Consider the following 56,506-nt stretch of genomic DNA (forward strand, 5'->3'; position numbering starts at 1 on the left):
TGCCTAAGAGGGATCTGGCCGCTGCGCTCAGGAAGCAGTTGAGGACGACCAAGGTCCGCATGGCAATTGTCAGCCATATCATCCCCGAAACCAGACAGGCCGGAGACCACCCAACCCAGCCGTTCAGAGGCGCTGGCCAACACAACCGAAGCTGGCCGAAAGCTGCGCGTCCGCTTCGAAGAAGGCGGCCCGAAAAGCGGATGGTCCTGTAGCAGCCCCGTCTAGTCATCCAAATTCTATGACGCCATGCCCATTAGTGGAAAAAGAGCCAAGAATTATATTAAATTTAATTCCGAAGTTTCCCTCGACGGAGGGGCGTTGCTCTTCTTATGCCAAAATTGATCGCAGGATTGAGCATTTATAACGCAGCATTCAGAACCACGGCAGCGGATTGTGGCCCGTTTGCACTTTTCGAGTGGTTCATGATCACAGCTCTCAAGGTATATAGTTACGAAAAATGCCAATAGATACACAGATGCCCGCTCAAAGCTGCGGAATTTAGCAATATTCTAGTTTTCCATGTTTACCTTATTGATCTTATGTCAGCCCATAATTAAATTAAAGGTTTTTCCAAGCATTACCGATCGATATTGAATTGCTCAACGGAACCTTAAATTATTGCGGCTCAACTGATCAATTGATGTGCATCCCATCAGCCTCATATCGCGCTCGATCTCGATCTTCATCAGTTCCAATGCCCGTTCCACGCCGGCTTGGCCGGCGGCGGCTAGCGGAAAAAGGTAGTACCGGCCGACCCCGACCGCTTTTGCGCCGAGCGCCAGAGCCTTGAGGACGTGGGTGCCGCGCTGCACGCCGCCGTCCATGATCACGTCGATCTGGTCACCGACCGCATCGACGATCTCCGCAAGCTGGTCGAAAGCCGCCCGCGAGCCATCGAGTTGCCGGCCGCCATGGTTGGATAGGACGATACCGGTGCACCCGATCTCAACGGCGCGCTTCGCGTCCTCAACAGACATTACACCCTTCAGGCAGAACTGCCCATTCCAAGCCTGCACCATCTCGGCAACGTCGTTCCAGGCCAAGGCCGGATCGAGCATCTCCGTGAAGTAGCGGCTGATCGAGAGGGCCCCACCGCCCATGTCAACGTGGTTGTCGAGTTGCGGCAGCTTGAAGGACTCGTGGGTGATGTAATCGAACGCCCAAGCGGGCTTCATTGCGAACTGCGCCATTCCGGCCAGCGTCAGATGGAATGGGATGGCGAAGCCGGTGCGCTTGTCGCGCTCCCGGTTGCCGCCGGTGATGCTGTCGACGGTCAGCATCATGACCTCGACGCCCGCAGCCTTGGCCCGGGCCATCATCTCGCGATTCAGGCCGCGATCCTTGTGGAAGTAGAATTGATAAACCTGCGGGCCACTGCTGATCTGCCGTGCCTCCTCGAGGCTAACGGTGCCCAGCGATGAGACGCCGAACATCGTTCCGTACCGAGCTGCTGCCGCGGCGACCGCACGCTCCCCCTGATGGTGGAACAGCCGCTGCAGGGCGGTGGGCGAACAATAGACCGGCATTGCCAGCTTCTGGCCCATCACGGTCACGGACATGTCAATGTCGCGCACGCCTCGCAGCACGTTGGGAACGAGGTCGCAGGTTTCGAAGGATGAGGTGTTGCGCCGGTAGGTTGTTTCGTCGTCCGCTGCACCGTCGATGTAGTCAAAGATCGGCCTAGGCAGCCGGCGCTTTGCCAAGCGCCGAAAGTCGTGGAAATTAAAGCAGTTCAGGACGCGCATTTCATCATTCCGCAGCGGCAGCGCGACAGAGCGGAGCCCCGGGCGGTCCGTCATATGCCGGGTACCAGCGACTAGATCCAGTCGGCCCGGCGCCGCGGGGCAAAGCCCGTGATGCCGGCGCCGGACTCGTCGTACGAGCTTACCGGCCCTGAATGTAGACCACATGGGTCTCGGTGAACTCGTAGAGGCCATGCTTGCCGTCGGCGCCGCCGATGCCGGACTTGCGACGGCCGGCGTGGAAGCCTTGCATCGCCTCGAAATGCTCGCGATTGATGTAGGTCTCGCCAAACTTCAATTCGCGACTGGCTTGGAGCGCAGCGTTGAGATCGTTGGTGAAGATCGACGAGGTCAGCCCGTACTCGGAGTCGTTGGCAAGGGTGATGGCCTCGTCAAGGCCGTCCACCACCTGTACCGGCAGGACCGGCCCGAAGGTCTCGCTGCGCATGATGTCGTGGTCGGCGCCCACGCCTGCGATTAGGGTCGGCTCGTAGTGGAAGCCCGACGACCGATCGGCGATCCGCCCGCCGGTGATGACCGTGCCACCCTGCTCCCGGGCGAGGTCGACGGCCCGGGCGACCTTGTCGAGGCCAATCTTATTCACCAGCGGCCCCATGTGCAGGTCGGTCTCGTGGGACGGGTCGCCGTAGCGTGTAGCCTCGAACAGACCCTTCAGCTTGTCGATGAACGCGTCGTGGACCGCACGCTCGACGTAGACCCGCTCGGCACAGTTGCAGACCTGCCCGGTGTTGATGACGCGGGAATCGTAGATCGCCTTGGCGGCGAGATCGAGGTCGGCGTTGGCGAGCACGATCGCCGGAGCCTTGCCCCCAAGTTCGAGGTTCACCCGGGTGAGGTTGCGGCCGGCAGTCTGCATGATCCGCGAGCCGGTGGCGACGCTCCCGGTGAAGGTCACGAGGTCGACGCTGCGGTGCTCGACCATAGCTTGGCCGGCGGCGGCGCCCCGGCCGCCGATAATGTTCACGACGCCAGCAGGCAGGTCCGTCTCGGCCAGCAATTCGGCGAAGACGAAGGCGTTGATCGGCGTCTCCTCGCTCGGCTTGATGACGATGGTGTTACCGGTGATCAGCGCCGGGGCGAGCTTGCGGGCGATCAGAAAGAATGGGAAGTTCCAGGGCAGGATGCCGGCGACTACCCCCATCGGCTTGCGCAGCAGGAAGATCGTCTCGTTCTGCCGGTCGCTGGTGATGACCTCGCCTTCGAGCCGGCGGGCCCACTCGGCCATGTAGTCGATGTAGCTCGCGGTGAAGTCGATCTCGACTTCGGCGAGCGGCCGGACTTTACCTTGCTCCCGGACGATGATGTCGGCGAGTTCCACCCGGTGCTCGCGCACCTTAGCCGAGATCTGCCGCAGGTAGCCGGCGCGCTCGATGGGCGGGCGCTTCTCCCAGGCAGACTGGGCTCGGCGAGCGGCTATTACAGCGGCGTCCACGGTGTCGGCGCCGCTCTCCGGAACGCGCCCCAAGAGGCGGCCGTCGGCGGGGTTCGTCACTTCGATGTAATCGCCGCCATCGACGAACTGGCCGTCGATGTAGTTGCGGTAGTCGACGGGCCCCTCGTGAAGGCGGTCCGCGATGGGTCGGGTCGCGCGTGAATTCATGGCAGTCCTGCGTCGTGGGGGGATGGGGATGGGTCAGTGCTGCCCCTGGTCAGGAGCGATCAGGCCGTCGTTCCAGACGAACGAAGCCCCGGTCTTCACCTGCTCGGCTGTGAGGGTTGGGAAGCAGATGTCGGCGAGCTTGCCGTCGTAGCGGACGTAATCGACCATCGAGTTCAGGGTGTGCGTCCCCTCCACGGGGAAGAAGCTCGTGGGCTCTGCGTAGTCGTAGACCATCAGGAACTGGCCCGTGGTCTTGGTGCCGTCGGGCATCGCGACGCCGGGGGGGCAGGCGCTCCAAGTGTGGGGAACGCCCTCGGGGATATCTACGAGGCAGCCGTGTGGGATCACGTAGACCTCACCGTTCAGCTCCACGAGGCCGACGCCGCCGGTCACAAGGATGCGCTCGGCCAGGAGCCGCCGGTCCTCGTCGCGTTCAGCCATTGTGACATGGACGTGCCGAGGTAGGCGCAGTTCGTGGTTGAAGGGGATGAAGCCGAGCTGCCCGCGCTGTGTCGAAGGCGTGGCGAGGGCGCCGCCGGGATAGAGCTCGTGCATTGTCAGCGGGATGGTCTTGAATGGGGTCTTCACATTGGCGCCGGTGCCGTGGGTGATCCGGCAGCCGTTGCGTAGCGCGAAGCCGATTGGTGCGATGTCGGCGGTGGACATGGAATGATCCCTTGGTGACTACATGAAGGTCATGAGTGTCCGGAGTGCCGAACCCTCCGGCGAGTACAAGGCAGCGCCCAGCGCTCCGGGAATCGGGCGACACAGGGGCTTGGCACCCGGACCCCACCGAAGACCTCGGTCCTTCGGAGACCCAGGATTTTCAGAGAAAGACTGTCGAGATCCACGGCACGGCGGCGATGATGATCGTCCCGATCAGGAGGGCGAGCATGTAGCCGACGATGGGCCGCATCCCCGCGTCGGGATGAATCCGGCTCACGGCACAAGCAGCGTAGTAGCCGACGCCGAAGGGCGGGGCGAACAGGCCGATGCCCATGGATAGGATCACCACCATCGCGTAGTGGACCTCGTTGACCCCCACCTGCTTGGCGATGGGGAACAGCAGCGGCCCGAACAGCACGATGGCCGGTATGCCCTCTAGGACGCTGCCGAGGATCACGAAGGCGACGATGGTGACGGCCAGGAAGGTCGGGATGCCGCCGGGCAACCCCGTCATGAAGGTCGCTAGAGAAGCCGAGAAGCCCGATTGCGTCAGCGACCACGCCATGCCAGTCGCCGCGCCGATAATGAGCAGGATCGCCCCCGATAGGGCCGCTGTCGTCACCAGCATTGGGTAGAGGCGCCGCCAGTCGAACTGTCGGTAGATTAACAGGCCCGTTACGAAAGAGTAGGCGATGCCGATGGTCGACACCTCAGTGGCTGTGGCGATGCCCTCCACCACCGCAAAGCGGATCACGAAGGGCAGCGCTAGCGCCGGGATTGCCACGACGAAGGCCCGGCCGATCACTGCCCGGGACGGGCGCTTGATGTGGCTGAGGTCCTCGCCCCGGTAGCGCCACCAGACGAGGGCGCACAGGATGAGGCCGAGGACCAGACCCGGCAGGAGACCGCCGGTGAACAGGGCGGTGATCGACACGCCCGTCACCGAGCCGATGGTGATTAGCACGATCGAGGGCGGAATCGTCTCGGTCTGCGCGCCGGTGGCGGCGAGCAAGGCCACGAGGTCGCCTTCCTTGACGCCCCGCGCCTTCATTTCCGGGAACAGGACTGGGGCAACGGCGGCCATGTCGGCGGCCTTCGAGCCCGAGATTCCTGAGACGAGGTACATCGCGCCGACTAACACGTAGTGCAGGCCGCCGCGCACATGTCCCAAGAGGCTAGCTAGGAAACCGACCATGGCCTTGGCCATGCCGGTCATCTCAATTAGCAGGCCAAGGAACACGAAGAGCGGCACGGCGAGCAGGATGAGGTGGCTCATCCCTTCGTCCATGCGCCCCACCACCACCATCGAAGGGGTGCTCGTCGTGAGCACGATGTAAGCAAAGGTGGCAAGCCCAAAGGCGAAGGCGATTGGCACGGCGCCGAGCACCATCAGCCCCACCAGGCCGACGAAAAAGATCACGAGGTTGAGGTTGCCAAGCGGCTGGAGCACCGGGGCCAGGGTCACGAACAGGGCGATCGTCGCCCCCACCACCGCGACCGCCCCGAGGATATGACGGAGGTCCCCCACGGCGGCGAGCCGCAGGGAGGCTACGAGCCCCATCAGTCCGAGGCCGATCGGCAGGGCGGCCGCCCGCCACGCGTTCGACAGCTCGAGTGCCGGGGTCGTGACGAAGGATTCCTCCACCGCGAACTCGTAGGCTGGGTGCCAGACCACCACGAGGAAGGCCAGCGGCGCCACGATCGCGATGACGTCAAAGAAGGCCCGAAGGCCGGGTGACATCATCGCCACCACCGCCGTCATGCGCATGTGCTCGTCCCGCTGGAAGGCGAGGACAGAGCCGAGTATGGCGAGCCATAGGAACAGGATGCTCGCGAGTTCGTCGGACCAGATCAGCGGCGATTCGAAGACGTAGCGGCTGAGGACGCCGACCAGTAGCACGATGATCTCGGCCACGAGGATGAGGGCGGCTGGGATCTCGACCATCGGCTTGAGGAGAGCGCCGGCTTTGAGCGCCCACCGGCGCCGAGGACCGAGGCCGGCGGGGACGGCGAGCGTCCCCGCATCAAGGTGCGTCGCGTGGGCCATGCTCAGTCGAGCCCCCCAGCGGAGGCCTTGTTCAGAAGGCCCCAGGCCTCGTCGCCGAACTTGCGCTTCCACTCGTCGTAGAAGCTGGCCTTGCGCAGCTGGTCGCGGAAGGGCGCCTGATCGGGCTTGTTGAATACCAGCCCCTTGGCGGTCAGGTCCCCCTGGAGTGAGGAATTGAGCGCCTCGGTGTCGGCGCGCTCGGCGAGGCCCGCCGCGTTTATGTTCTTGGCGACGATATCCTTAACGTCGGCCGGCAGCCGCTCCCATGCTCGGCGGTTGCCCAAGAACCAGTACCCATCCCACATGTGGCTCGTGAGGGAGCAGTACTTCTGCACCTCGTAGAGTTTGGCGGTGGAGATCAGCGCCAGGGGGTTTTCCTGGCCGTCCGTTACCTTGGTCTGGAGGGCGGAATAGGTCTCGGCGAAGGATATGGTGGTGGGTGACGCGCCGAGCGCCTTGAACATCGAGGTCGAGATCGCGCTCGCCAGCACGCGCATCTTGAAGTTGCCGAGGTCGGCCGGGGTGTTGATCGGCCGGTTCGAAGTGGTGATCTGACGAAAGCCGTTGTCCCAAATCTTGTCCATGGCGATCAGGCCACTCTTGGCAATCTGGGCGCGCACATAGGCGCCCAGTTCCCCGTCCATCGCCTGCCACACTGCCGGGTAGTCAGCGAAGGCGAAGCCGACGCCGCTGATCGAGGCACTGGGGATCAAGGTCGAGAGAATGAGTGGAGAGAGGACGAAGAACTCCACCGCCCCGGACCGCAGCTGGCCGAGCACATCCTGGTCGCCGCCGAGCTGGTTGTTCGGGAAGACCTTGAGTTCGAACCTGCCGTTGGTCTCGGCCAGGATCTTCTGCGAGGCTTCCTGCGCGCGGACGTTGATCGGGTGCGTCGCCGGGGCGTTGTTGGCGAACTTATAAGTAAATTTAGGTGCTTGGGCCCAGGCTCGGGTCACGAAGGGGCTCGCCACCGCCGTCGAGGCGAGGGCCGTCTTGAGCAGGATGCGTCGTGAAAGGATCATACGGCGTGTCTCCCAAAAAGCGGCCTGATCTCGCGGTAAGTCGGGCCAGGGGCTTTTCGCCCTCTAGGAACCTGGACCCGTGCTACGGCGCGGCTCTGTTGTCGTGGTGGCAAAGTTTACGCGCGCTCGAGGCCCTTCTCCGCGCGGAAGATCGATTCCATCTCCTGCCGGAAGGCGATTGCCTGGTTGGCGCCGTCGTAGCTGACGTTCGACCAGCGGACTGGCTGGCCGGCGGCCACCGAGTTCTTCAGCTTGAGGCCGTGGGCGAGGCCGATCGGTACGGCGCCGACTTGCAGGGACGTCTCGGCCGGCACGACCTTGCCGTAAACGGTGTAGCCGCCCTCGCCGTCGAGAATCTCGCCCTCTTTTAAGGCCCGCTTGGAGACGGCAATGACGTCGCCGCGCCAGTCGTTCGTCGAGCCGGTGGGCTCGCCCCGCGTGGCGATGCTCGCCACGGAAGTGCCCAGTTCGAGCCCGATTAGATGGTAGGGCTTGTACATCGCGGCGTAGCGGCCGGACTCGTCGGTCTGCAGCCCGTACTGGTTGAAGCAGTCCTTCACGTACTGCGTTGCCGCCTCGAACACCGCGTAGACGCCCCAGCGCAGGTCCCGGAACACTGGGCGCCCGTCGCGCTCGATGGACGAGACCACCTCCACGGTGCCCTTCTTGGGCAGGATGCCTCCGTCCGAGACCGGCCGGAGCACGCTCGGCAGGTCGTCCACGCCGCAGGCCGGGAAGGCGAGGCCGTCGTCCGGCGGGCTGAGGTCGCAGCCGTTGGCCACCGCCGCCATCTCCAGGGCGGACTTGGTGCCGTCGAGGAAGGAATTGAACATCTGCGGGTTGAAGTCGCCGCCGGCGACCTGCTCCTCGCTGAAGCCGTAATGCCCCCACACCGTGTCGGGCGTCGACTGGTGGTAGACCGGCAGATACTTGGTGCCCTTGCCGGCGCAGACGACGTCGAGCCCGACGCAGCGCGCCCAGTCCACCAGCTCGGCAATCAGGGCGGGCTGGTCGCCCGACGCCATGGAGTAGACGATTCCTGCCTCGGCGGCCCGGCGGGCCAGCAGCGGGCCGGCCAGCGCATCCGCCTCGACGTTGACCATGATAATGTGCTTGCGGTGCGCGCACGCGGCGATCACGTGGCGGATGCCGGCGGCGGGGCTGCCGGTGGCGTCGATGACGATGTCGATGAAGGGGCTGGCGATCATCGCCGCCGTGTCGTCCGTCACGAAGGTCTTCTGCGACCGGGACGCCTCTTCCAGGGATGCGGTCTGGGAGCGCTCGTTGGGCCAGCCGACCCGGTGCATCGACGCCTTGGCATTGACAGGCGAGAGGTCGGAAACGCCCACGAGGTGAATGCCAGGGGTCCGCCACGCCTGCGACAGAAACATTGAGCCGAACTTCCCGGCGCCGATCAGACCAACGCGGGCCGGACGGCCCTCCGCCGCGCGCCGCTTGAGCTTGGCGTACATGGACATGGCGTTGCTCCGTTGAGGGGCGACAACGGCCCCCTTCTATGAATTTTGTCTCGTGTTGCGGGGTTGTACCGGCGCACGTCCGGCAGGAAAATGTGAATCGGAGCAAGCTCGATGTGCGTGAATTCCAGAGGACCTGACTTCGACTGGAACGACCTGCGCTCGTTCTTGGCGGTGGTGCGAACTGGGCGCCTAACCGTCGCCGCCCAGCAGCTCGGAGTCGACCACTCGACCCTGAGCCGCCGGATCACGTCTCTAGAGAACGCTCTTCAGGTCCGGCTCTTCGACCGTCTGCTCACCGGCTACGTCCTCACCGAGGCCGGCCGTAGCCTCGTCGGCGAAGCCGAGCGGATCGAGGCGGTCGCTATCCGCATTTCCTCGGACCTGATGGAAGCCAAGGTGCAGATGTCCGGGCCGGTCCGGGTGGCAACGCCGGAAGGATTCGGCACCTACTTCCTCGCCCAACACCTGCAGACCCTGGCTGGACGCCACCCGGAGGTCACCCTCGAACTGATCGCCGATCCAGGCGTCGTCAGCCTCGCCCGGCGGGAAGCCGACATTGCCGTCACCATGGAGCGGCCAGATGCGGGGCCGCTCCGGGCCCAGAAGCTTATGAACTACGAGTACGGGCTCTACGGCAGTGAGCAGTTCTTGCGGGAACACGGCACGGGCAAGGGCGACCTCGACTACGACGGCGTCCGCCTTATCGGCTACATCCATGACATGATCCCTACGCCCGCCCACGACTACCTGTCGGAACTGATTCGGGGGCGGCGGGCGGACCTACAGATCTCGAACATCATCACTCAGCTCAGTGCTACGCTTAGCGGCTACGGTCTGTGCATCCTGCCTTGCTTCATGGCTGCTCAGCACAGGGCGCTGCGGCGAGTCATACCGGAGCGTATTCGCTTCACCCGTTCCTACTGGCTCGTCACCCATGTCGACGTGCGGGCGCCGGCCCGCGCGAAGGCGATCGTCGCGTTTCTCCAGGACATCGTGCGGGAGAACCGAGCGCTGTTCCAGCCGTCCGCGGCGATGCAGCCCGACAAGGACGAAACCGACTGGTAGGCCTGGCCTTCGCTCGAACGAATATTGCGCAGGCGCCCTCGACTAAACCGCGCTAAATTCTACTTGCGCGAGACGAGTGGAGCAGGAGCTAAGTGCTATCACAAAATGTGCAGAAAACAACGAAAGCGTTAGCCTTTGTTCCGAGAGGACTGGGCAAGATTTTCTGTGTTTTTTTTACGAATTCGTCGGCGATCATAGCAGCGGCGCTATTTCGGACGCCAGCATGAGTCCGTAGCCTGCATGTCTGGGTCTATCCGCCCTCCGACGTACCAGGATCCGTCGCATCTTATCTCCGGGCCCGGGCAGCGGAAGTCATCCTGGCCTTGCTGGTCGACCTCGTTGTGATCATCCTGATCCCCTGTTTCTCAATCGGGTTCCTCTGAGCCGGCGCACGTGAGAGGACGCTCGGCCAACGAAGGTAATTCAAGTCGATAATTGGCTTATGAGGCAACGTGGACCGCGACGCGAACCACTTGATGTTCCGGTTCGAAGAAGCGCAGTGCAATCACTGAATGTCTGAAATAGGCGCAGAGCCGAACGGTCGGTTTTGCGCCCATTTGTGATCCGGCATGGCGTAGTCTGGCCGAAAGCGGAATGGCCGCTTCGGAAAAGGACCAGCGGAAAAGCGGACGGTCTAATGCTGACCCAACCCGGACGCTTAGAGCGTCGTCGGCGCTTTCGGAAGCGGCCGTTTGCCGACGGTCAGGCACCTTTTGGCTTGAGTGGAATGCCGTCTATCCGTTGTTGTAAAGCAACGCAGTAAAACGGAATTTATCATCTGACTGCACGCGCTTACTTCTGACGTAGCGAGCGCTCCACTTTTCGGTCAGGATTATACAAGTAAATGTGAGAGGCATATCGTTTATGGCCGCCGGCTTGCACAGCATGCAAGCCGGCGAACTGGAATATTTTCAGTTGCCCCACATTCTGCGATGCTCAAACCGACGACGAGCCATACGATGCCGCATGCGGTAATTGGTTATCCGACGCTGCATGCGCACTTGAGTGATCGTGCTTGAGGGCGCAAGATCAATGCCGGAGTTAATCGGCATTGCTGAGGCGGGTGTTGTAAGCGAAACGGCTCCGAATGCCAGGAACGCGGCGACCGATAGGCATCGTATAAGCAAAATAATATCCTCCAGATTAGCCGTGGCGGCTGAAAAGATGATTCATTTCAGCAATCCGATGTCTAAACTCTTGATCCGAGCTTTGGCTCATGGGCGCTAAAACACATTTTAGTTACTTGGCATCTAGTAGGCCACCGGCGGCCTAACGGAGGGGGCGTGGCCCGTTTTCACACGAGGGAACCCTTGCTACTGGTCATGTTCAATCAGCAGACCTTGTGAAAGCGAGGGGAGCCTGTTTTGGCTCGCGAGCGGTCGACGCGGCTATGTCCGTTGTGACGCATCCGCCATCCGAAAGCGAACCGGTCGAAATCCACCCATCTGAGACGCTCAAGCAGTTCCAGCACGGCGGCAGATGCTGGCCGGAAGCGGATAGCTAGCAAAATACCGCAGTCGTTATGTCCGTCTAAATTCTATGGTCAAAATGATTTTGCACAAAGTGATGCGAAAATATATCAGCAAATGCTCGCTGCTGATCACTCGGCGATCAATATGACGCCATTATGCTCGCCGCTTGCGGCCGCCGGGCAGATTTCGACGGCGCTGCGTAACGACGAGGTATATGCATCTGCGCCAATTTCCCGTCCGAATGCAGCATCGGTCAGCACCCGATCGCCAACCGGCCACATTCCCACGAGGATCGGCACGCCGGGCGCGTATCGACGCAGGCGTTCCAACAGGTATCGCAGGTGAGCCGGGTTGCCAGAAATATCGAGATAGGCGACGCAGATCATTGCCACCCCTGCCACGTCGAGGTCGCGCATACCCTCGCGGGTGGATGCGTTGTGCGGGAGCACCCGCGCGCCCAATCCATGCTTCCCGAGGAGCTGCGCCAACATCGCGGAGGCGACCTCATCCAGTGGGCCGCGTCCGGACACGCACAGCACTGGTAGCGCGCCCTGCCATGCCGGCGGGCGTGCGTCCCGCACCGGGGCTCGTGCCGGCACTGCCTCGGTCGTCGGATGCGCGCGCTCGGCCAGCGTCGGCGAGGCCGTTGGGTTGAGGTCGCCCGGCCAGCCCTTCGGTGTCGGTGCGACGTCGGCACGGTCGGCGAAATCCTCCAAGAGGGCGCTGGCCGCAGCGCGGATGCCGTCGAGTTGAGCGGGCGTTACGACGCCCCGGGCGTGGTCGTTGGCGGCCAGTTGCAGGCCCTTGAGCGCCACCTCGTCGTAGTAGGAGGCTAGGGAGCGCTCCTTCAGCATGGCCTCGCCGAGGTCGCGCGCCTCGTCGGGTTCGCCTGCTAGCATTCGCTGGTGGAAATTCTCCACCGGCGTCAGCGGCGGCCGATCGCCCAGCAGTACGTCGAGGAACGCCAGGCTGTCGACGTGGCGGCCGAGCACCGCGAGGCAGACGGTAAACGGGGTCGCCAGGATCAGGCCGATGGGCCCCCATAGGAAGCCCCAGAACAGGGTCGAGACGATCACCGCGAAGGGCTAAGTAGGGGACTTATTCAGGTCCATGCGATGACACAGGAAACGAGCGCGACGGCGGCAAGGTAGTTGCAGGCCAAGCGGTCGTAGCGGGTCGCCACACGCCGCCAGTTCTTGAGATGACCAAACAGGCGCTCGATCCGATTGCGCCGCCGATAGGCGATCCGGCTGTGCTTGTAGGGGAGGGTTCGGGTGGCCGTGGACGGGATGGTGGCGATCACCCGGTGGCTCTTGAGCCAATCTCTCAGGCTCTGCGCATCGTAGGCCTTGTCGGCGATCAGGTGCTTGGGCGGCACCACGGCCTGCACCAGAGGCAGGGCCATGCTGATGTCGGCCACGTTGCCGGGCGTCAGGGCGAACGCAACCGGTCGGCCACGACCATCGGCCAAGCAATGGATTTTGCTCGTGAAGCCGCCGCGCGAGCGCCCGATGGCCTGGCTCCAGGCCCCCTTTTCCGCCTGATGCCGAGCGGTGGGCCTTCACGTGCGTGGCATCGAGCATCAACTCGTCTGGAACAGACCTGCGGCTGCGATCTTGGCAAACAGCCGCTGCCAGATCCCGCGCTGCGACCACCTGTTGTAGCGGTTGTAGATCGTCGTGTGGGGCCCGTAGGCGGAGGGCGTATCCTGCCAGCGGCAGCCGACCTTCAGGACGTGCAGGATGCCGCTGATCACCCGCCGGTCGTCGACCCGAGGCTTGCCGGGTTGGCCGTGCGGCAGGTGCGGCTTGATCCGCGCCCAGGCTTCATCCGAGAGCCAGAACAACCGTGCCATCGCGATCCTCCTGCGCTGTAAACCTCAAACTCAGGAAGAAAACGCAAGCGAGCGCAGATGGTTGTATGAGTTCCCTACCTAGTCGCTCCCACACTCGCAGCACATGTGCTGCGGCGCCTAGCCCCCATCCGCCTTCGCCACCTGGCGTCCATGGTTCTGCGCGATGTCGAGGAAAGTGCGACGCGCCCCGTCAGGAGCGCGCCGCAAGTTGGCTCGCGGTCTCCACGACGAGCCGGCCTCCTTGGCAAGGCCTGGGCCATACAATCGAACCGTGCAAGCAGGGTTGATAAATCGAAGGGTATGTTTTACGCTTACGTTTTTTCAAAAGAGATAGCCGCTGACGACGGTGTTACAAAGAAATTCAGTCTGAATAGTATCAGATTTGTCCCATCCGTTACTTCCATTCGCCACTCTTGGCCAAGGCTTTCTAGCCTTGCCCCTTCTTCTAGGAGCACACCGGCATACTGGATAGCCTCACGGCGAGCGAAAATTAAGTCTGGCAGCTCGACACCCTTTTTGTCGAGCAGGACGACGCCGTCATAGACGTTGAAATGGTAGCGAGGCATGCGTTTTCCCGGCCGTCGCAAGGCGGGAGTCATGGCTCCCAATCATGGTCATGCCTGAGTCAGGGACCGCGACTACCGTCAGCTGTGCCATACAGCGGCGGGCAGTGATTGCATATGGATCAGGTTTCCCGACCCCCGAAAAATATGCCGCACTGTATGGGCGAACGGTATAGTCGCCAAAAGAAAGCCCCACCCGGCGACTGCCGGCGGGGCTAAGGTAAATGGACGCTCGGTGCGTTACGCCGGCGACTGTTTTCAGGATAGCGATTCTGATTGCAATATAAAACCTGTGAAGTAACGGCTTGATACTATTTTTGCCAAGGCGTGTGCTGATGCGCGGAAAGGGCCGTTCAAAAGCTCACAAGCCACCAGAGGGGTTAGGCTTGAAAGAAATGCTGCTTATCTAAGCGAGGTTTTGTTTTTTTAGGATTGTGTTTTAAGATAGGCGATGACGTCATTGATTTTCTTGTCGTCTGAGAAACCTTGGAAAATCATCTTGTTGCCTGGAATTTTGGACTTCGGATTTTTCAGCCATTCGTGGAGCGTGGCCTCGTCCCAGGTGAGGCCGGAGTTCTTCAGAGCGGCGGAATAGTTGTAACCCTCGTAGGTGCCGGCCTTGCGTCCGACGACACCCTTCAGGTCCGGACCCACGCCATTCTTCTGGAAGTTGTGGCAGGCCTTGCAGGGCGCGAATGCCTTCTCGCCAGCCGCAGCATCGCCGACTTCTTGGGCTTGGGCAGAGAGCGGGATCAGAACGGCAAGGACGGCGCCGAGAACGATAGAACGCATGAATTTCCTCATAGGCCAAGCGTGGGTGATGGCGATGCGAAGCTTGGCGCAGTGAGGCATAGACGTCCGCTGAAGAGGCTTAATCCAGCCGCTCCCTCAATTGCGGCTAAGGCAGCCGAAGTTGGGACCCATTCCGCCCGCCGCATCTGAGCGCCGCTACGCAGAAGGCCATGCCGTGCCCTCAGTCGGGGCCATCGTCTGGCCGCGGCTCAGCGCTCCGTCCTCGAACAGATTGCCGGAGGCCGAGGTCCTGACGTTGGTATCTAGCCCTGCTTCTGAACGAGGACGTTGACGCTGCCATTCGCCTCGACCTTCGTGCCGCCCACGATACCGGCACGGCCGGCGGAGATCCGCATGCGCGACGGCGCCCGTGCCCTCTCAATGATGCGGTGGGGCATGCCGTCGCCCGCCTTCGCCTTGAAGGGCAAGAAGGTCGATCCCGGTGTCACGAACGTGTGCAACATCGCCTCGCCGCACTGGCGCCGCTGGCTGTCGCCGGAGCATCGCTGCCTTGTGCCGTTCACGAGCTTCTCGGGAGAACGAGAAGGCCGCGGACGGCTCGCACCCGCCGGTGTGGTTCGCTCTGACAGAGGATCGGCCGCTCACCTGCTTCGCGGGCATCCTAGACGAGGGCTGGCAGAGCGTGCGGAAAGTGAAGGACGGCGAGACGACTGACGACCTCTATGCCTTTCTGACCACAGAGCCGACGTGGAGGTCGGCGCCGTGCACCCGAAGGCGATGCCGGTGATCCTCACGAAGCCGGAGGAGTGGGCAACGTGGCTGTCAGCGCCCTGGCCGGAGGCGAAGGATCTCCAGCAGCCTTTGGCCGATGATGCCCTGGTCGGAGTAGCCCGTGGCGCTCGCCGGGATGGGCGAGCTGATGATATGGATTAGTGGCGCCACCCCGTGATGATCGAACGGCGGGCGTGTCAGCCTTCTTCGCACTCCGATTTACGCGACACCCGCCTCGCTGCGCGCCGTTCCTTGAGCAGAGCTTTGAAGTCGATCGCCTCGTACTTGGCGGACATCGAAATGCGACTGCGGCCCGTCGTGATCTCGGGCGGCCAGTCTACCCGCCGCTGGCTATCTCGGAACCGGACGAGATCCTCGGGGCTGAACCGTCTGCGGACTCGCTTAAGGCCCAACCCGACCGCGATGTAGGCGATGTCACCTCGGGCCACGTGGTTATCGGAGGTCCGCCGGCTGATCCGCAGCAGATTGGCCGCCTCGTCGGCTGTGAGGAGGTCGATTGCGGGCATAGGGCCCTCCCAAAGCGGGCATCGTGAAAGCTGCTTCTCAAGGGATAACTGCCGATGCAGCTACCTCACGCCCGCCCTCATCGGACAGCCACGCTGATTCAGCAGGGCTGGAAGCCTTGAGCACTCATTGACAGCAACCTGCGGTAGTACGCAGGAATTATCTATGTTGAAAAAACTCCCTCAAGGCGCGGCCACCTTTCGCGGTCGCGGATTGGCGTTCGTTCACGGCTCCCACCTCGTAATGAAGGTTTGCCCAGAGTGTTCTCAACGGAACGCCCCAAAGGCTGCCGACACGGGCGTGTGTGGGTGGTGCGCCTACGTCCCCTTCTATGAAGATGTGGAGCCCGTCGTCGAACTCGAAGTTGCAGCTTAGAACTGGCCGGGCCGGCGGCGAGCTACGGTTGCTGCTTGGCCTAGACGGCTCAGCCCTTGAGCTGCTTGTTGCACACCGAGTAGTAGCCGCCACCCTTTTGAATCCAATTCGCATCGCCGAGCGTGCCAGCAGCCTTAGCGGCGTTGTAGCTGTCCAGGCAGGTATGCATCCGGGCCTTGCCCGCTGATTCCTTGGCGTACTTCGGATCGATCGCTCGGGGGTACGCAGCAGATCCCGGAGATGGCGCCGGCGCGGCCCGAGAAGCGGACGTTGTCGGCGCTGGGGCGGGTGCCGCGGTCTTGGTGGCGCCCGGTGCGACGGGGTTCGGCACGGTGTTCGTCGCCGCATCCGGAGCTGCGCCGCACTCGGCCTTGCGGAAGTCGTTCCACTTCTGCCCGTTGAGAGTCCCGGCCTGCTTCGCCGCCTGATACTTCACAGAGCAGTCCTTAGTGGACAGGGCCGCGGCGGGCGTGGCGAGCATGCCGGCGCCAAGGGAGAGAAGTGCAGCGGCAAGGATGGTGCGAGACATGACTGATGATCTCCGGGAAGCTCTGTCGAGCCGCATAGTCACGCTACAGCTAACGAGATTCCTCCGAAAGGCGCTCGGCTTCACGTTGTCTTTGGCTTTTGCCATGGCTCTGCCCGCCCATGCCGCCGACATGGTCGATTTCCTGGGCACCTGGGAGCAGGCCACCACAAACGCCGACGCCTACCTGGACTGCGAGGGCACCGGCAAGATGATCGCGGGTATCGGCGGCAGCTAATCGGCTCCGCTGCGTCTTCCGTATCGATGGCCCGGAATGCGCGGTGACCCCGGCGATGCCGCCCCGCACCTACCCGGCAGCGACGCGGATCTGAGTGGAGGCCGGATCGAGAGCAGGATCGCGCAGGGGCACGGCTTCACTTCGCGAGGTTAGAATCTTAGTCTAGACGCTGGAACTTGTAGCATAAAACTCCAGTGTTCTAGCTTGGGACGTAAGTAATTATTTTCAGCGTCCTATATAAATAAATCTGCAGCTCGGCAGGTGGATTGAATTAAAATAACTACAAAATACTGACGAAATATTTCTATCGTGGCGGTTGTGTGTATGCTGTGCCATCCGGAACAGCATGAGTGCGTCGTCCTTGAACAGACACAAGCACCAGGAAAGGGTGGCGCTCGCGTCGCGCCGGGCCGACACGGCGTCAAAGACGGCGCCTGGGGCTTTGGCGGTCACCCAGTTGCATCATTCGGCCTATGTCTCGATTGCGCGGCGCATTCTCGCGTGCCGCGAGCAGGCGGAAGACGTTGTGCAGGACGTGATGCTGCGCCTCGCGGCCGCGCCGCCCTCGGACGAGGTCCGGTCGACGGCCTATGTCAGGCGCATGGTCCGCAACCTCGCCATCGATCAGGCGCGGCGGCGCACGCTCGAACGGCGGCTGTTCGCCCATCTCGACGAGGCCATCGACCCCGCCGACCCTGTGGCCGGGACGCCGGAGGACGCGACGGCCGCGCGGGAGGCTCTGCAGCGGGTCACTGCGGCGATGGCGCAGCTGCCAGAGCCGGTCGGCACCGCCTTCCGCTTGCATCGGGTCGACGGCGTGCCGCAGAACGTGATTGCTGCGCGGATGGGCGTCTCACGCGCTCTGGTGTGCGGCCTCGTGCGTCGGGGGCATCTCCACTGCCTCGCTGCCCTCGACCGGCGCTGCGCCGCCTGCCCTGCGAGTGCCCGCACTGGACAGCCACGCCAGCATCAGCGCGAGGCCGAGACCGTCGGCGAAGAACTCGGCCACGATCCGACTCGCCAGTACGCCGTCATACCCAAACAGCCGTGGCAGGATCAGGAGTGGCGGGATCAGCGCCAGCCCCTGCGCAGCCAGCGAGACCGCCGCGGCCCGGCGGGGGGCGCCGATCGCCTGGAACAGGGTCGCAGCGGTAAGCTGTAGCCCCACGGGGGCGAACGCCACCGCGAAGGCGGCCGTGGCGCGCGCGCCCTCCCGGGCCGTCTCGGCATCCTGCGCGAACAGGGCCATCAGCGGCCGAGCGAGGGCGACCATCAGGCCGCCCACCACCAGCCCGTAGATCAGGGAGGCGGCCGTAACGAAGCCAAGGGCACGATGCAGGCGGTCCAGCCGGCCGGCGCCCCCGGCATGGCCGAGCACGGCCTGGGCGCCGGCCATCATGCCGAGGAGCGGCAGGGACGCCACCAGGACGAGGCGTAGGGCGAGCCCCTGGGCCGCCACCGCGGCGTCGCCGTAGGGGGCGGCCGCCTCGACGAACAGGACCATCGCGAAGGCGGCGAGCAGGCTTGATCCGGTGGCTGGCACCGCGAGCCGCAGCGCCTCGGGAAGCAGGCCCGGCCGGATCCGCCCGCCGCCGGGCCACCGGAACCGGATTTGGTCCGGGCCCCGGGCCCGGGCGAAGTGCAGGCCGTAGGCGGCGGCCCCGGTGGCCTGCGCACCGATCGCCGCCCAGCCGGCGCCCGCGGTGCCGAGGTCGCAGAGCCGGATCAGGACCCAGTCGAGCAGGATGTTGAGGCCGAAACTGCCGATCATGATCGCGCCGCTGAGGGGGGCATGCCCCTGGGCGCGGACCACGAAGCCGCCGACGATCATCACCAGCATCAGCGCGGTACCGATGGTCGCCAGCGCCGTGTAGGGGGCTGCCGCCGCCGCGAGCGCGGCATCCGCGCCAAGCAGCCCGAGCCAGGCCGGCGTGTCGACCAGGATCGCGGCCGTGACCGCCCCTCCCGCCGGCAGGCAGAGCCAGAAGCCCAGGGAGGCGGCCTCGCCGGCGCGGTCGCGGTCGCCGGCGCCGAGAGCCCGGGCGACCTGCGAGGCCGCCGCGATCCCGGTCCCGTAGCCCATGGCTGCTACCAGGAGCGTCACCGGATACGCGATGGCGATGGTGGCGATCGCCGCAGCGCCGAGATCGGCCACGAACCAAGCGTTCACCAGCATCTGCAGCGCATGGGCCGAGATGCCGAGGATCGCCGGCCCGGACAGGCGCACGACCAGGGCGATCACTTGGTCGCCGTCGAGATCCACCCGCCCGCGGCGGGGCCGCCCCTCCATGCGCATCACGGCTTGGCCGCGGCGGTCCGGATCGCCGCGCGGGCCGCCCGCTCTTCCGCCAGGATCGTCTGCGCGATGGCGCCCGCCCGCACCGGCATGATGGACAGCAGCGTCTCGGTCAGCCCGTGGGTCGGCTCACTGAAGCCCTGTAGATGCAGGCTGACCCGCGATTCGGCGGGGTCCAGCGGCAGGCGGTAGTGCCGGTCGGCGGTCTCGCCGGCCATGAACGGGCGGAGCAGGTCGAGGACCGCCGGGACCGCGGAGCGCGCGTAGCCGGTGGCGCAGATCACGGCCGCGTAGATCTGGCGCTCCTCGGTCCCGGCGACGTCGTCGCGCATCAGCGCGGACAGGCCCTCCGGGCCAGCCTCCAGGGCCAGCACCTGTGTGCTGCGCCGCAGCCGGTAGCGGGTCACACCGCTGACCTCCTGCTCGTACAGCGTGGCATAGAAGGCCTGGAGCAGGTCCGCGTCGACGACCGCGTAGTTGGTGGCGCGGTGGGCCGCGATCAGCTCCGCCCGCACCGGCGCCGGGGCGTTGTGGATGCGGTCGACGGCGGCGGGATCGAAGATTTCGTTGACGAACGGGCTGTCGTCGGCGGGCTTCAGGGCGGGCCCGCGGATCGCGAGATCGATCAGCGCGCGGGGGTAGCGCTCGCCCAGGTCGGTGGCGATCTCCACGGCGCTCTGGCCGCCGCCCACCACTAGGATGCGGGGCTGGGGGCCGTCGAGCCGCGGCTGCCCGAGGGCGCCGGCGATCCCCGGCAGGTACCAGGAGGAATGGAACAGCCGCGCGTCATCCACCAGCGGCGCGAAAGGCGACGGGATCGCCGGGTCGCCGCCCCCCGCTACGACCAGATGGCGGCAGCGGCGCAGGCGGCGCACGCCCGCCCCGTCCCGGGCCTCGACTATGAATGCGGCGAGCCGGCCCTCCCGGATCTCCGGCCGGACGGCGTCCACGGTCTCGCCATACGCGACCAAGTCGGCGAACTGCTCGGCCGCCCAGGCGAGGTAGTCGTTGTACTCGATCCGCGACGGGTTGAACGTCTTCAGGTTGAGGAAGGTGTTGAGCCGCCCCTTCACGTGCAGATAGTTTATGAAGCTGAACGGGCTCGTCGGGTCGCGCAGGGACACGAGGTCCTTGACGAAGCTGATCTGCATGTCAGCCCCGGGCAGCATCATCGCCCGGTGCCAGCCGAAGCGCTCCTGCCGCTCGAGGAAGCGGAAGCTCGGGCGCATCTTGTTGCCGACCATCGCGTCCCGGAGGGCGATGGCGAGGGACAGGTTGGCCGGGCCGAAGCCGATGCCAATGATGTCGTCGGTCGCGGGGTGATCCGTCATCGCGCGTCTCTCGTCAGGTCGTGGGAGGGCGATCAGGCGGCCGGTACCGCCGGGGGGCGCGGTGCAGCGTCTGCGACTGCAGCACCCGGCACCCAGAGTCGGTCGCGGACGAAATGCTCGCGCGACAGGCTGACCAGGGCGGCGCGCTTGTGCGGGAAATCGATCGTGGCGATCGTGGCGAAGCCCGAGCCGTGCAGGTTGCGGATCTGCCGGGCGTGGTCAGCCCGGGGCTCGCCGACGATGCGCTGCGTGCGCGGCTCGTCGAGAAACAGATAGTGCATCAGCGAGGGTAGCCAGGCCGAGAGGTACGGGCGCCCGCGGATCGCGGCATCGCCGATCGCCACGTGCCAGCCGCGGTCGTAGGGACCGGCTTCGTAGAGGGGGCCGACGCGGCTCTCCCGGGCCCAGTACAGTTCGAAATAACCGAACGGCGCGTCGTCTAGGCAGCCGAGCAGCGGCAGGCTGGCCGGATCGGCCTGCAGCCGGGCAATATAGGCCTGGTGCTCCGTCAGCGTGCCGCGCTCCTGCCAGACCTCGGCGACTCGGGGATCATTCATCCAGGCCGAGAACAGCGCGACATCCCCGGCCTCCGTCATCGTGCGGAAGCTCAGGCGGCGGCCGAGCCACGGGATGTCCCGGGTGTAGACCGTGCCAGCCGGTGTCCCAGGCCGCAGCGGATGCCGGCGTCCGTCCGTCACCGTGACCAGTTCGGGAAAAGGCGGTCGGGAATCGGGCAGCCAGCGGGCGGCGCATTGCCAGAGCAGGCCTGGCAGGATCTCGACTCCGGTTCCGATGTGCCGTGCGGCTCCGAGGGCGAGTAGCCGCGCAGCGGTGTGGGGACCGGCCTCGACGCTGATGCGCAGGACCCGCGTATTCTCGGTCGTCAGCGCCTCGGCCCGGGCCAGGATCGCCTCCGCGGCGATCTGCGGTGGGGCCGGATGGACGAGCCGGATCACCGGCGCCTCTGGGCTCCCGTCTAGGCCGAGCCGCACCGCCCGAGACCCGTTGCTCGCCTCGTCCCTCAAAATGTCCGTCATCCGTCCTCCGCGTGTCGCCAGCACCTCCCTGACGGTTGGTCCCGGCCGCGATTCAGCGTTTTTTTGCCACCCTGCGGGCGCTCCGCCGTGAACCGTGCCGGGCGTCAACCGTCAGATGTGTCGAGGCCCGAGGGGCGCAGGAGCGAGCGGATGGACATGCAAGCCGGCGGGGATTCGACAGAGGATTCGAGTTCGGATTGGACCTGGGACGCGGTGGTGGTGGCGCGCGACACAGCCGGGCACGCCGCCTTCTGGCCAGCCGGACGCGAACTCCCCGCCGGCTGGACCCGGGCGCACGGCCCCTGCGGGATCGAGGCGGCGCGGGCCTGGATCGAGGAGCCGGCCAACGCTCTGGACCCGGCACCAGCCTCCGCGCCCGACGCCGATCCAGAGAGCGTCCCGGCGCGCCTCGCAAGCCTCGCCGCAGCGGATCCCGAAAAGCCGGCCGTACTGTTCGGCGCAGAGACGCTCACCCGGGGCGACCTCGATGCCCGCGCCGCCGCCCTGGCGGCCGGGCTCGCCGCCCGCGGAATCGGCCGGGGGGAGCGGGTGGCGGTGGCGCTGGAGCGCTCCCCGGAGATCATCGTCGCGCTGCTCGGAGTCTTCCGAGCCCGGGCCGCCTTCCTGCCGCTCGATCCCGAATACCCGGCCGCCCGCATCCACATGATGCTGGAGGATGCGGGCATCACGCAGTGCATCACTACGCCTGAGATCGCCGCCCGGCTCGACCTGCCCGCGGGGATCGCCCGGCTCGATCCCGCCGCCCTGGCTGCGCCGGGCGAGCCCATGCTTCAGATGCCAGAGCCCGATGACCCGGCCTACCTGATCTACACCTCGGGTTCGACCGGTCGGCCGAAAGGCGTCCTGGTCGAGCACGGCCCGCTGGCCATGCATTGCCGCACCACCGCGGATGCCTACGAGATGGATGCGGCATCCCGCGAGCTGCACTCTCTGTCCTTCGCGTTCGACGGGGCGCACGAGCGCTGGATGACCCCGCTGGTCGCGGGCGGCTGCATCGTGCTGCGCGGCCCGGAACTGTGGACCGCGGCTGAGACCCTGGTGCAGATCCGCCGCCACCGGGTCACGCATGCGGGCTTCCCGACGAGCTATATCGGCCAACTCGCCGACTGGGCTGAGCGCCTGGGCGAGGCGCCGGAAGTGCAGGTCTATTCCTTCGGCGGCGAGGCGATGGCCCGCGAGACCTTCACGCGGCTCGGCCGCATCCTGAAGCCGCGGCTGCTGATCAACGGCTACGGGCCGACCGAATGCGTGATCTCGCCGCTGATCTGGAAGGTGCCGCCGGGCACGACCTTCGAAGAGCCCTACGCGCCGGTCGGCAGCCCGGTGGGCATGCGGGCGGCCTACGTACTGGGGCCTGATCTCGAGCCGATGGCGCCGGGTGCGACCGGCGAACTCTATATCGGCGGCGGCCTCGCCCGGGGCTACTGGCGCCGGCCCGCCCTGACGGCCGAGCGCTTCCTGCCCGACCCGTTTGCCCCGCAGGGCGGCCGGATGTACCGCACCGGCGATCGCGTCCGCCAGCGGCCCGACGGCAGCCTCGCCTTCGCAGGGCGGGCGGACGATCAGGTCAAGATCCGCGGCCACCGGGTCGAGATCGGCGAGGTCGAGGCGGCTCTGCGGGCGCTGCCCGAGGTGGCCGACGCCGTGGTCCTGCGCCGGGAAGCCCCCGCGGGCGTGTATCTCGCCGGCTACGTCGTCCCGGCCAGCGGACGTCGCCCGGAGGCCGGACGCCTGCGCGCCGCCCTTGCCCGCCGGCTTCCGGAACCGATGGTCCCGGCGAGCCTGACGCTGCTCGACCGGCTGCCGGTGAACGCCAACGGCAAGCTCGACCGTAATGCCCTACCGGACCCGACCGCCGATGACCGGCGAGGGCGCCCGCCCGGCAGCGCCACGGAGCGGCGGCTCGCCGGGATCTGGTCCGAGGTACTGGGCTTCCCGGTTCGGGTCGCGGATCGGCGCTTCTTCGCGCTCGGGGGTGATTCCCTGTCGGCCCTGCGGCTGGTGGCGCGCCTGCGCCTCATCGCCCCCCGGGGCGGGATCGGGGTGGCGGATCTCCTGCGCGATCCGACCATCGCGGATCTGGCCGCCCGGATCGACGCGGAGGCGGAGGCCACCGACGAGGGTCTGACGCCAACGGTCCGGCTCTCGGCCGGTGGCGGATCCGAGCGGCCACTCCTGGTGCTGTTCCCGGGCCTCCTGGTCAGCACCCGGGAATACGAGCCGCTCGTTGGCCATCTCGGGCCCGGGCAGGAGGCGCACGGCTTCCTGTGCGCCTCCCTGGTCGAAGCCGTGCGACCGCTGCCGGATGTCGCCAAGCTCGCCGTCGCCTATGCCGAGCGGGTGCGGGGCCTGATGCGCGTCCGGCCGCGCGGCTGTGCGTTCCTGGGCTGGTCCTGGGGCGGGGTGCTCGCCTACGAGACCGCCCGGCTGCTCGGGCCAGGATTTCCCCTGGAGTTCGTCGGCATGCTCGACGTCTGCGGGCTGGAGCCGAATTTCGCCCGCGGCGCCGGCCGTCCGATCTACGCTGAGGAGCGGGCCGCGCACGAGACGATGGTGACTGGCTGGCTTGAGCGCTCGCCGATGCGCGCTCACTGGGAGGGCCTTCGGGCGCGCATGGACCCGGAGGCGGCGGTACAGTTCCTGCGCTTCCTGGCCGCCGAGCCGCAGCCGCTGCCCACCGACGGCCCCGAGGTCGGTAGCCGGGAGCGGATCCTGTGGACGCTGGTCGATCACGCGATCCAGTTCCGGGCGCTGCGTCTCGTCCCCGGCTCGGTGCCGATCCGCAGCTTTGTGGCGGCGGAATCCCGCGCCCGCGGCCTGCCGGTGATCGACTGGCAGCCGCTCACAACCCGGCTCCTATCCGTGGAGACCGTGCCAGAGACCGATCATCTCGACATCGTGCTGTCGCCGCACCTGCACGCCCGGATCGTCGCGCTGACAGCGCCGCGCCAGGCCTGGAGCGCGGCGTGAGCACGGACGCGCACACCTTCGAAGAGCTGCGGGACGCACATCTGACCGCGCTCACCGGCTCCCTGATCGACGGCCTTGAGCACGGTCCGGGCGGGGCCGTCTATGTCTGGTCGCGCGCGATCCCGGATCCGACCCTGAACTTCGCCTGCGGGGTCCGCCGGCCCGACCAGTTCAGCTGGGCCGGGGCGATGGCGCTCGGCCGCGCCAGGGCCCCCGCCTTCCTCGCCCGGGACGCGGCCGAGGCCGCGGCCCTGCGGACGCTGTTCGAGCCGGCCGCCGCTTATCCGGCGAGCTGGATGGTGGCGCGGCTGACTCCGTCGCAGCCCGCCCCGGACCGAGTCGTCCACGCTCATGCCACGCTCGCACCGCCGCCGGATTTCGAGCAGGTCTTCGCCCATCTGTCGGACGCCCCAGTCGTGAAAGCGCATCTGCGCCGGTTCTACCTGCCGGCTCTGCGGGCGGCGCGGTCTCGGCCGGGGCTGGTGCCGGTCCACCTCGTCCTGCAGGACGCGACCGGTCCGGCGGCCTGCGCGAGTCTCTACCTGCGCGGCGGCTTAGCGGGGCTGTACAACGTCAGCACCCGGGTCGACCGTCAGCGCCGCGGTCTCGGCGGCGCCGTGACGGTTGCTGCCCTGCGCGAGGCGCAGGCGCGCGGGGCACGCTGGGCTTTCCTGCAATGCCCGGCCGGCGGCGGCATCGAGGCGCTCTACGCGCAGGCCGGGTTCAAGACGGTCTACTCGCCGGAACTCCTCTGTATGAGCGAGCCGTAGCATGTGCTCGTGCGAACCCAGGACATAGGAGGTATCTTGGCTGCTAACATCTCCGTCAGTTGGGCCGGCGCCAGGATTCGGGTGCGGTCTCCGCCCTGATCGCGCTCCGGGTCGGCATCATCGCCGGCCGGTCGCTCCCGCGGGATCCATCGAGCTGTCACGGCGATCCGGCTAAGATACTCCGATCCCATCCCATCCCGACCTGCTCGGGACAGCGCCGCGGCGTGCTTTTTTGTATCCGCGGCAGCGATACAATGCTCACGGGTCCGGCTCCGCCACCCCTCGGGGTTGAGATCTGGAAAAGCTCGCCCGGGACCCACCTGTGCGGGCTTCTTCATGCTCGAATCCCGGGCTGGGATTGGCAGCGTTAAAGACGCAGCATGCCACGGGAACCGCCCGGTCTCATCCTGTTCCCAAGCCGCGTTGCGTATCGGCTCGACCGCTGGTGAGATCGGACGCTCCCCCGCCCCGTGAGCAGATCGGGGCGGGGCCGAGCGGATCATTCGATGCGGGAAGGCTACTCCGATTTCCGGTGTCCGCGCCCGTGCTGCTCCTTTTCGGCGCCGGCCGCAGCCGCAGCCTCCTTCTCAGCCTTGCCAACTGTCGCCGAGGTCGTGGCCGCGTCGCTGGTCCCGCCTGCCGGTGCATTCGATGCCGCCGACTTGGGATGCCCCTTGCCCTCGGTCGTCGACTCCGCTTTCCCACCTTCGAGAACCTCAGGGTGGCCTGCGTCGGCCTTTGCGCTCCCTGCCTCTTGGACCTCGGCGGCCTTCTGTTCCTTAGCGCTCATCGTGCTGTGGCGCTGGCCATCGCCGTGCTGTCCCTTGGCTGGGTTCGACATCGCGCTCTCCTCCATCGTGGTCAGGCGGCAACTGCGTGCGCCGCTGACGGTTCGGAGGAAAAGCCAGCGTGCGACGAAAGGTCGAGCACTCACCGTCGAGGGAGCGGCGGCGAACACCGCTAATGACATCCGCCCACCCGGCCCAGCGCCTGGCCGGTTTTTCCGTTTCGGCAATCATTCGCCCGTACCGCCGGGGGCATGTCAGATCTGCCACCCGCCGTCGCCACCTGGCGCGATCAACTCGAACGCATCTCCGAGCGCGCCTCGCCCTGTCGCTACCTCACGCCGACGCAGTGGGCGACGTTCCGGGAAGCGGCTATCGACTTCTGCGATCAATTAGGCGCTGACGCGGTCGCGCTCGGCTGGACGGATCGGCAGCTGTTCGGAGTGCATCCTGAGCACGGCACGCTGCGGGTCGACTACTGCGGTGCGCTGATGATCGCCGGCAAGAAGGCGCAGGCCGTCGAGGCTGAGAGGGTCGTGTTCGAGCGGACCGCTGGCTACCGGAATACGCCGGGCAAAATGTGGGGACCGCCGATCTGGGAGTTCAAGGCGAAGGTCGGCTGACCTTCATCCGCCCTGCAGGCTCTCGGCGAAGTCGTCGAGGATCTCGCCTCACTGCCCGAGGATCGTGACGACTTCCAGCTCGGCAGTCTCGTCGTCAGCTACCACCTTCAGCGCCGCCGCCCCGGGCATACGGTTGGCTAGGTTTTCAGCCTTCTTCAGGGCGCCGCTCTCAGTCTGAGCGGCCTCCTGGCGGGCAGGACGCAAGCGCTTGCGGTGGATTTCGAACGGCTGCACCACGTAGCTGGTTTTCATCGCTATTGCGTCTCTCCCGTCTGCTACGCCTACTCGCAGGCCACCTTCACCAAAGTGAACGCCCGCATCAGCACGGACCGGCCTGCGGCGTCTCGCACATCGACGATCCACGCAGTCCAGTCCTGGCTGCCGCCACCCGCCATCAGGTCGATCGCTACCCGATCCGCTTGCTGTCGGACCTCGCGGCTGCTCGATAGCCATCGCCCGTTCAAATCCAACGCGGCGTCGCCCCCACCCAGGCAATGGAAGCGGTAAAGCCTCCGCGGCATTGGCCTTTTCCCGACCTTTCCACACTCGCCCACTGCGATCTCGGCGGGGCCCGACACAGCCATTGAACTACGCTCACGCGCCGTGTTTGTTCATGGTGTGTTCTATTCGATATGGAGGTCGCGATGCACGCCCGGTGGTACGAACCAGCTGTGGACGCCGGAACTCGCTGAGTCTCATGCCAGCTCACCGGATCGACGAGTTGCTCGTCGGCAGTCCCGACGCCGTGCGGGTCCCGCTGATCGGGCAGGCCCTATGCGCTGGCTTCCCCAGCCCAGCCGACGACTTCCTAGAGGGCGCGCTAGAGCTGCCACGCTGGCTCGTGCCGAACCCGCCCGCCACGTTCCTATGGCGCATCTCCGGATCGTCCATGGAGGGGGCCGGGATCTACGACCGGGATCTCGCCTGCGTCGACCGCAGCCTCACGTCGTCCCATGGTAGCATCGTCGTTGCGGCGGTCGACGGGCAGATGAGCTGCAAGCGCCTGGTGATCGACGGCAACGTCGCCCGGTTGGCGTTCTGCAATCCAGCCTTGCCAGCCTTCGCGGTCGACGAACTCGGCGAGGGCGTGATCTGGGGCGTGGTCCGCTTCTCGATCCGCTGGCACGTCGCCCGCGGGCAGCTGTCGTGAGTGCGCCGGCCCCGCGCCAACGCGACCGCATCGGTGGCGGCCGCGCCGTGGCCTTGATCGACGGCAACAGCTTCTACTGCTCGTGCGAGCGCGTGTTCGATCCGAAGCTCGCCCTGGTGCCGGTGATCGTCCTCTCGAACAACGACGGCTGCGCCATCGCCCGCACGGCCGAGGCCAAGGCGCTCGGTATTCGGATGGGCGAGCCGTACTTCAAGATCCGCGACCTGTGCCGGCGGCAGGGCGTGCGCGTCTTCTCGTCGAACTACACCCTCTACGGTGATATGTCGGGGCGCACCAACGCTGTGTACCGGCAGTTCAGCCCGCAGGTGGAGATCTACTCCATAGACGAGAGCTTCCTGAACCTCTCGGACGTGGCGCCGGGTCTACGGGAGGAACTCGCCCGGGATCTGCGCGCCACGGTGCGGGCCTGGACTGGCATCCCGACCTGTGTCGGCATCGGCCCGACCAAGACACTGGCGAAGCTGGCCAACCACATCGCCAAGACCGTGCACGAGCTGCAGGGTGTATGCGATCTGACTGACCCGGTCGCCTACGAGCATTGGCTCTGCCGGATCGATGTCGCCGAGGTCTGGGGTATCGGCCGGGCCTCGCTGGCGAAGCTGGAAGCGATGGGCGTAGAGAGCGTAGCGGACCTGCGCGACCTCGACTCGCGGCCGGTGCGCAAGGGCCTAACGGTAGTGGGCGAGCGCATCATCCACGAGCTGCGCGGGCTCGCCTGTCTGCCCTTGGAGATGGTGCCGGCCCGACGGAAGGGCTGCGCGGTCACGCGGTCGTTTAGCAGCCGCATCACCGAACGGGCGGTACTCGAGGAGGCGGTGGCCGCACATGCTACCCGACTGGGCGAGAAGCTGCGGCGGGAGGGGCTGGCCACCAACCACGTGTCGATCTTCTACCATACCAGCGAGCACGATCGGGATGCTCCGATGCGCTCGGTCTCCACCACCATCACCCTTCCCGAGCACACCAACGACACGCTGGTGCTGATTAAGGCAGCACGGCTCGGGGTGGCCAAGACCTGGCGCGAGCCCGGCCAGCGGTCGTGGCGGTACTCCAAGGCCGGCATCATCACCAACGACCTAGTGCCGTTGTCGCACAGCCCGCTGGCCTTGATCGACGCCATGGACCGGGAGCGGTCAGGGCCGCTCATGGCGGCGATGGACGCCTGCAACGCGCGCTGGGGCCGCGGGGCCGTAGTGCCCGCCCGCTCGGGGCTGGTGGCCAAGCGGAGGTGGAACACGAAGTTCGAGATGCGGACGCCGCGCTACACGACGCAGGTGGGCGAGCTGCCAGTGGCGCACGCCTGATGATCGCAGGTCGCATCCAGCCATGGTGTGGAAGCGCACCTGAGAGCTGAAACAACGCCACTTATGCGCGGGCTACAACCTATGGGCGGTTGTTCGCTGCACTGAAGGTGCATAGGTCGATGCTGTGGGACGGCGATGACATCGTGGTCCTGCAGCCCTCCCAAGGGCGTTTCCTCCCAAGACTTCGGGCCGCTCCTTCGGGGGTGGCCTTTTTTCTGCCCAGGCCTGATCGGGGTCGCCGAAATCACAGGTCCAAGGCGTCGTTACCCGGCCTCGGCCAACTCCTCGACACTTGAAGCCACTGTGAAGCCTTCGCGATCGAACACGCTGTAGATCACCGCCGCCGGTTTGAGGTTGAGGCTGGCGATGTGCACGGCAGCAGCCTCCCTAGCGCTTGCTACCGTTTCGTAGGGATCGGGCAGTTGGTACATGCGCGTCTCTACCTCCTCATCGGTTGAAGCAGGCTCGGCGATCGTGATTTCGACCGTATAGGACATGTTTGTGCGCACCCTAGCTCGGTGAAAGACACCAAATAACCATAGAAGTAGGATGATGTGCAGCGGTTTTTAGATTAGCCATAGCAATCCGCCGCGTAGCATTTCTGCCTCCGTACGCTCGCCTAACTCGCTCCGTTCTGAGCGATTGCCAATAAGAAACGCACGAAGACGATAAAGCGATGCGTGTCCCCAGAATGAAAGCTGGGAGTTCGCTGAGTGCTACTCGCCCACCCTCCCGCACCTCTTCCTAACTGCAAGCCCTAGGAGCCCGTCCGAGTAACAGGTTTGCGGATCGAGATCAGGGTTGAGATCAGGGCGAGCTAGCAGCCTGCGTCATGCTCAGTGCCCGGCCTTGGCCAGCTTGAGGAGGTTGTGGGCGGTGCAGATCATCGCCCATTCGCTGCGGACCTGATCGAGGCCGCGTAGCAGGAACTGTCGGAAGCCCCGGGCCTGCTTGACCTGCCCGAACACCGGCTCGACGATCTGCTTCCTGAGGCGGTAGCGGCTCCGGCGGCCAGCCCGCTTCAGCCGCGCAGCCATCGCACGCATTAGGGGCGTCTTCGTCAGCCTTCGACGACCGGTCGCATCGCCCTCGCCGTGACGCGCCCGCCCCGGAGCGAGATAGGGGGTGATCCGCCGCTGCTTCAGCGCGGCCAGGTTCGCCTCGTTGGCAAAGCCTGCATCGCCCGAGACCTCGCACGGTTTGCGCCCGAGATGAGCGCGGACGTCATCGATGAGTGGCACGAGGGCGCGGGCGTCGGCGGCGTTTGTCACGAGGCGGTGCGCCACGATGATCTGATGCGCGGCATCGACGGCGATCTGCCTATTGTAGCCCTGTACGAGCCCGTCGCGGGTCGGCAGGATCCGGCTGTCTGGGTCAGTGAAGTTGCGCTGCGCCCGGTCCGGTCGTCCGCCGTCCTCGGCACGTAGGGGCCGACCCTGCCAGCGCATGCCCGAGGATGCACCCGGCCCGCTCTCGTCCTTGGGGTTGGGCGGATCGATTGCTTCCGCTCCCAGGGCAGCCTTGGCGGCACGGATCGTCTCCAGCCGTCGCTGCTTGTCGGCCATCCAGTCCGGCGTCTCGTCGCCCCGTCGGTTCGCGCCCTGCACCGCATCCCCGGCCGCGTCCGCCTCGCCCGCTTGCTCCAGCCAGGCGTCGACTTCGGCGGCCAGCGCCGGCTCAGCCGTCTTCATGCGTCCGTAGCTCATCGCCTTGTGGCGGGAGGCGTTGGCTTTCACCTTGGTCCCGTCCACTGCCACGTGGGCGAACTGGACCAGACCAGCCGCGCGGCACAGGCGCAGTACCTGCACGAACAGGTCCGACAGGGCCACGAGGTGGCGCTTGCGGAAGTCGGCGATGGTGCGGAAGTCCGGCCGGTTCAGCCCGGTCACCGCCATGACGTCGACCCGTTCCTCGCAGGCCCGGGCGAGCTGACGCGTCGAGTACAAGCCGCGGCTGTAGCCGTAGAGCAGCAGCGCCACCATCATCCCCGGATGGTAGGGTGGGTAGCCTCGCTCTTCGGTGTAGGTGTCGAGGATGGCCGAGAGGTCGAGCGCTTCCCGCACCGTGTCGCGAACGAAGTGCGCCACGTGCCCGGGCGGCACGAACTCGTGCAGCGAGGGCGGTAGCAACCAGCCCTGATCCACATCCCAGGAGCGAAACACCTTAGCCATGAGCCGAGTGAATCACCCTCTAACCTCGCCGTCGAGAGGATTACTTGGACGGGCTCCTAGCGCTTCGGCGAAGGCAAGTGACATTCTGGCCCCGCCTCTCCAGTCTCGACGCGGAGTTCCGGCGCGCTCGCAATCTGCACGGTGGTCGAAGGCTCGGCAGTCCACTAGGCGGCTAAATCACCTCAGCGTGACCGCATTAGCGCCCTGCCCCGAGAAGGCGCATAGGGTGTCATCTCTCCGCGCAATCCCGTGCACTGGGCCACCAACTGAAGGCCACGATGGCGCGCGAACTGACGACGGACAGGACCGCCTTGAACTTCGAGCCCGTCGATTGCGACGCGCGTCCCCGTCAGAAGGCCGATCTCGCGACACAACGCGATGAAGCCGGCACAGACGCGTCCGATGGCCGGTCCGTTCTGCCGGCGGAACTCGGCAATGGTCTTGTGATCGGGCGACAGCTGGCCTGTCAGCCACATGACCTCGACGTTGCGGCCCGCTTCACGCTCCAGACGCCGGCTCGACGGGATCCGGTTGAGATAGCCGTAGACGTAGAGTTTTAGGAGAGCGGCCGGATGGTAACCCGGTCGTCCCGTCCGTGCCGCATCGACGCCCGCGAAGCCGAGCGCGCCGAGATCCAGCGCGTCCACGAAGGCATCGACCACGCGGACCGGGTTGTCCTCGGCGATCCAGTCTTCAAGACAAGGCGGAAACAGCGTCGTCCGATCGCGCTCGGCACCGACAACAAACCGTCCCATGCCATCCTCCGGTCGATCCGGAAAAGATACCATCAGCAAGGTTTTGACACAGCCAGGACCTTTTTCCGAAGTTCAGAAAGTCTGCTTACGGTAAGTCTGATCCTCATCCGTGACCAATCTTGGTCGGAAGCTGTCCGGCAGGTGTAGCTCGTTCGACGCAGCGAAGCAGATGCCTGCATCAAGTTGCCAAGCCGGGGCCGCCGGCGGCCAGCGAAAGCGCCGTGTTGTCCGGTTGCAGAGGAGCCTGTCCCAGTCGCAACAGCAAGTGAAGTTGCACCGCGCGGAGGCCTGGAACGTCGGTCATGGAGGCTATCGTCAGTTCGCTGAGGCGGTACGCGGCGCAGTCTCTTCCCCGGCGACGCGGACGACGTCTCCGCTGGCCAGGAACTCCTGAGGGTTGTCGATAAGCCGATCGGTAATGCCCACGCCAGCGCGCACCTCGACCTCGTTGCCGAGGTTCCGCCCGAGCGTCACAGGCTTAAGTGCGACCCGGTGATCGTCGCCCACCTGCGCCACCTGCGTGCCGTTGCGGTCGAAAACCAGCGCGGTGGCGGACACGCGCAGCGTCCCCGGGTCTGAAGGCACGTGGAACCGCACCTCCACGAACGCCCCCGGCCAGAGTTTGCCTTCCGGATTGTCAGCCTGGAGCTCCACCAGACCCTTGCGGGAGTCTTCCGCGATGGCATTTGCAGTCGAGGTCACCTCTGCGTCGAACGATGCCTCCTGCCCTGGCACGTGCAAGGAAGCCTTCAGCCCCGGCCTCATCACGGCGAGGAAGGCCTGCGGCACGTTCACGTAGGCACGCACCCGGTGGAGGTCCGAGACCCGATAGAGCGGCCGACCCGAGGTTCCCCCTGCGGTGAGCAGGTCGCCGATGTCAACGTTGCGCGCGGTTACGACGCCGTCGAAGGGTGCTCGGACCTCCTTGAATCGTGTCAGTTCCTCCAAACGCCCGACGTTTGCCTGCTGGGCGACGATGTTTGCTTTGGCCACAGATAGGGCCGCCGTACGCGAGGCCGCGGTGAAGCGGTCGGTGTCGCCGCGCTCCTCGCTAGACCAGCCCTGCGTTACCAGGCGGGCGGTGCGCTTGTTGGTGGCCGCACTGAGATCGGCGTTCGCTTGGGCTTGGTCGACCGCAGCCTGGAGCTGAACGAGGGTAGCGCGCGCCTCGGCGAGTTGCTGGTCGAGGTCGGGCGCCGAGATCTCGGCCAGGACCTCGTCCTTGCGCACGCGTGCGCCGATGTCCCGGTGCCAAGCCGTGACGTAGCCGCTAGCGCGGGCATACAACGTACCAGTGTAGAAGGCGCTCAGCGAGCCGGGCAGGGTCAGGTCTTCGTCCATGGGCCCGCGCCGCGCGTGCACTACACGGACGGTGGGTACTGCTTGCTGTTCGGTCCAGCTCGCGACCTCCTGCATCCCCTTCGCCCGGTCGTTGATGCCGACCCAGGCGAGCGCCGCGGCGCCGATTGCCACGCCCGCCAGCAGCAGGCCGACCCGGCGCCCCGATGGAAGGCGAGGCGATGCGACAGCTGGCTCGGCGCCCGCGTGCGCGGCGTCCTCGGATTTGACGTGTTGGGTGGGGTGCATGCGAGATCTGGGGTTAGGCTGATGGGGATGAGAGGGCTTGGGGGGAAGCGTCTTCGCGTCGGGCCCCGGCGCGGCGGGGCCGTCCATGCACGATGCCGAAGACCACCGGCACGAAGAACAACGTCGCAAGCGTGGCGAACAGCAGTCCGCCGATCACGGCGCGGCCGAGCGGCGCGTTCTGACCCGGCTCGATCGCCATCGGCGCCATGCCGATCATCATCGCCAGCGCGGTCATCAACACAGGCCGCAGACGCGTCGCCCCGGCCGCCAGGGCAGCCTCGATCGCCGTGCGTCCCGCGTCGAGCTGTTCGCGGGCGAAGCTGATGACTAGAATCGAGTTGGCGGTCGCGACACCCATGCACATGATCGCCCCCGTCAACGCCGGCACAGAGACGTGGGTGTGCGTGGCGAACAGCATCCACACGATGCCGGCGAGCGCCGCTGGCAGCGCCGTCACGATGACGAACGGGTCGACCCAGGACTGGAAGTTGACGACGATGAGCAGGTAGATGAGCACGATCGCGAAGGCGAGGCCCACGAGCAGTTGCTGGTAGGCTTGCGCCATGGTCACCGCCTGCCCGCGCACCGTGACGGTCGCCCCCTTCGGTAGGTCGGCCCGCGTCTCGTCGATCGCCCGCTGGATGTCCGCGGTGACGCCGCCGAGATCTCGGTCCTGCGTCGTGGCCAGGATGTTGACGGTGGGGGCGATGTTGTAGTCGGTCGCCACCGCGCTGAGCGGCTCCGGGCGGATCGTCGCCAAGCCCCCCAGGAGCTGCTCCGAGCGGGCGGCGGTGATCGGCAGGTTGTTGAGCGCGCCCAGCGTGTCGATCGAATATTGCGGCGTCTGGACTGAGACAGGGTAAGACACGCCGTTGCGCGGGTCGAGCCAATAGGTCGGGGCGGTCTGCGTACTGCCCGACAGCGTCGCTTGGAGGCTCGCGGCCGCGTCGCCCTCGGTCAGGCCGACGACCCCGGCAAGCGCACGGTCGAAATCGACCCGCAGCGCGGGGTTGCGCGCCTGCTCCTGGATGCGGGCGTCCGCCACGCCGGCCACGCGGCGAACCCGGGCCAGGAGCGTGTTGGCGTAGGCGCGGCCCCCCGCCACGTCGCGGCTGGCGACCTGCACGTCCAGCGCGGCGGGGGAGCCGAAGTTCAGGATCTGGCTGACGATGTCGGCGGGCAGGAACGCGAAAGTCACGCCTGGAAAATCCTGCGGCAGACGCTCGCGCAGCTGTCGGGTCAGGGCCGCGGTCGATCGCCCGCCCTCCCCGCCGCCTCCGGCCTCGTCGAGGGTCACAAGCATGTCGGCGTCGAAGGTGCCGATGGTGCCGCTGTTGCCGTAGGAAATGTTGATGCCACTGATCGGAAGGCCGATGTTGTTGACAACGCTAGCCACGCGTCCCAGCGGGATCAGCGTGCGCAGTCTTCCCTCGACCCGCCCGGTCAACGCCGTCATCTCCTCGATGCGCGTGCCCGTGGGAGCCCGCAGGTGGATGCGTAGCGCCCCCGCATCCATGTCCGGAAAGAAGTCCCGCCCGAGATAGGGGACGAGGCCGAACGACAGGCCGACCACCGCGAGGAAGCCGACCGCGAAGGACTTCCGGAGCGACAGCGCCAAGCCGAGCAGCCCGAGATAAGCCTGCCGCAGGGCCTCGAAGCGGCGCTCGAAGCCCCGCTGAAACCGGGCGAAGAAGCTGGGCTTGCCGGCCGAATCCTGTCCGTGTGCGTGCTCGGTCAGCAGGTAGCGCGCCAGCGTCGGCACCAGGGTGTAGGTAAGCGCGTAGGACGCGATCATCGCGAACACCACCGCCATCGCCAGCGGCCGGAACAGGAAGCCTGCCACGCCGCCTAGCGCCAGAAGCGGCACGAAGGCGATGCAGATGCAAAACAGGGCGACGGTGGCCGGCGGCATGATCTCCTGCGCCCCGCGGGTGATAGCGGTGACGATGTCCTCGCCGAACTCCTCCATGTGTCGATTGATGTTCTCGATGGTCACGGTGGCGTCATCCACCAGGATGCCGACCGCCAGGGCGAGCCCGCCAAGCGTCATCACGTTGATGGTCTGCCCGAGCGCCGAGAGCGCGATCAGCGAGCACAGCACGGCGAGCGGGATCGACACGGTGATGATCAGGGTCGAGCGCCAGCTGCCCAGGAAGACCAGAATCATCAGGCCGGTCAGCGCCGCGGCTATGACCCCCTCGCGAACCACCGCCACAACGGACTCGCGCACGAAGCCCGACTGGTCGGCCACGTACTTGAGGTCGACGCCCGTCGGCAGCCCCGCCTGGATGGCGGGCAGGCGCGCCTTGACGTCGGCGATGATGTCCAAGGTCGAGGCGTTGCCGATCTTGAGGATCGACATCAGCACGCCCTTCTTGCCGTCGAGCTGGACGACGTTGGTCTGGGGCGGCGAGCCGTTGCGCACGTGGGCGACGTCCCGCATGAAAACCACGGCGCTGTCCACGACCTTGACCGGCAGGTCGTTGAACGCCTCGATGGTCTTGGGTGAGTCGTTGAGGTCGACGATCCACTCGAAGGTCCCGATCTTCTGGGTGCCTACCGGGTTGATCAGGTTCTGCCGGGCCAAGGCTGCGCCGACGTCGGCCGCCGACAGGCCGTGGGCGTGCAGCGCCGACTGGTCGAGATCGATCTGCACTTGGCGCGCGGCGCCGCCGTAGGCGTAGGGCAACTGCGCCCCGGGGATCGTGGTGAGTTGAGGCCGGATGAAGTTCTGCGCGAGGTCGTTGAGCGCCGTCTGCGAGAGGCTGTCGCTGGACAGGGCGAGCTGGATGATCGGCACGCTCGACGCGTTGTAGGCGAGCATCAGGGGCGGCGTGACGCCCGGCGGCAGCTGCTTGAGCTGCGTCTGCGAGATGGATGTGACCTGCGCCTGGGCTGCAGTGATGTCGACGCCGGGCTGGAAATAGATCTTCACGATCCCGTAGCCCGGGACCGACTGGGATTCGATGTGCTCGATGTCGTTGACTGTGGTGGTCAGCGAGCGCTCGAACACCGAGACGATGCGCCCCGCCATGTCGTCGGGCTGCAACCCGGTGTACTGCCAGACGACGCTGATCACCGGGATGCCGATCCGGGGGAAGATGTCGGTCGGGGTGCGCACGATCGCCATGACCCCGAAGATCAGGATCAGGATCGACATCACGACGAATGTGTAGGGCCGCAGCAGGGCCAGTCGGACGATCGCCGCCATACCTTGAATTCGCCTTGATCAATCCGGTCGACGGGTCCTAACGGACGCGTACAGAAGCATATCGTATTATGCATTCATCGGGCCAGTGCGGCAATTTGATGATGTTGTTCCCGAGAATGGCCAGAAACATGGAGATACAATTCACCATATGCGCTCATTTTATTTACCTTTGCTGTCCTCGACGGTTCTGAACAGCCTTCAATGCGTAATTTTGCGGCATGCCGAGCGCTCACTGCGCCTTGACAATTTGGACCACCGTTGCGGAAAACTGAGCTACCGACTAAATGAGGGCGTGGTGGAACTGGCCCATCCGCGCTTTGAATCAACAGCTGATCTCGGACGACACGGGGCGCTTCGCCGGCGGCTCATCGTTCGTTGAGGTAGACGCCGATGCCCCGAGTGAGACCGTGCCGACCTTCATTGGCCGAGGCGCGTTAACCAGGGTTTGCGGATGGTGAACGCATTTCCCACCATGAGGATTGATGGATCGTACCGAGGTCCGCTTCAATCAAGGCGAAGGCCTCGGACGTCCCCGGACGGGCGCAACTCCAAAGGTTCCCTTCTGAGCTTTGACATAACTTCCGCTCCCTACCCTTCTCCGAAATACAGAGGGTCCGCTTGCGGTTCGCTTAATCCAACTCTGTGATTGATACTGCCTAGCTCAGCGAGTTCCCCACGGTCCTGTCGAGTCCGCATGTTATCGTCGCCCTAAACCCTCCGAACTATGCCAATCCGACGCCAATCTCTGGCTGGAGCGGCCTCCTCCCATTCACGATCCTGGTCCGCCAGCAATGCGGCACGACGGACCTCGGTTGTCTCCATTTCCGCTGACAGCGCTTCCCTTGCCCCGTCGCCGGGGTAACGAGCGGACGTCCTGCACGCTCCCAGAAAACGGGCGAGCGTCATGACGAAACAGTCTACGTCGATGGGCGTCACAAGTCCTGTACCGAGGAGGTTGAGGCGCGAACGGCCGGCCATATCCGCACAAGAGCTGCCAGCGAACCCGAGCGCTGCGATCTTGTCGGCGTCCAGTGCCAGACGTTTGATTTGCGTTTCGCGCAGCAGCTCGAGCCTTCGTTCCCTGGTAGCCGCGACTGCGTGCGTCTGACGTGCGCTCGGCAGCCAATGTGCAATCTCATCGAGGATGAAAGTTCGAATAAGCTCGACCCGGACCGGTCCGAATTTCCTGATGCGAGCGATCTCTTCGGGAGAAGACTGAGCCAAATGAGATAGGTCGCGAAATCCTGCTTTGCGCAGGCGGGCTCGGAGGGAGGCTGTCAGGAAGCCGCGACCGAATCCCAAGGCTGAGAGATGCTGAATGTTGTCGCCAGAGAGGCCCTCGAACAGAGGGAGGCGCAAGCTGACCTCGTCAAAGAGGCTATCGTACCGGATGGTGCGCGTTGATCGCCTGGGCATCGCCGTCGCGCATACGGCGGTTTGCGGATGCACACAATGGGCGGTCGCCGCGGGCATTCGGAAGGTCTGCTTGTCTGGGATCTGATCGGGCTGGAAAGGACCAGATTGGCCGATAGCTGCCGGTCCGCTTCGGAGCTGTGCGGCGAGAAAGCAGACGGCTTCCTACCGACCCAACTCGATTGCCTGGGGCGCCATCGGCGCTTCCCGAAAGCGGCCATTGGTCCGCCATCAAGCAACTTCGGCTTGGAGTGCAGGCTGCGTGAAAACTTAGGTCCAAGCCGAAATTGTGGAACAATCTCCTACGCTGCTGCCATTTGAGCATCCTGTATGGCGGCGGTGATGCCGTCGGAATGCCTGCGCTGGCTGCGACCCGGGGCGCACCAGGGAAATTCTTCAACAAGCCATGAGTTTTCACACATGAGGTAATCGCTTGAGCGTTCCCCTCAGGGCCGGAGTGAGGCGGTCTACAATGGAAGAGATGGTTGTTCCCGGCAGGATGAAGGTGCGGGCTCACAACTGGACGCCGGGCCTATACATTGAGCGGAGAACGACCATGAGCGAGTATATCGGTCCCGATGTGTCGTTGAAAGACATTGCGATCTGTGTGCGGCGCGACGGTCAGCGGATTTGGCCGGGTAAGTGCGCCTTCGATCCCGTCGTCATTGCCGGGGCTGTGCGCACGCACGCCCCCGAAGCTCGACAGATCGTGTTCGAGACGGGGTCCTTGTCGATCTGGTTCTTCCATGCCCTCACGGCGGAAGGTCTTCCGGCGATCTATATCGACGCTCGCCATGGCAAAGCTGCCCTCGACATGGCCGCCAACAAGACCGGCGCCAACGATGCCGATGGTTTGGCTCATCTGGCCGAGGTCGGCTTCTTTCGCGAAGTCTGTGTGAAGGGATACGACAGCACGCTTGTGCGGACGCTGGTCGCCGGGCGGGACAAGCTCGTGCGGATGACGACCGAACTCTCCAATGAGATCTGCGGTCTGATAAAGACGTTCGGCTTGATCGTGCCGGGCGCAAAGGGCAGATCGTTCGAGGCGGAGGTTCGACGTCTGTTCTCGGACTAGGACGGTCTCGCTCGCGTCATCCTCCCGCTGCTGGAGGCCTGGGGTGCGGTTCGCCGGCGGGCGGCGGAACTCGGGCGCCAGCTCCTGGCCAGTGCCTGGCAAAGCCAAGCCTGCCAGCGTCTGATGGCGATCTCCGGGATCGGGGAGATCACCGCACCCGCCTTCGTGACCGCGATCGAGGGTCCTGCGAACTTCAGATCGTCACGTTCCGTCGCCGCCTGGTTCGGGCTGACGACGCGACGTTATCAGTCGGGCGAGATCGACTATGACGGCCTCATCTCCCGGAGAGGAGACGCGCTTATGCGGGGGCTCTTCTACGAAGCCGCAACCGTTCTACTGACGCGAAGCCGAGTGGACAGCGACCTGCACGCCTGGGGGCTGAAGCTGCGCGAGCGGCTGGGCTTCAAGCGTGCCGCCGTAGCCGTCGCGCGCAAACTGGCTGTCGTCATGCATGCCATGTTGCGGTCCGGCCAGCCCTGCCTGGCGAAGGCTGCCGTGGCCTGATCCCAGAACCCCCGAGCTTGCCACGCGTCAAAGCGCGTCAAGGCGTCCCTGCCGGGACGTGAGCGAACCATTCCGCCGAGGCTGTTGCACCCTGAGATCCTCACCGGTCCATCGAGCGCGTCACACATCGGAAGGTTCATCCTGCGAAGCCCCATCATGCGGCGGCTCATGCCGACCGCAAAGACGACCGTGCTCCCGGCAAACGACAGCCAGACTATCCAAAGAGGAATTGCTTTATACCGGGCGATTAGACGACAGCCTCGACCCATGTCGGTCGTTGGGACAGCTATCGGCGCTTCCCTTAGCGGTCATTCGCCGACCGTCCGACGACTCGGGCCCAGGATGGATCTCGCCCGGCCAGCTTTCGAACGGCAGCACAATAGATGGGCGCTGTCATCCCACCTGCTGATGGCGATTTACCGGGGTTAAATATGCACGCCGATTATGATGGGATATAAACTATACAAAAATCTATCATCCTGAGCTGCTGGTTCGTGTACTAGCCAAACCAGCAGCTCAGTAGTTATTCAGTTGCCCCACATTCTCCGATGCTCGAAACGACGACGAGCCATCTGATGCCGCATGTGATAACTGGTCATGCGACGCTGCATGCGTACGTTAGTGATCATACTGGAAGGAGCCGAGGCGATACCTGAATTGATTACGGCGGCAGAGGCTGGTGTTGCAAGTGAAACAACACTAAGTGCCATGAATGCCGCGACCGAGACGAATGATATGCGCAAAACGAAACCTTTCTGCTTTACAGTGAAGTTTCAAAACAAAACCTCACAATGGTGATCCATCGCCCTAACTCCCGAATTGCAAATTGGCTCTCAATTACCACAACAAATTTCCGTTACCTGGCGTCCGGTGGACGTTCCGGAGCTCGCAAGAAATTGCGCTTCACACGAAGGAGTAATTACGACTAAGCCTTACCGTCCAGTGGACCTTGACGAAGCCAGTCGGCGGTCTGTCGCGGGTCGGGAGGGGCCCCTGTGGCTGTGGTCTACTTTGATTTTCATGCATCCGCTGCTGTGAAGCAGACCGTTAGAAACCCACTAACCCAGCCGTTCAGAGGCGTCCGCCAAAACCACCGAAGCTGGCCTAAAACCGCTGGTTTGCTTCGAAGTAGATCGGCTGGATAAGCAGACAGGCTCACTCAGGTCCGACCCGCACGAAGGAAGCGGATGTCAACGATCTCGTCTTTCATCGATCGTTCCGGATGGCTGTGCTCACCCGACCCAGGGACTGCCTTGCGCCAACAACTCTTTCTGCAACGTGGCGCCCTACAGGAGGGGCAGTCCAGATCGATGCATCTTCCGCCCCCTCATTTCAGGCCCGCTGACCAAAGCAGCGCAGGGTATGACGGTAGGGGAATAAGGCGCACCCCGGTGAGCCGATACCTTCCTACACAAATCTGTGTCTCCGAATTCCAGGAACGGCATCAGTGCGGCCACGGTTAGTGCACGGCGGGTGCATGGCCACGCTTCGCGTGACGCACTTCGTTCAGGATCGATGCGGGCGGGGTCGATGCAGGTAGGACCAATCAGAAGCATCGGGGAGCAGTCGACGCGCGACGCTGTGGCGATCTGGATTGCTCTCGCCCTTACCTACCTCGTTTTTGCCGGTACGGTGAGCGTCAACGAGGGCTTGGCCGCGATCGTTTGCGCCACGCTCGGTACGGCCTGGTGGTGGGGCGTCGGGCGGCGTAGCGGCTTGCGGTTCCGCTTCGATCGAGCGGCGCTTCGCCCGCTCGGGGCCGCGATCCTCAACCTGCCCCGACAAACCGCCCAAGCGGGGCGTCACCTGATAGAGGCCGTGCGCACGTGTGGTGCGGGCGGAAAAATCTGCGAGCGCAGCGTGGCCGGCCTGGGCTGGGCGACGCCGGACGGGCCGACAGCTCGGGCCGCGCGAGCCGTCGGTCTGCTCGCCGCGTCCCTGGCTCCGGACAGCTTCGTGCTCAACCTGGACCGCGCTCACGGGACAGTGACGACGCACGCCCTGAGGAGCGAGGCGCCGTGACGATCTGGACGGCCGCCATCCTGGCGCTGATGCCGCCCTTCACCCTCGCGGTGATGCTGGCGTGGCGCGGCAGCCCCAGCCAGCGTTTCGCCGCCTACCAGTTCGCCGGCACCGTCACGGTGCTGATCCTGACACTGATGGCCTTCGCCACAGATCAGGCGTCGATCACCGATCTCGCCCTGACACTCGTGCTGCTCAGTCTGCCCGGCACGATGCTTCTAGCGGTTTTCCTGGAGCGCTGGATATGACCCTCGCGATCGGCTTACTGCTGAGCCTCACCATAGCCATTACGTGGCTGGCGTCTCTCGCCTTGTGGCGCCTGCCCCGAGCACTCGAACGGCTGCACGTCCTCGCCTTCCTCAACGTCACGACCTCCGTCCTCGTAACGGCGGCGGCCTTCCTGGCGGACGGCGTCTCAGGGCGTTCGGTGAAGATCCTGCTGATAATGGTCGTCTTCCTCGCTTGGGCGGCGGTGCTATCGCATGTGTCCGGCCGGGCCATGCTGATGCGCGAAGGGCGCTCGGCATGAGCGCGATCCTGCCCCTGCTCTTCCTGCTCACTGCCCTCTCGGGAACCGCCGTGGTGCTCGTCCGGGATCCCACCCGACAGGTCTTCGTCATCGCGGTCAACGGGCTCGTCCTGACGATCCTTTTCGACGCGCTGCAGGCCCCGGATGTCGCTCTATCGGAGCTGGCAGTCGGCTCGGCGGCGGTGCCGCTCCTCTACCTCGTGGCGCTCATGGCGGTACGCAATCAGCTACCCGGGAAGGAGTCGTGACACCGCGTATTCGCGTCGCATTGCTCGCCCTGGCCGGCGTAGTCCTGCTCCCGGGCGCCGCAGCGGTGATCACCGGACTGCCGCCCTTCGGTGCCACGATCGCCCAGTACGGCGAACGCATCAACGCAATCACGCCAGAGGCGCGGCACGTCGCCAACATGGTCAGCGCGATCAACTTCGATCTGCGCGGGCTCGACACTCTGGGCGAGGAGTTCATGCTGCTCGCCGCCATCACCGGGACGGTGGTGCTGTTGCGTGGCCGCCGCGGCGAGGGCAACACCGAGCGTGCCCTGCGCCGGCCTGGACGTGCGGTAATACCGCGCTCCGAGGCCGTGGTGCTCGTGTGCCGGATCGCGGGCCCGCTCACGGCCCTGTTCGGCTTGTATGTGGTAGTGCACGCGACCGTTACCCCAGGCGGGGGCTTCCAGGGCGGCGTGATCCTCGCATCCGGGACGCTGATAATCTACCTCGGCGAGGGCTATGCTGGCTGGCGCGACGCGGTGCGCAGCCACTGGCTCGATGGGCTGGAGGGCGGGGGCGCCCTGCTCTTCACCCTGTGTGGGTTGGCACCGATGCTGACCGGTGCCGCCTTCATGCAGAACATAATGCCGCTCGGTACCTTCCGCGACCTGATGTCGGGCGGCCTGATGCTCGTCGAGAATCTCGGCGTCGCCTTAGCGGTGGCGGGGGGCTTCACTCAGCTCTTCCTGGAATTCATGGAAGAGACCCGCGAAGCGGACGAGCTCGACGAGCCCGGAGAGGAATCCGCGTGAGTGTGGTCTCGAACATCCTGCCTTATGCCGTCGCTGTGTGGCTGTTCGGCGCAGGCCTCTATGGCATCGCCACGAGCCGGAACTTAATCCACCTCGTGGGTTGCCTCGGCGTCTGCCAGTCGGCGACCTACGTGCTGCTGCTCGGCCTCGGCTACCGCTGGGGCAGCATCGCGCCGATCTTCTACGATCACCCTCCGGGCACGCCAGCCGTCGATCCGGTCATGCAGGCGCTGGTGCTCACCGACATCGTGGTCGGCGCGACCCTAACAGCCCTGCTCCTCGTGCTGACGATCCAAGTGTACAAGCGTAGCGGTAGCCTCGACCCAGAGAAGCTCCGCCCCATGCGCGCCCGGCAGGGCTCCGACCGCGCCGAGGGATCGGACCGCGGACACGACGGTAAGCGGACAGTCTTGTGACCCTCGGGCCCTCCGCGCTTCTCCCCCTGCCGGTCGCCATCCCGCTGGTCTTCTGCGCGGTGATGCTGGCGACCGCCCACCTGCTGCCCGGCCGGCTGCCCGACATCCTGGCGACGCTCGCCGCGCTCAGCGTCGCGATTCTGTCCGGCATGATCGCTGTTCACGCTGCCGACGGTCCCCTGGTCTACTGGTTCGGCGGCTGGGAGCCGCGTGACGGCGTCCATCTCGGAATTGGCTTCGGCGTGGACGCGGCTAGCGGCTGGATCGCGGCCTTCATCGGCGTGCTCTACGTATTAACCTTCATCTTCGCGTGGGGCTTTTTCGACCGGACCCACGGTCACTTTCACATCCTGATGCTGCTGTTCCTGGCCGCCATGATCGGGTTCTGTTTCACCCGCGACATGTTCAACCTGTTCGTGTGGTTCGAGGTGATGAGCGTCGCTGCCTTTGCACTCACCGCCTACCATCTGGAGAAATCCGCCCTCTCGGGTGCGATCAATTTCACCGTCATCAACAGCCTCGCCGGCTTCTTGATGCTCGGCGGCATCGGGTTGATTTACGCCCAGACCGGCAGCCTTGACTTTGAAGGCATCGCATCTGCGGTGGGACGCGGCGGTCGGGATCCGGTAGTGGCCGGGGCTTTCTGCCTAGTGGCGACCGCTCTGATGATCAAAGGCGCGATCGTACCGTTCCAGTTCTGGCTTGCGGACGCTCACGCGGTGGCGCCGAGCCCGGTTTCAGTGATCTTCTCTGGCGCGATGGTGTCATTAGGACTCTTCGGCCTCGCGAAGGTGAGCGCCGTTGTTTTCGCCGGCTCCGACCAAGTCCAGCATGCTCTACCAACTCTTCTCGAGGGGTTAGGCAGCATCACCGCCATCCTCGGCGGCTGGATGGCGCTGCTGCAACGCCACATGAAGCGAATGCTGGCCTTTTCGACGATCTCGCATGCCGGGATCATGCTCACCGCCCTGGGAGCCCTTTCGCCGGCTGGCACAGGAGGGATGCTGGTCTACGTCGTGGGTCACGGTCTGGTAAAAGGCGCGTTGTTCATGATTGCCGGCATCCTGCTGGCAACCCGGGCCAGTATCGACGAGATTGCTCTGCGGGGCCTCGGACGTGGGATCGGGCCAGCCGGATTCGCGATGGCTCTGGCCGGCCTCCTGCTATGCGGCCTGCCGATCGGCGTCCTCGACCAAGGTACGCGTCTCGTCCAGGGCGCGCTTTGGCACCAAGAGCGCTGGATCGCGCTCGCCGCTGGCGCCATCGGCGCGGGGCTGACGGGGGCAGCCGTTCTACGGGCGACAGGCCGCATCTTTCTCGGACTCGGGCCCGATCCCGGCGACGAGGGCGGGGCGCCGAGCGAGGACGAGCGCGAGAAGGCCAACCGTCCGCTGTGGGTGATGCTAGGACCGTGCTGCGTCCTGTTAGCCTTTGATGTCGGATTGCCGGCAAGCCTGATCGCCAACGCGACGCCGGAAGCTGCCTCGGCCTTCATGCATCAGCCTTCCGTGTCAGCGAAGGCCGAGGGGCCGGCATGGCTGACTTGGATCTCCGTTGCGCTGGCCCTGGCGGGGGCCGGCTACGGCCTGTTTCGGACGCGGTTGCCGAAGCTCGTCATCCGCCCGCTCCGCGCCACACAATCGGTGCCAACGCGCGCTCTCGAGCTGCTGCACAGCGGACTGATCGGCGACTATGCGGCCTGGCTCGCGATCGGCGTGGCGTTGATAGCGAGCATCCTCGCTGTGTCATGAGCGTCTCATTCAGTTATCCCGTGCGTGAGGCAGGCGCGAAAGACTTAGAGTAGTCGATGACCGCCAAGGCAATCCCGCGAGGCGGGACTGGCTCATTCGTACCCCGGAACCCGACGCGATGGCGAGCTATCGGTCCGTCCGCGAATAGCTTGGTCAGATGAGCACCGATAACCGACTGCTCCGTTCTTCGAGGTATTGAGCGGCAGCCCCGGGGCGAGACACTCGCCCCCAAAGCACCCATCGACCTATCCAGCCGCGTCTGCTTGAAGGATGATGATTGCTCAGATTAAATGGCTCGGTTGTGTCGTCGATCACCAAGCAGCATCGGATCCGCAGACCAGCCGGTCCGCGGAGCGGCCCAACTCCGTTCAGAACAGGTTGTCGTCTCAGAGTCCGTCCGAGAAGTCATGGTGATCGGGCGAGACGTCTGACGAAATCATGACGGCTGCGGCGTAGAGGAAGGCTTTGGCAGAGGCGAGGGTCGCTTCCGGGTCCTTCCAGAGGCGCCGGTTGCGACTGATCCAGGCGAAGAACCGCTCAACGACCCACCGGCGCGGATGCACAGCGAAGCCGACCAGATCCGGCGGCTTGCGCACGATCTCGACGGCGATGATCGTTGCGCTCGCTACCTTGTCGCCAGCATAGCCGGCGTCGGCGGAGGCCTTGGTAATGAACGGGCAGCTTCGGCGTGACACGTGCAGGACCGGCACGGCTCCGTCCCGGTCCCGCACGTCGGCAGGCTGCGGATCGAGGACGAGCGCACGCCCGTCCGTATCGACCAGCGCTTGGCGCTTGCGGCCTTTGACCTTCTTACCGGCGTCGTAGCCGCGCGGCCCGCCGCTCTCCGTGGTTTTGACTGTCTGGCTGTCGAGCACTGCGGCGGACGGCGAGGCTTCGCGTCTGACACGCTCGCGATCAGCCATGACGAGGTGGTGATTGATCCGGCCAAACAGCCCTGCGTCGCGCCAGCGGCTGAAGGAGCCGAACGTGGTCGATCGCGGCGGCAGATCCTTGGGGGTCAGCGGCCATGCGATGCCGCCGCGCAGGACTGAGACGATCGCGTTCAAGATCTCCCGCGGCGTCCAGACCGGAGGCCGCCCGCGTGGCTCAGGCCTCGGCATCAGCGGCTCGATCACCGCCCACTCGGCATCGGTCAGGTCGGTTTCATAGCGAAGGCATGCGCGGCTATGCTGCCGCCGGGTGGTCGGGGTCCACATGGCGCTTCCAGGTTAGGCTTCAGCAACCCGCCTGGAATCATCGCCATCCCGGCCCCTCAACCCCGCCTCGGATCGTTATCGGACGGGCTCTAAGTGATGTCTCCGACTGTCTAGGTATTATCGAGGATGTCTCGCAATGAGACGCCAACGTGGGCGGTATCAAGTTCCGGCAGAATGTCATTTTTAGTTATATGATGCAGAATACTCAAATAAGGCTCTTGGAAGGCCGTATTTTTTCGAAACGTATGGTCGCTAGACAGTCCAATCCGCTGATGTGCATCAAGTTGTCTGCTCGTTCCGTCCAAGCTTCTCGCTGCTATCGGCCTTGCCGGGCAAGGTTGCTATGGGGCCTGCGCCCAACGATCCCTCCCGAAATAACAAAGATCAAGGTCGGCCTGGTTTTCACCCGGATAGATGGAGTCGGCCCGTGCAGCTGACACCTGGGAAATCCCCTGGGGCGATCTGTCCCTGGGCCAGGGCGCCAATGTGATGCAGTCAACTGTCGCGCTGCTGTGTTTGGCAATGGACCCGTCTCGCGGCCCCGTTCAGCGCGGGGTGGGCGCAGAGATAGCTTAGGCCGCCCATGTGGTACCTCTACGCCATCGCCCTCTTGGCCGGCGTCGCCAACGCCATCGAGCCTGGGCAGAACGCCACCCTGGCGAAGGCCACGGGACAACCCATGCTGGCAGGTCTGTTCTGCTTCGGCTTATCGGTCGTCTGCCTCCTCGCCGTGATGCCCGTTGTCCGCCTCTGGGGCAAACCCGCGGTCGATGCCACGTCGAGGGTCCCGTGGTGGGCTTGGCCCGGCGGCATTTTAGGAGCTGCGATCGTTCTGGCGCAGCTCTACGTCTCCGAGAAGCTCGGCGCTGCGCCGTTCCTGGGCTGCGTCGTCACGGCGGGCGTCATCGGCTCGATCATCCTCGACCATTATGGTCTCGTGGGCTTCGATCGGCATCGCGCCAGCCGCTGGCGGGTCGTTGGCGGGGTTCTGATGATTACCGGCGTCGCCCTCGTGGCGTTGTTTTGACAGCCACGGCCAATGCTCCGAACGCCTTGCGTCTAGCAGGATCACGACATGCTTCTTCTCTATGGGTTCGTGCTGCTGGCGGGCATCGCCAGCGCAATCGAACCTGGCCAGAACGCTGGCCTCGCGAAGTCGCTCGGGCGGCCACTGCTGGCGGGCATCATCAGCCTAATCATCGGCATTGCCACGTTTGCAGTGGTGATGCTGGTGACCGGACAGTACGGATGGCCAGGAATGGACCGTCTGGCGCAGGTTCCCTGGTGGGCTTGGTACGGGGGAGTGCTGAGCGCGGTCCTGGCACTTGCCCAGCTCTACGTATCCAAGAAGGTCGGAGCAGCGACCTTCCTTGGGTTGCTTGTCACGGCGGGTGTCGTCACGTCGATCCTTCTCGACAATTTCGGCCTCGTCGGTTTCAAGGTCCACGAAGTCAGCCTTTGGCGAATACTGGGCGGTACCATGATGATTGGGGGCGTTGCGCTGGTTGCACGGTTCTAACGTGGGATTGGGATTGCCCCGGTTTGATGGACATTGAGACCGCTTTTGCGTGAGGTGTTCGTCCGATGCCCAAGACCTGTCCCGCATACCCCGCCGAGTTCCACCGGTAGATGGTCGATCTGGTCCGCGCCGGCCGTGATCCCACCGATTTGGCTCGCGAGTTCGAACCCTAGGGCCAGACCATTCGGAACTGGGTCGCCGAGGTCGATTGTATCGAGGGGCGTCGGGAGGAGAAGCTCCCGGGTGCCGATCCCGGCCTGACGACGGTCGAGCGCGACGAACTCATCCGGCTACGGCGTGAGAACCGACAGTTGAGGCTGGAGCGCGATATCCTCTCTCGCGCGACAGCCCAGTTTGCGCGGGAGACTGGAGTTCTGCCCTTGGGGTCTTCCGGTTCATGAGCGCCAACCAGGCCGACTTCCCGATCACGGTGATGGCGCACACCCTCGGCGTGTTGAAGGCCGGGTATTATGCCTGGGCCGACCGGCAGCCCTCGGCGCGACGTGTGGCGGACGTTGCCCTGCTGAAGCGGATCCGCACCGTCCATCTCAGCTCGCACGAGACCTATGGCGCGCCACGCGTCCACGCCGACCTGCGCGAGCAGGGCGAGCGGCATCCCGCAAACACGGGTCCCATTGCACATGTGCAATGGGTGCCCGCCATTGCCCAGCTGATGCGCGAGGCCGGCTTCGTCGGGGCCAGCCATCGGCCCGGTGGCCCCATCACGACGCGCCGGGACCGGGAGGTGCGTCCGGCTCCCGATCTCGTCGACCGCAACTTCGCCGCCGCCGCCCCGAACCAACTGTGGGTGGCGGATATCACCTATGTGCCGACTGCTGCCGGCTTCTTCTACCTCGCCGTCGTACTCGACGCCTTCAGCCGCCGGATTGTCGGCTGGGCGATGGCCAATCACCTCCGGTCGGAGCTTGTCCTGGACGCCCTGGAGATGGCCGTCACCCAGCGCAGGCCCCGCGACGTGATCCGTCATTCGGATCAGGGTTCACAATACACGTCGCTAGCCTTCGGCAGCCGCTGTCAGGAAGCGGGCGTGCGACCCTCAATGGGCTCGGTCGGCGATGCCTACGACAACGCCATGGCCGAGAGCTTCTTCTCGACCCTCGAATGCGAACTGCTCGCACGTCGTCGCTTCCGCTCGCAGGCCGAGGCACGGATGGCCTGCTCAGCTACATCGAGGGCTTCTACAATCCGCAGCGCCGGCACTCGGCGCTTGGATACCGCTCCCCCGTCGTCTACGAGCAGGAAACCCAGCCGGACCCGTTACCCGAGCCCCTCTTCAGCCAAGCCCTCTAACCGTCCACAGAAACGGGGCAATCCCACTGTCGGGAAGGCTCCATCTCTGGGACAAGCCGGAGCCGACACTCAAAGCTAGACCTCGGCGTTCTAATTCAAGGCAGGCCGCCAGCGTCGGGCCATTGCGCTGGCTCAACGGTACGCCAGCCCGGTATTTGATCACGCTGGTGCTGACAGCATGGTCTGTCAGCACCTTGAGGATCGCTTGTTCTAAATTCTTCAAGGATCGCATTCGGAACACGATGCATGACCCGACGCCAAGCGCACGTTTCGATTGCTCACAATCCTGTTAGGCACACACCTCGTGCCCGGTGAGCTGAGGTTTTCGATATGTGATGCGACGAGCCTTGATCGATACGGTGGTTGAAACGCTCGACGCATTCGTCGCACCGCGCTACCGACCTGAATGGCCAGAGAGATCCCCAGCGTCGGCGACCTGCGCCGCAAGTCCGAGGTGACGGACGACGAGACCGAAGCTGCAACGGATGCCTACCTCAAGGACGAGGACGCAGAGCCGTTCGTCTTTGAGTCTGGCCACCGGGTCGATGTCGCCAAAGCAATCGAGATGCACCCCCAGGCCAGGAAGGTGCTGGCGGAGGAGGGCACCGCGCCAGGTCTACGCCGCACGATGGTCATGACCGCTGTCATCATGGGCTTCCCGGTCCAGGGATGAGCGGTGAGCCAGATGACGCTCACGGCGTTGTCGTTGCCCGGCTGATGCTTCAGCTGTTCGGCTTCGCGCAAGGTCTCGGGGTAGACGAAGCGACGGTCCAGCACATCGTAGAGCGCGTCATCGTCGAGATGCCGATGTGCCCGGACGAGGAACGCCTAGTGAGAGCACGCAACTGGCTGCTGATCGCGGCGGCGTAGGGGAGGCGTCGGGGTACTACCCCCGTGAGGCCGTAGGTTGCCAAAATCGTCACCGGCGGTGTGAAGCTCAAGAGCGAGCCCGCGCTACTTATCCGCGAGACGATACGATCAGCGCGGCGAGAGAGTCTTGGGTTCTTTCGGATCGCCGTTAGGGGAGATCACCCGTTGGGGAACTGCGACCGCAGGTAGCCGCATAGCCCCCAGGCGCTCTACGGCGCTGCATGATAGGCACTCTCCGGTCTCTGAATGCACGGCCGCTGATTTGGCCTGTCGTACCCACGGTCCGGTCCGGTTCGGCCCTGATCTGTCTTGAAGCGCAGCCGATGGTAACGACCCCTGAGAAGCCTGCGATCCGCGGCCCCCACACGCCAGTCAGCGGGAGCGGCCCGGAGGGTGTTGTCGATCAGCACCACGACATCTTCTTCGCTGCCGTCGAGACGACACGCATGCCGATGATCGTCACCGATCCGCACCAGCCGGACAACCCAATCATCTTCGTCAACCGCGCCTTCGAGCGCATGACTAGCTATACGCGTGCGGAGTTGATCGGTACGAACTGCCGATTCCTTCAAGGGCGGGAGACCGACCGGGATACGGTCGCCGAGATCCGCTCCGCCATCGCCGAGCAGCGCGAGTTCTCGACCGAAATCCTGAACTACCGCAAGGACGGCTCCTCGTTCTGGAACGCCCTGTTCGTCAGCCCGGTGTTCAACCGGTCGGGCGACCTCGTGTACTTCTTTGGCTCCCAGCTAGACGTATCCCGGCGACGGGACGCCGAAGAGTCACTTCATCAGGCCCAGAAAATGGAGAGCCTGGGCCAGCTTACCGGCGGCATCGCTCACGACTTCAACAACCTGCTCCAGGTGATCTCAGGACACAACGAGGTGATGCTGGCGCTGATCGACCATCCCACCATCGATGTCAGTCGGCTTCGCAGAGCCGGTGAGGCCGTGCGCGATGCCAGTGAGCGTGCTGCCAAGCTGACCCATCAGCTTCTCGCCTTCTCGCGCAAGCAGCGCTTGGAGGGGCGCCTCCTGAACCTGAATGGCCTCGTGCAGAACATGAGCGAGATGGCCGAGCGCACGCTCGGCGAGCATGTTGAGATGCGTCTGGTGCCCGCAGAGGACCTCTGGAATACACGCATCGATCCGACCCAGGCCGAGGTCGCGCTGCTGAACGTGCTTATCAATGCTCGTGATGCCATGCCGGGCGGCGGCACCGTCACCGTCAAGACAGAGAACCTCCTCGTTGAGGACGAGGACAGCGCGTTGTTCAAGACGGTGGGGCCGGGTGCCTACGTGGTCGTCTCTGTCACCGACACAGGGGCGGGCATGCCCCCCGAGATCCTGGCGCGGGTGATGGAACCGTTCTTCACCACGAAGGCTGAGGGCAAAGGCACCGGGCTCGGCCTCGCGATGGTCTACGGGTTTGCGAAACAGTCCGGCGGTTCAGTCAAGATCATCTCCGAGGTTGGTCATGGCACGACGGTGCGCCTACTGTTTCCCGCCACCGACCAGAAGATCGAGGATGACCGGAAAGCCTCGCAACGTGCTGCGGACCGGCACGGTACGGAGACGGTCCTGGTCGTCGATGACCGTCTCGATGTGGCGGCTACCGCCGGTACCATCCTTGAGGACTTCGGCTACAAGGTCATCATCGCGGATGGGCCTAAGGCAGCGATCGAGATCCTCGATGACGAGGGCCGGATCGATCTTCTGTTTACCGACCTGATCATGCCCGGCGGCATGAACGGCGTGATGCTGGCTCGCGCCGCCCGCGAGCGGCAACCCAAGATCAAGGTGCTGCTGACCACCGGCTACGCTGAAGCATCGCTGGAGCGCACAGACGCGGGCGGCACCGAGTTCGAGGTTATCAACAAGCCGTACAAGCGCTTGGAACTCGCTCGGAGGATACGCCGTGTGATCGACGGCCCAACGGGGATCGGTTGAAGAACGCAGTAGCGTCAAATGGTGGGACCAGCGATCGAAGGACTTGATTTGGGGGCCATGCACAAGCGTGCGGTGTTCCAAAGCCTGACGCGACGCCTGGACGGGTTCACCCGTGGCCTCGGTCTCGATGAGTTGACCGTGCGCACGATGGTCGAGACGGTGGTCGCCGACATGCCTGATCAGTCCGACGAGGAGCGCCTTACCGAGGCGCTTCGCCGGATGAACGTCGCATCCGCGTAATCACGCATACCGAATGAAACATTCGTGCCCGGTTCGTCGTAAGAAGATTACGATGGACGTATCGGGGACGGTCGGATGGTAGCTCTCACCGCAGCGGTTCCAGCTTTGCATGCCGCCGGACTGATCGGGATCTGGAACACAGATGTCGCCGCAGGCCGCTCCGTGCTGGATGAAGGGGCAGCGGCTGTGATGGCTGGCAACCCCGGCCTCGCCGGCCAGCCGCTCCCCCTTGAAGCTGCACTTGGACGCATACACCCCGACGACCGGGACTGGTTGTTCAGGCAGATCCGCCAAGTGCGCCGGACCGGCGGATCGTTCTCGGCCGAGTTTCGGGTGCTGGGCGAAGCAGGCGCTGTACGCTGGATCCTCAACCGAGGTACTATCTCGCATATTGAGGACGGCCGGATGCAGGGCCTCGGTGCCTACATCGATACCACGGTCGGTCACCGTAGTTCGAACGTCCCAGCCGCCTTGTTCGCTCAGGGAGGCGAGGATCCGCTGCTTGTGGCAGCCGATCGCTGCATCGAGGCGCACACGGCATTGAAGGCGGGTGATCACGTCGACCTCCGGAGCCTCTCCGAACTGCTGCTGACAAGCATCGGTCGTACCCTTGCCCGAAGGCTGTCGAGCTAAGCGCGGCGTCCGCGTAGCCGCATGTTCGAGGAAGATCTTATCGCTGTGGCCGTAACGGTGCTCACGTCCCGCGGCCACACGGTGGAGCCGGACGTCGATTTCGAGAACTGGCGCGTCGCCGGCGGCACCTGGCTCACCGCTGGCGGTCTCTTGGCCCTGGCCATCCGCCTCTGCCTGAACTCCGGGGTCGGCCGGCTGCAGTAATCGCGATGCCTCAGACCCTTACCGGCTGGATCCTGTTTGCTGCCGTCATCGTCGCTGGCGCCGATGGCGGCTATTTGGTCGTCAGGCTTGTGATGACTACTCGCGATAACCGGAAGATCGACAGGCGCAACGTCGTGGCGGCCATCACCTTCGGGACCATGCTGATCGTGTCCGGCACACTGCTCTTGTTCGTCGAGGGCCGCTGACCGGATGCCGACCGAAAACCGTACGCGCCCCGATCCGAGGCCGCGCCTTGCGGGCGCTCTGGGCCTGCGCGGCCCATCCGCAGGGCCTCCGGCATAGAGCTTATCCGACCTACATGCTGATGCTGGCCGAGATGGGGCTGGTTCAGAAGCGGCACGTGCGTGGGCCCGGGCGATCGCAGCCGGCGTGGTTCCTAACAGCGGCCGGGCCGGCGGTGATCGCGGAGCTCGGACCGAGCGAAGTGCGGGATTAGCCGCCCTTCGTCTTGAACTCCCAGATCGGCGGGCCCCACACTTTGCCTGGCGTGTTCCGGTAACCGGCGGTCCGCTCGAACACGATCCGATTCCCCTCGACCGCCTGCACCTTCTTCCCGGCGACCATCAGCGCACCGCAGTAGTCGACCTGGAGCGTGCCGTGCTCGGGGTGGACGCCGAAGAGATGAGGCGACGTCCGGCCCAAGGCGTGGGCCTCGGCGCCGAACCGGACGCCGAAGTCGAGCGCTGCCTCCCGCATCGCGGCTCACTGCGCTGGCGTTAGGTAGCGACATGGCGATGCGCGCTCGGAGATATTCTCAATGGCGCCGTACCACATGTCGACGGGGTTCGGGATCAGGGTGGGGGCGAGACCGGATGACCTCCGGCCGAGCTACGCCACGAGCTGTCGGCAGGCCATGCGGCCAGAAGCGGGATTGCTCCGTGTCTGAGGCCCCCGACCCGTTCCGTGTGAGGGGGGGATTTGGACCGAGCCGGTGGGTGTCCCTCAAGACGACACGCCATGGTGCACCGCAGCGCTAATCAATCAAGGTCCAAAACGAGCAGGCCCGCCCTGGTTTTCCAGTGGCGGGCTTGATGCGACTGCGCCGACGAGGCCGCACCGTGTCATCCCGAAGGCAGTGCTGCTCTTCCGGCGCCCGGCTACACAGCCGATCGCTGGGAGCAACCTGGGACGTTATGGTTAACCAATTGTTGCTGCTGTGAGCAGCAGTTGCTTGGGACACCGAGGCCTGAGACCCGGACATAAAACTATGTCGGTAGGGTAGCATAAGGCCGAGCTCCGCCGCGGGTTGTAGATATTCGACGCTGCCAGAGCTGGACTTCTCGGTGCAAGGGAGCCTGATCGGCGTCTTCAGAGGCTGCAACAACGCCATACCTGATAGGACTGATCGGGTTCATTTTTGGTAGCTTCACTACCGGGAGTTGCGCCTAGGCCTATGTTCTAATGCGGACCGAGGGGGCGGCATGGCAGACGGTGGCGATGACGACGAGGGCGACGAGCCGCGATCGGACCATGCGTCGCTACGGCTGGTGTGGTTGAACCCTGAGAATGGGATCACCGTCCTAGGGTCGCTCGGTACAGCCGTGGCGCGGCGGAACTCCTTGCCGGCGAGGCTGCACTTGCAGGGCGAGACCTCGCGCCCGATGAGGCTTTAGCGGGGGTCTACGACGACGTGGTCTGGCTTCGAAGCCAGATCCATCATGGTTTGAAGGGGCTCGGCGAAACGGTACGCGAGCACCGTGTTCGCTCTAAGCAGCACGGTGTTCGCTGCGCGCTGTGCCGCGGGCGAACCTTCTTCGATACCCAGGGTGATGCGACGACCTCCGTCGGCATCGTCATCGACATCACATAGCTTGGGGCGGACGGGCATTGCCGGTTCGGAGCAACCGACCCGGTTTGCCCGAGCAGTAAGCGCGATCCTTCGACCGTTCGGGCAGTCCGCCGGCTTAGCGGCTGACGCCGGTGCCGCCGCCGATCGGGCCGATAGTGTTCGGCCCGGTATTGGGAGCGGGCGTTGCGGCCTGGTTCCGCTCGATGTTCATTTGGAGGGTGTTGCCCTGCGTGGTCTGCTCCTGCCGCAAGGAGCGCATCTGGCTGTTGTACTCCATGGACTGGTTCGCGGCGTTGGGATTGCCCTGTTGCACCTGAGCCAGGACGGGCGTCGCGCCGATTGCGGATAGGCAGGCGGTGGCGAGGAGGAGGGCGCGCATGATCGGACTCTAACGGTTGATGGGGTCGTGAAGTCGACGCGTCCGGAGCACGGACGGTTCCGACCCGGGGCAGCGACCTGATGCATCAGGGCGGAGCATCACGGCTCAGGCTCGACGGCGTCCTTGCTACGAGCCAGCCTCCGCGTCGCTAACAGCCTACGCAGACCCGAGGATCCCATTTCGGCAGAGGCTTCAGCGGCGGCAATGCTTTCGGCGCCGGGTTCGTGGTGGTTACGCTCTGCTCGGGAAGCGTTACCGCGGCTGGTCGTGCGTCGGCGAGGGCCGCAACATCCTGGACCGATTCAGCCGTGGCGGGCCGGGCGATGCTGCCCGTCAGATACCCATCCATCGCCCGCGCGGCGTTGAGGCTAAGTGCGACGGCGAGGCCGGCGGCGATGAGGCGGATGACGATCATAGGAGGCTCCGCCGGCACAACGTGATGCGGGCGGCGGGGTTCAATCCCCCTCCCCGTCTGCCGTGCGGCGTTTTAGGCCCCTGATCCCAGCGCTTGATGATGGCCCGCTTGGCGGCGTGTCAGGAGCGCCGCGGGCGCAGCGATGACGCCGGCAGGATCGTCGCGTGCCACCGGTTGTCATCCTGCGGCACCCACGGGCGCTCGCCGGGCGGTTCGGGCAGCGGGTACGCGACCGGCATCGACCCGACCGTCCAGGCGACCGGCGGCGTGTAGAGCTGCGCGAGCCTGCGCGGGGGCAGGCGCTTCGCCAGCCGGACGGGATGCGCTCGCAGGGCGAGCCTGCGGCGGTCGTGCCGGTGGAGCCGGGCGTAGCGCTTGCGCAGCTGGGCGAGGCGCATTTTGGCCCGGGGGCGGCGCGTCGCCGTCTGCACGCGCGGGGCCAGCTGCGCCAACTGGATCAGGCTTGGCTTGTCGTAG

The 56,506-nt window shown here is 65.1% G+C and carries 50 protein-coding genes and 7 pseudogenes (1 of these 57 cut by a window edge); 27 read left to right on the top strand and 30 right to left on the bottom strand.

Annotated features, from left to right (window positions below):
* Positions 1–599: 599 nt before the first annotated feature.
* The 6 genes from MKK65_RS18140 to MKK65_RS18165 all read right to left on the bottom strand — a co-directional run bounded on the left by MKK65_RS18140 (position 600) and on the right by MKK65_RS18165 (position 8,576).
* The gene (locus tag MKK65_RS18140; RefSeq protein WP_243959485.1) at positions 600–1,745 is read right to left on the bottom strand and encodes an alpha-hydroxy acid oxidase; all 1,146 of its coding nucleotides are present in this window, start codon (positions 1,743–1,745) and stop codon (positions 600–602) included.
* A gap of 139 nt (positions 1,746–1,884) precedes the next feature.
* The gene (gene aldA, locus MKK65_RS18145; RefSeq protein WP_243959487.1) at positions 1,885–3,363 is read right to left on the bottom strand and encodes an aldehyde dehydrogenase; all 1,479 of its coding nucleotides are present in this window, start codon (positions 3,361–3,363) and stop codon (positions 1,885–1,887) included.
* Between the two features lie 33 nt (positions 3,364–3,396).
* Entirely contained in the window at positions 3,397–4,029 is a 633-nt protein-coding gene (locus tag MKK65_RS18150) for a hypothetical protein (protein ID WP_243940834.1), read from the bottom strand.
* 160 nt (positions 4,030–4,189) lie between these two features.
* Complete coding sequence (locus MKK65_RS18155) at positions 4,190–6,076, bottom strand: TRAP transporter large permease subunit (protein WP_409565450.1); 1,887 nt, start codon at positions 6,074–6,076, stop codon at positions 4,190–4,192.
* 2 nt (positions 6,077–6,078) lie between these two features.
* Positions 6,079–7,098, bottom strand: a complete 1,020-nt coding sequence (locus MKK65_RS18160; protein ID WP_243959489.1) for a TRAP transporter substrate-binding protein — start codon at positions 7,096–7,098, stop codon at positions 6,079–6,081.
* A gap of 116 nt (positions 7,099–7,214) precedes the next feature.
* A complete protein-coding gene (locus MKK65_RS18165; protein WP_243959491.1) occupies positions 7,215–8,576 on the bottom strand; it encodes an NAD(P)H-dependent oxidoreductase in 1,362 nt (453 codons plus the stop codon).
* 111 nt (positions 8,577–8,687) lie between these two features.
* Between MKK65_RS18165 and MKK65_RS18170 the strand changes: the two genes are divergently transcribed.
* Entirely contained in the window at positions 8,688–9,641 is a 954-nt protein-coding gene (locus MKK65_RS18170; RefSeq protein ID WP_243959493.1) for a LysR family transcriptional regulator, read from the top strand.
* A 1,600-nt stretch (positions 9,642–11,241) separates the two neighbouring features.
* Here the strand turns inward: MKK65_RS18170 and MKK65_RS18175 are convergent.
* The 5 genes and pseudogenes from MKK65_RS18175 to MKK65_RS18190 all read right to left on the bottom strand — a co-directional run.
* Positions 11,242–12,198, bottom strand: a pseudogene (locus MKK65_RS18175) (AI-2E family transporter); the annotation flags it as partial.
* A gap of 17 nt (positions 12,199–12,215) precedes the next feature.
* Positions 12,216–12,650, bottom strand: a pseudogene (locus tag MKK65_RS31245) (IS5 family transposase); the annotation flags it as partial.
* 45 nt (positions 12,651–12,695) lie between these two features.
* On the bottom strand, positions 12,696–12,968 hold the full coding sequence (locus tag MKK65_RS31250; RefSeq protein ID WP_279596823.1) for a transposase: 273 nt from the start codon (positions 12,966–12,968) through the stop codon (positions 12,696–12,698).
* Positions 12,969–13,279: 311 nt separating this feature from the next.
* The gene (locus MKK65_RS18185; protein WP_243959495.1) at positions 13,280–13,534 is read right to left on the bottom strand and encodes a DUF6894 family protein; all 255 of its coding nucleotides are present in this window, start codon (positions 13,532–13,534) and stop codon (positions 13,280–13,282) included.
* Positions 13,535–13,957: 423 nt separating this feature from the next.
* Entirely contained in the window at positions 13,958–14,323 is a 366-nt protein-coding gene (locus MKK65_RS18190) for a c-type cytochrome (RefSeq protein WP_243959497.1), read from the bottom strand.
* Positions 14,324–14,686: 363 nt separating this feature from the next.
* Here MKK65_RS18190 and MKK65_RS18195 point away from each other — a divergent pair.
* Positions 14,687–15,217 (top strand): annotated as a pseudogene (locus tag MKK65_RS18195) (SOS response-associated peptidase family protein); the annotation flags it as partial.
* 35 nt (positions 15,218–15,252) lie between these two features.
* Here the strand turns inward: MKK65_RS18195 and MKK65_RS18200 are convergent.
* Together MKK65_RS18200 and MKK65_RS18210 are read right to left on the bottom strand one after the other, a co-directional pair.
* Positions 15,253–15,582, bottom strand: coding sequence for a helix-turn-helix domain-containing protein (locus MKK65_RS18200; RefSeq protein WP_243959499.1), 330 nt, complete (start codon positions 15,580–15,582; stop codon positions 15,253–15,255).
* A gap of 422 nt (positions 15,583–16,004) precedes the next feature.
* On the bottom strand, positions 16,005–16,484 hold the full coding sequence (locus tag MKK65_RS18210; protein WP_243959503.1) for a hypothetical protein: 480 nt from the start codon (positions 16,482–16,484) through the stop codon (positions 16,005–16,007).
* Here MKK65_RS18210 and MKK65_RS18215 point away from each other — a divergent pair.
* Together MKK65_RS18215 and MKK65_RS18220 are read left to right on the top strand one after the other, a co-directional pair.
* Positions 16,483–16,719: a hypothetical protein gene (locus MKK65_RS18215; protein ID WP_243959505.1), complete on the top strand. Its 237-nt coding sequence runs from the start codon at positions 16,483–16,485 to the stop codon at positions 16,717–16,719. The genes MKK65_RS18210 and MKK65_RS18215 overlap by 2 nt on opposite strands.
* A 346-nt stretch (positions 16,720–17,065) precedes the next feature.
* Positions 17,066–17,548 (top strand): annotated as a pseudogene (locus MKK65_RS18220) (sigma-70 family RNA polymerase sigma factor); the annotation flags it as partial.
* A 24-nt stretch (positions 17,549–17,572) separates the two neighbouring features.
* On the opposite strand, the gene MKK65_RS18225 reads toward MKK65_RS18220, so the two are convergent.
* From MKK65_RS18225 to MKK65_RS18235, 3 genes are read right to left on the bottom strand one after another with little or no spacing between them, the layout of a single operon-like run.
* Positions 17,573–19,009: an MATE family efflux transporter gene (locus tag MKK65_RS18225; RefSeq protein WP_243959507.1), complete on the bottom strand. Its 1,437-nt coding sequence runs from the start codon at positions 19,007–19,009 to the stop codon at positions 17,573–17,575.
* Between the two features lie 5 nt (positions 19,010–19,014).
* Positions 19,015–20,346, bottom strand: coding sequence for a lysine N(6)-hydroxylase/L-ornithine N(5)-oxygenase family protein (locus MKK65_RS18230; RefSeq protein WP_243959509.1), 1,332 nt, complete (start codon positions 20,344–20,346; stop codon positions 19,015–19,017).
* Positions 20,347–20,378: 32 nt separating this feature from the next.
* Complete coding sequence (locus MKK65_RS18235) at positions 20,379–21,383, bottom strand: GNAT family N-acetyltransferase (protein ID WP_243959512.1); 1,005 nt, start codon at positions 21,381–21,383, stop codon at positions 20,379–20,381.
* Between the two features lie 150 nt (positions 21,384–21,533).
* On the opposite strand from MKK65_RS18235, the gene MKK65_RS18240 reads away from it, so the two are divergent.
* A complete protein-coding gene (locus MKK65_RS18240; RefSeq protein WP_243959513.1) occupies positions 21,534–24,374 on the top strand; it encodes an amino acid adenylation domain-containing protein in 2,841 nt (946 codons plus the stop codon).
* Positions 24,371–25,144 (top strand): GNAT family N-acetyltransferase, encoded by a 774-nt coding sequence (locus tag MKK65_RS18245; protein WP_243959515.1) that lies wholly within the window; start codon positions 24,371–24,373, stop codon positions 25,142–25,144. Before MKK65_RS18240 ends, MKK65_RS18245 begins: the two co-directional genes overlap by 4 nt.
* Positions 25,145–25,661: 517 nt before the next feature.
* On the opposite strand, the gene MKK65_RS18250 is transcribed toward MKK65_RS18245, so the two are convergent.
* Positions 25,662–25,985 (bottom strand): hypothetical protein, encoded by a 324-nt coding sequence (locus MKK65_RS18250; protein WP_243959517.1) that lies wholly within the window; start codon positions 25,983–25,985, stop codon positions 25,662–25,664.
* Positions 25,986–26,183: 198 nt separating this feature from the next.
* On the opposite strand from MKK65_RS18250, the gene MKK65_RS18255 reads away from it, so the two are divergent.
* The gene (locus MKK65_RS18255) at positions 26,184–26,552 is read left to right on the top strand and encodes a hypothetical protein (protein ID WP_243959519.1); all 369 of its coding nucleotides are present in this window, start codon (positions 26,184–26,186) and stop codon (positions 26,550–26,552) included.
* A 48-nt stretch (positions 26,553–26,600) separates the two neighbouring features.
* Here MKK65_RS18255 and MKK65_RS18260 read toward each other — a convergent pair whose 3' ends face one another.
* Both MKK65_RS18260 and MKK65_RS31570 read right to left on the bottom strand, forming a co-directional pair.
* Positions 26,601–26,810, bottom strand: a complete 210-nt coding sequence (locus MKK65_RS18260) for a hypothetical protein (RefSeq protein WP_243959591.1) — start codon at positions 26,808–26,810, stop codon at positions 26,601–26,603.
* A 23-nt stretch (positions 26,811–26,833) separates the two neighbouring features.
* A complete protein-coding gene (locus tag MKK65_RS31570; protein WP_409565451.1) occupies positions 26,834–27,136 on the bottom strand; it encodes a DUF6894 family protein in 303 nt (100 codons plus the stop codon).
* 113 nt (positions 27,137–27,249) lie between these two features.
* On the opposite strand from MKK65_RS31570, the gene MKK65_RS18265 reads away from it, so the two are divergent.
* On the top strand, positions 27,250–27,702 hold the full coding sequence (locus tag MKK65_RS18265; RefSeq protein ID WP_243959521.1) for a LexA family protein: 453 nt from the start codon (positions 27,250–27,252) through the stop codon (positions 27,700–27,702).
* A complete protein-coding gene (locus MKK65_RS18270; protein ID WP_243959523.1) occupies positions 27,699–29,027 on the top strand; it encodes a Y-family DNA polymerase in 1,329 nt (442 codons plus the stop codon). Before MKK65_RS18265 ends, MKK65_RS18270 begins: the two co-directional genes overlap by 4 nt.
* 263 nt (positions 29,028–29,290) lie before the next feature.
* Here MKK65_RS18270 and MKK65_RS18275 read toward each other — a convergent pair whose 3' ends face one another.
* From MKK65_RS18275 to MKK65_RS18300, 6 genes and pseudogenes are all read right to left on the bottom strand, one after another.
* Complete coding sequence (locus MKK65_RS18275) at positions 29,291–29,524, bottom strand: hypothetical protein (RefSeq protein WP_243959525.1); 234 nt, start codon at positions 29,522–29,524, stop codon at positions 29,291–29,293.
* A gap of 339 nt (positions 29,525–29,863) precedes the next feature.
* Positions 29,864–31,198 (bottom strand): IS1182 family transposase, encoded by a 1,335-nt coding sequence (locus MKK65_RS18280; protein WP_243959527.1) that lies wholly within the window; start codon positions 31,196–31,198, stop codon positions 29,864–29,866.
* A gap of 304 nt (positions 31,199–31,502) precedes the next feature.
* Positions 31,503–31,953, bottom strand: a pseudogene (locus tag MKK65_RS18285) (transposase); the annotation flags it as partial.
* Between the two features lie 315 nt (positions 31,954–32,268).
* Positions 32,269–33,540, bottom strand: a complete 1,272-nt coding sequence (locus tag MKK65_RS18290; RefSeq protein ID WP_243959529.1) for an efflux RND transporter periplasmic adaptor subunit — start codon at positions 33,538–33,540, stop codon at positions 32,269–32,271.
* Between the two features lie 13 nt (positions 33,541–33,553).
* On the bottom strand, positions 33,554–36,751 hold the full coding sequence (locus MKK65_RS18295) for an efflux RND transporter permease subunit (RefSeq protein WP_243959530.1): 3,198 nt from the start codon (positions 36,749–36,751) through the stop codon (positions 33,554–33,556).
* A 708-nt stretch (positions 36,752–37,459) separates the two neighbouring features.
* Positions 37,460–38,224: a hypothetical protein gene (locus tag MKK65_RS18300; RefSeq protein ID WP_243959531.1), complete on the bottom strand. Its 765-nt coding sequence runs from the start codon at positions 38,222–38,224 to the stop codon at positions 37,460–37,462.
* Positions 38,225–38,720: 496 nt separating this feature from the next.
* Between MKK65_RS18300 and MKK65_RS18305 the strand changes: the two are divergent.
* From MKK65_RS18305 to MKK65_RS18340, 8 genes and pseudogenes are all read left to right on the top strand, one after another.
* Positions 38,721–39,743: pseudogene (locus tag MKK65_RS18305) on the top strand (IS110 family transposase).
* A gap of 1,581 nt (positions 39,744–41,324) precedes the next feature.
* Positions 41,325–41,765, top strand: a complete 441-nt coding sequence (locus MKK65_RS18310) for a hypothetical protein (protein ID WP_243959533.1) — start codon at positions 41,325–41,327, stop codon at positions 41,763–41,765.
* Positions 41,762–42,013: a monovalent cation/H+ antiporter complex subunit F gene (locus MKK65_RS18315; RefSeq protein WP_082643469.1), complete on the top strand. Its 252-nt coding sequence runs from the start codon at positions 41,762–41,764 to the stop codon at positions 42,011–42,013. The genes MKK65_RS18310 and MKK65_RS18315 overlap by 4 nt, the downstream gene beginning before the upstream one ends.
* Positions 42,010–42,294 (top strand): monovalent cation/H(+) antiporter subunit G, encoded by a 285-nt coding sequence (locus MKK65_RS18320; RefSeq protein ID WP_058195229.1) that lies wholly within the window; start codon positions 42,010–42,012, stop codon positions 42,292–42,294. The genes MKK65_RS18315 and MKK65_RS18320 overlap by 4 nt, the downstream gene beginning before the upstream one ends.
* Complete coding sequence (locus MKK65_RS18325) at positions 42,291–42,542, top strand: Na(+)/H(+) antiporter subunit B (protein ID WP_058195231.1); 252 nt, start codon at positions 42,291–42,293, stop codon at positions 42,540–42,542. Before MKK65_RS18320 ends, MKK65_RS18325 begins: the two co-directional genes overlap by 4 nt.
* A complete protein-coding gene (locus tag MKK65_RS18330; protein ID WP_058195233.1) occupies positions 42,539–43,315 on the top strand; it encodes an MnhB domain-containing protein in 777 nt (258 codons plus the stop codon). Before MKK65_RS18325 ends, MKK65_RS18330 begins: the two co-directional genes overlap by 4 nt.
* Entirely contained in the window at positions 43,312–43,731 is a 420-nt protein-coding gene (locus MKK65_RS18335; protein WP_058195235.1) for a sodium:proton antiporter, read from the top strand. Before MKK65_RS18330 ends, MKK65_RS18335 begins: the two co-directional genes overlap by 4 nt.
* On the top strand, positions 43,728–45,482 hold the full coding sequence (locus MKK65_RS18340; protein WP_058195238.1) for a complex I subunit 5 family protein: 1,755 nt from the start codon (positions 43,728–43,730) through the stop codon (positions 45,480–45,482). The genes MKK65_RS18335 and MKK65_RS18340 overlap by 4 nt, the downstream gene beginning before the upstream one ends.
* A 405-nt stretch (positions 45,483–45,887) precedes the next feature.
* On the opposite strand, the gene MKK65_RS18345 is transcribed toward MKK65_RS18340, so the two are convergent.
* Positions 45,888–46,699, bottom strand: a protein-coding gene (locus MKK65_RS18345; protein WP_243959535.1) for an IS5 family transposase whose coding sequence is annotated in 2 segments (ribosomal slippage) — positions 45,888–45,916 and positions 45,916–46,699 — 813 coding nt in all. Because the reading frame shifts where the segments join, the coding sequence is not laid out codon by codon here.
* Between the two features lie 583 nt (positions 46,700–47,282).
* On the opposite strand from MKK65_RS18345, the gene MKK65_RS18350 reads away from it, so the two are divergent.
* The 10 genes and pseudogenes from MKK65_RS18350 (at position 47,283) to MKK65_RS18395 (ending at position 53,631) form a co-directional block, all read left to right on the top strand.
* A complete protein-coding gene (locus tag MKK65_RS18350) occupies positions 47,283–47,726 on the top strand; it encodes a DMT family transporter (RefSeq protein ID WP_058195240.1) in 444 nt (147 codons plus the stop codon).
* A gap of 48 nt (positions 47,727–47,774) precedes the next feature.
* Positions 47,775–48,218, top strand: coding sequence for a DMT family transporter (locus tag MKK65_RS18355; protein ID WP_243959537.1), 444 nt, complete (start codon positions 47,775–47,777; stop codon positions 48,216–48,218).
* A 110-nt stretch (positions 48,219–48,328) separates the two neighbouring features.
* A pseudogene (locus tag MKK65_RS18360) lies at positions 48,329–49,529 on the top strand (IS3 family transposase).
* Between the two features lie 406 nt (positions 49,530–49,935).
* Positions 49,936–50,202 (top strand): hypothetical protein, encoded by a 267-nt coding sequence (locus MKK65_RS18365; protein ID WP_058195244.1) that lies wholly within the window; start codon positions 49,936–49,938, stop codon positions 50,200–50,202.
* A 44-nt stretch (positions 50,203–50,246) separates the two neighbouring features.
* Positions 50,247–50,399 carry a hypothetical protein gene (locus MKK65_RS18370; protein WP_243959539.1) on the top strand — a complete coding sequence of 51 codons (153 nt, stop codon included), beginning with the start codon at positions 50,247–50,249 and terminating at the stop codon, positions 50,397–50,399.
* A 323-nt stretch (positions 50,400–50,722) separates the two neighbouring features.
* On the top strand, positions 50,723–52,348 hold the full coding sequence (locus MKK65_RS18375; RefSeq protein ID WP_058195248.1) for a hybrid sensor histidine kinase/response regulator: 1,626 nt from the start codon (positions 50,723–50,725) through the stop codon (positions 52,346–52,348).
* Between the two features lie 57 nt (positions 52,349–52,405).
* Positions 52,406–52,588 (top strand): hypothetical protein, encoded by a 183-nt coding sequence (locus tag MKK65_RS18380; protein ID WP_058195250.1) that lies wholly within the window; start codon positions 52,406–52,408, stop codon positions 52,586–52,588.
* Between the two features lie 75 nt (positions 52,589–52,663).
* Positions 52,664–53,221: a PAS domain-containing protein gene (locus MKK65_RS18385; protein ID WP_243959541.1), complete on the top strand. Its 558-nt coding sequence runs from the start codon at positions 52,664–52,666 to the stop codon at positions 53,219–53,221.
* Positions 53,222–53,242: 21 nt separating this feature from the next.
* Positions 53,243–53,425, top strand: coding sequence for a hypothetical protein (locus MKK65_RS18390; protein ID WP_058195255.1), 183 nt, complete (start codon positions 53,243–53,245; stop codon positions 53,423–53,425).
* A 5-nt stretch (positions 53,426–53,430) separates the two neighbouring features.
* Entirely contained in the window at positions 53,431–53,631 is a 201-nt protein-coding gene (locus MKK65_RS18395) for a hypothetical protein (protein WP_243959543.1), read from the top strand.
* A 247-nt stretch (positions 53,632–53,878) separates the two neighbouring features.
* Here the strand turns inward: MKK65_RS18395 and MKK65_RS18400 are convergent, their stop codons facing one another.
* The 4 genes from MKK65_RS18400 to MKK65_RS18415 all read right to left on the bottom strand — a co-directional run.
* The gene (locus tag MKK65_RS18400) at positions 53,879–54,142 is read right to left on the bottom strand and encodes a hypothetical protein (RefSeq protein WP_243959545.1); all 264 of its coding nucleotides are present in this window, start codon (positions 54,140–54,142) and stop codon (positions 53,879–53,881) included.
* 1,208 nt (positions 54,143–55,350) lie between these two features.
* Entirely contained in the window at positions 55,351–55,614 is a 264-nt protein-coding gene (locus MKK65_RS18405) for a hypothetical protein (protein WP_058195264.1), read from the bottom strand.
* A gap of 148 nt (positions 55,615–55,762) precedes the next feature.
* Positions 55,763–56,029 carry a hypothetical protein gene (locus MKK65_RS18410; protein ID WP_152997673.1) on the bottom strand — a complete coding sequence of 89 codons (267 nt, stop codon included), beginning with the start codon at positions 56,027–56,029 and terminating at the stop codon, positions 55,763–55,765.
* A gap of 119 nt (positions 56,030–56,148) precedes the next feature.
* On the bottom strand, positions 56,149–56,506 hold the 3' portion of the coding sequence (locus MKK65_RS18415) for a hypothetical protein (RefSeq protein WP_160329364.1). It continues 224 nt past the right edge of the window; 358 of the gene's 582 nt are visible here — the last part of the coding sequence; its start codon lies beyond the right edge, outside the window; its stop codon occupies positions 56,149–56,151.

It is taken from the genome of Methylobacterium sp. J-001, from assembly GCF_022829565.1.
Taxonomy (GTDB): Bacteria; Pseudomonadota; Alphaproteobacteria; order Rhizobiales; family Beijerinckiaceae; genus Methylobacterium.

Excerpts from the sequence above, each read along its gene's own strand:
- MKK65_RS18375 (WP_058195248.1), top strand. The coding sequence starts at position 50,723 with ATGGTAACGACCCCTGAGAAGCCTGCGATCCGCGGCCCCCACACGCCA.
- MKK65_RS18380 (WP_058195250.1), top strand. The coding sequence starts at position 52,406 with ATGCACAAGCGTGCGGTGTTCCAAAGCCTGACGCGACGCCTGGACGGG.
- MKK65_RS18190 (WP_243959497.1), bottom strand. The coding sequence starts at position 14,323 with ATGCGTTCTATCGTTCTCGGCGCCGTCCTTGCCGTTCTGATCCCGCTC.
- MKK65_RS18365 (WP_058195244.1), top strand. The coding sequence starts at position 49,936 with ATGGCCAGAGAGATCCCCAGCGTCGGCGACCTGCGCCGCAAGTCCGAG.
- MKK65_RS18390 (WP_058195255.1), top strand. The coding sequence starts at position 53,243 with ATGTTCGAGGAAGATCTTATCGCTGTGGCCGTAACGGTGCTCACGTCC.
- MKK65_RS18215 (WP_243959505.1), top strand. The coding sequence starts at position 16,483 with ATGACTGATGATCTCCGGGAAGCTCTGTCGAGCCGCATAGTCACGCTA.
- MKK65_RS18200 (WP_243959499.1), bottom strand. The coding sequence starts at position 15,582 with ATGCCCGCAATCGACCTCCTCACAGCCGACGAGGCGGCCAATCTGCTG.
- MKK65_RS18295 (WP_243959530.1), bottom strand. The coding sequence starts at position 36,751 with ATGGCGGCGATCGTCCGACTGGCCCTGCTGCGGCCCTACACATTCGTC.
- MKK65_RS18230 (WP_243959509.1), bottom strand. The coding sequence starts at position 20,346 with ATGACGGATCACCCCGCGACCGACGACATCATTGGCATCGGCTTCGGC.
- MKK65_RS18165 (WP_243959491.1), bottom strand. The coding sequence starts at position 8,576 with ATGTCCATGTACGCCAAGCTCAAGCGGCGCGCGGCGGAGGGCCGTCCG.
- MKK65_RS18240 (WP_243959513.1), top strand. The coding sequence starts at position 21,534 with ATGGACATGCAAGCCGGCGGGGATTCGACAGAGGATTCGAGTTCGGAT.
- MKK65_RS18320 (WP_058195229.1), top strand. The coding sequence starts at position 42,010 with ATGACCCTCGCGATCGGCTTACTGCTGAGCCTCACCATAGCCATTACG.
- MKK65_RS18170 (WP_243959493.1), top strand. The coding sequence starts at position 8,688 with ATGTGCGTGAATTCCAGAGGACCTGACTTCGACTGGAACGACCTGCGC.
- MKK65_RS18155 (WP_409565450.1), bottom strand. The coding sequence starts at position 6,076 with ATGGCCCACGCGACGCACCTTGATGCGGGGACGCTCGCCGTCCCCGCC.
- aldA (WP_243959487.1), bottom strand. The coding sequence starts at position 3,363 with ATGAATTCACGCGCGACCCGACCCATCGCGGACCGCCTTCACGAGGGG.
- MKK65_RS18150 (WP_243940834.1), bottom strand. The coding sequence starts at position 4,029 with ATGTCCACCGCCGACATCGCACCAATCGGCTTCGCGCTACGCAACGGC.
- MKK65_RS18370 (WP_243959539.1), top strand. The coding sequence starts at position 50,247 with ATGCTTCAGCTGTTCGGCTTCGCGCAAGGTCTCGGGGTAGACGAAGCG.
- MKK65_RS18275 (WP_243959525.1), bottom strand. The coding sequence starts at position 29,524 with ATGTCCTATACGGTCGAAATCACGATCGCCGAGCCTGCTTCAACCGAT.
- MKK65_RS18140 (WP_243959485.1), bottom strand. The coding sequence starts at position 1,745 with ATGCGCGTCCTGAACTGCTTTAATTTCCACGACTTTCGGCGCTTGGCA.
- MKK65_RS18400 (WP_243959545.1), bottom strand. The coding sequence starts at position 54,142 with ATGCGGGAGGCAGCGCTCGACTTCGGCGTCCGGTTCGGCGCCGAGGCC.
- MKK65_RS18385 (WP_243959541.1), top strand. The coding sequence starts at position 52,664 with ATGGTAGCTCTCACCGCAGCGGTTCCAGCTTTGCATGCCGCCGGACTG.
- MKK65_RS18225 (WP_243959507.1), bottom strand. The coding sequence starts at position 19,009 with ATGGAGGGGCGGCCCCGCCGCGGGCGGGTGGATCTCGACGGCGACCAA.
- MKK65_RS31250 (WP_279596823.1), bottom strand. The coding sequence starts at position 12,968 with ATGGCACGGTTGTTCTGGCTCTCGGATGAAGCCTGGGCGCGGATCAAG.
- MKK65_RS18405 (WP_058195264.1), bottom strand. The coding sequence starts at position 55,614 with ATGCGCGCCCTCCTCCTCGCCACCGCCTGCCTATCCGCAATCGGCGCG.
- MKK65_RS18255 (WP_243959519.1), top strand. The coding sequence starts at position 26,184 with ATGTCAGATCTGCCACCCGCCGTCGCCACCTGGCGCGATCAACTCGAA.
- MKK65_RS18250 (WP_243959517.1), bottom strand. The coding sequence starts at position 25,985 with ATGTCGAACCCAGCCAAGGGACAGCACGGCGATGGCCAGCGCCACAGC.
- MKK65_RS18300 (WP_243959531.1), bottom strand. The coding sequence starts at position 38,224 with ATGCCCGCGGCGACCGCCCATTGTGTGCATCCGCAAACCGCCGTATGC.
- MKK65_RS18325 (WP_058195231.1), top strand. The coding sequence starts at position 42,291 with ATGAGCGCGATCCTGCCCCTGCTCTTCCTGCTCACTGCCCTCTCGGGA.
- MKK65_RS18265 (WP_243959521.1), top strand. The coding sequence starts at position 27,250 with ATGCCAGCTCACCGGATCGACGAGTTGCTCGTCGGCAGTCCCGACGCC.
- MKK65_RS18410 (WP_152997673.1), bottom strand. The coding sequence starts at position 56,029 with ATGATCGTCATCCGCCTCATCGCCGCCGGCCTCGCCGTCGCACTTAGC.
- MKK65_RS18160 (WP_243959489.1), bottom strand. The coding sequence starts at position 7,098 with ATGATCCTTTCACGACGCATCCTGCTCAAGACGGCCCTCGCCTCGACG.
- MKK65_RS18185 (WP_243959495.1), bottom strand. The coding sequence starts at position 13,534 with ATGCCTCGCTACCATTTCAACGTCTATGACGGCGTCGTCCTGCTCGAC.
- MKK65_RS18280 (WP_243959527.1), bottom strand. The coding sequence starts at position 31,198 with ATGGCTAAGGTGTTTCGCTCCTGGGATGTGGATCAGGGCTGGTTGCTA.
- MKK65_RS18395 (WP_243959543.1), top strand. The coding sequence starts at position 53,431 with ATGCCTCAGACCCTTACCGGCTGGATCCTGTTTGCTGCCGTCATCGTC.
- MKK65_RS18350 (WP_058195240.1), top strand. The coding sequence starts at position 47,283 with ATGTGGTACCTCTACGCCATCGCCCTCTTGGCCGGCGTCGCCAACGCC.
- MKK65_RS18235 (WP_243959512.1), bottom strand. The coding sequence starts at position 21,383 with ATGACGGACATTTTGAGGGACGAGGCGAGCAACGGGTCTCGGGCGGTG.
- MKK65_RS31570 (WP_409565451.1), bottom strand. The coding sequence starts at position 27,136 with ATGGCTGTGTCGGGCCCCGCCGAGATCGCAGTGGGCGAGTGTGGAAAG.
- MKK65_RS18210 (WP_243959503.1), bottom strand. The coding sequence starts at position 16,484 with ATGTCTCGCACCATCCTTGCCGCTGCACTTCTCTCCCTTGGCGCCGGC.
- MKK65_RS18290 (WP_243959529.1), bottom strand. The coding sequence starts at position 33,540 with ATGCACCCCACCCAACACGTCAAATCCGAGGACGCCGCGCACGCGGGC.
- MKK65_RS18355 (WP_243959537.1), top strand. The coding sequence starts at position 47,775 with ATGCTTCTTCTCTATGGGTTCGTGCTGCTGGCGGGCATCGCCAGCGCA.